The sequence below is a fragment of the Pseudomonas quasicaspiana genome (assembly GCF_021147825.1).
GTDB classification, from domain to species: domain Bacteria; phylum Pseudomonadota; class Gammaproteobacteria; order Pseudomonadales; family Pseudomonadaceae; genus Aquipseudomonas; species Aquipseudomonas quasicaspiana.
Genome location: NZ_JAGTPI010000022.1, coordinates 1 through 57671, shown reverse-complemented (window position 1 = coordinate 57671; position 57671 = coordinate 1). Strand labels below are relative to the sequence as shown.

The following is a 57671-nucleotide window of genomic DNA, read 5'->3' as shown; positions in this document are numbered from 1 at the left end:
GAGCAGCGCTTTCTCGATGCTTTCCCTGGCCTGGACAATTCTCCAGGCCGGGCCCGCCACGTCAATCGAGTAGAAACCCTGCGGCGTCTGCAAACTCACGGCCACGGACGCCACGCCCTGGGTATGTTCTTCATTACCGAACGCGATCCCGCTCTGCCGTATTTCATCCAGTTGCTCAAGCAGCAGCGGCAAGGTCAGGGTGTTGGCCGTCAGCGCCTTGATCTTGCGGCCGATCAATTTGACCACTGACTCGTTGTCCATCCTGGCCAGCAAGGCCTTACCACCGCCAATGCCATAGATGTTCAGAATGCCCCCGGGCCCGGAAGAAACCCTCAAGGAATGACTCGACACCACGGTGTGCAAAATCAATAGCTCAGCCCCCGCAGCACTGGCCAGCACAATGGTCTCGCCGGTTTCCGCCCCAAGCTTTTCAAGATAAGGCCGCGCCTTCTGCACGATGTCCACATGACTGTGAGAAGCCAGACGCATCAGCGCCGGGCCCAGACAGATTCCGCCTCGTCCGTGGACTTCCAGCAGCTCTTCAAGCGCCAGCGCATCGACCAGTCGCTGCACCGTGGAGCGAGGCAATTCACAGCGTTTGGCGATTTCCCCAAGGCTCAAGCCAGCAGGCTCTCCTTCGAGGCTGCGCAGGATCGCCGCTGCACGGGAAATAACCTGTACACCACCGCGATCTGAATCCGTCGTCGTCATGGACACACCTTGTCATAAGTACCACTGATTGATACAGTGTACCGCCTTGCAGTTAATAACTGAAACACCCTCAGCAGGATTTTTTACGTGTCAGCGCCTTCCCCACCGCCCTCTCCGGCTCCCTTTACACTCCGTCTGGCCCTGGGTCTGATCGGCGTGCTGATTGCGGCTCTGACCTCCGGGATCAATGATCGCGTCACCGATATCACGCTGGCCGACATTTTAGGCGTGTACGGTCTGGGACACGATGACGGCACCTGGATTAGCTCCGTCTACGCTGCTGCCGAAGTCTCGGCCATGTTGCTTGCCCCCTGGTTTGCAGTGACCTTTTCCCTGCGCCGCTTCGCCATTGTCGCGACCTTCGCGTTTACTTTTTTCGGCGCCATCATTCCCTTCGCGCCCAACCTGGAAAGCCTGGTCACCCTACGCATATTGCAAGGCATCGCAGGCGGTGCGCTGCCGCCGTTGTTGATGACGGCCGCGTTACGTTTTCTGCCTTGGCATATCAAGTTGTACGGTTTGTCCGCCTACGCGCTGACGGCTACCTTCGGCCCCAACCTGGCGATGCCACTGGCTGCACTGTGGACCGAAGGCGTCGATTGGCGAATGGTGTTCTGGCAGATCATCCCTTCAGGGCTGATCGGTGCGGCGCTGATTGCGTATGGATTGCCCCAGGACCCGTTGCGTCTTGAACGCTTCAAACAGGCTGACTGGCGCGGCGCATTGCTGGGGGTCAGCGGCATCACCATGCTGGTCATCGCCCTCACCCAAGGCGAGCGTCTGGACTGGCTCAACTCATCACTGATCAGCTTCCTGTTACTGGGCGCTGCAGTGTGTCTGCCCGCGTTTCTGATCAATGAATGGTTTCATCCGCTGCCGCTGTTCAAGCTGCAATTGCTCAAGCGCCGCAACTTCAGTTACGGCTTGATCACGTTGTGTCTGTTTCTCTTTGTCGGGCTGGCAGGCAGCGCAATTCCGGCGTCTTATCTGACTCAGATTCAAGGTTACCGCCCGCTGCAAACCATGCCCACGGCGTTGATTATCGCCTTGCCGCAACTGCTGATTGCCCCGCTCGTGGCGCTGGTAATCAACCGCAACTGGGTCGACTCGCGCTATGTAATTGCCTCCGGCCTCGGCTTGCTGACCATCGCCTGCCTTGGCGGTTCACAGATCACCAGCGAATGGATTCGCGACGATTTCTACCTGCTGCAATTACTGCATACCTTCGGCCAGCCGTTGGTGGTAGTGCCATTGTTGATGAATGCTACTGGCGTGATTCAACCCCTTGAAGGTCCGTTCGCATCGTCCATGGTCAACACACTGCGCGGGCTGTTTTCAGTGATTGCCGGGGCTGCGCTGGAAAACTTCGTCACCCATCGCGAGCACTTCCACTCCAACGTTCTGCTCGACGGAGTGGGCACAAGGCTGCAGGGTCTTGAGCCCTTGCACAGCGTTCAGAGCACTGCTGCGCTGGCCCGTCAGGTCAAGGAACAGGCCTACGTATTGAGTTTCAGTGATGCCTTCCTCGCATTGCTGGCCGTCATCGGCGTTTTGCTGGTCATTCTGCTGACCCTGCCCAAGCGCGCCTATCCACCGCAACCTCCGGTACCGTCATGAAACAGCACAGAACCGCCCTCTCCCTGGCCTGCGTCGCCGTCGTCGTTTGTCTCGCTTACATCGGTTATCGCCTGATCAGCGGCGGCACCGTGCAACAGACCGACGACGCTTATATCCGCGCCGACTCGGTACTGGTTTCGCCGCGCCTTTCCGGGCAGATCAGCAAAATCGCCGTTGACGACAACCAGTGGGTCAAGGCTGGAGACTTGCTGGCTGAAATCGACAACGCCGATTACCGGGTCGCACAACTGTCAGCCAAAGCCAACGTTGAAGCAGCATCGGCACAGATTCAGAACCTCAAGGCCAGTATCCAGCGTCAGGCTGCGGTCATCGATCAAGCCGCCGCGACCACCCGCGCCACCGCTGCATCACTCAAGTTCGCTCAGGAAAACGCCAGGCGTTACCTGAACCTGTCCAACGCTGGTGCCGGTACTCAGCAGGAACGCCAGAAAGCCGATGCCGAACTGCTGGGCTGGCAGGCAGCTCGAGATCGTGATGAAGCCTCGCGCGTCGCGGCGTCCAGGAGTCTGGATGTGCTCAAGGCACAATTGGAAGTCGCCAAGGCGGCGCTGGAGAAGGACCAAGCGGCCTTGCAACAGGCGGATCTGAATCTGTCCTATACCCGCATTACCGCACCGCAAGACGGCATGGTCGGCCAGCGCTCGGTCCGGGTCGGCGCTTATGTTTCTCAGGGGCAAGCCTTGATGGCCGTTGTGCCGTTGCAGGACGCCTTCGTGGTCGCCAACTTCCGCGAAACCCAACTGGCTCACATGCAGCCGCAACAGAAAGTCGAGCTGAGCGTGGACAGCTTCCCCGATCACACCTTCAGCGGTTACATCGACAGTATTGCCCCGGCGACCGGTGTCTCGTTCTCGCCGATTGCGCCGGATAACGCGACGGGCAATTTCACCAAAGTCACTCAGCGCATGCCGGTGAAAATCAGGTTCGATGCCGATCAGCCGGATCTGCAGAAGCTGCGGATCGGCATGTCGGTCGTGGCGCGTATCGACACCGCGCAGGAGCATTGAGATGAAACGTTGCCTGCTGTTCGCCGCCATGGTCAGCCTCGGTGCCTGCTCGGTCGGCCCGGACTTTCAACGCCCGCAAGCGCAACTGCCGCAGACCTGGCAGACCAACGTCCGCCCCGGTACGGCACCGGGCAGCCCTGCTGACAGCCAGTGGTGGCAGCAACTGGGCGACCCGCAATTGACCGCACTGGTGGAGCGCTCTGCCAAGGCCAATCTCGACGTGCGCGCCGCCAGTAATCGCCTGGAACAAAGCCGGGTCATGCGTCAGGTAACCGGCAGCCAGCAATTACCCGGTGTTGCCGCCAATGGCAGTTACCGTCGTGCACGCAACAGTGCCGAAGGCCTTAATGATCCTTCCGGCGAACAAGGCCAGGCCCCGTTTGAACTGTGGAGCGCCACGCTGGACGCCAGTTGGGAGCTTGACCTTTGGGGGCGTGTACGGCGCAACGTCGAAGCCGCCGATGCGGAAATCGAGCTGACCCAGGCCCAGCGCGACGGCGTGCTGTTGAGCATCGCCGCCGAGACCGCCACCGATTACATTCGTCTGCGCGGCGTGCAGGCCAAGCTCGGTGTAGCCCGGCAGAACCTGGAGATCGCCAGACAGAGCCGGGCGTTGACTCAGGCCCGTTTCGACAACGGCGTGACTACCAATCTCGACACCTCCAACGCGGCTGCTCAAGTGGCGACCATCGAGGCAGTGATTCCAACCCTGGGTGCCGAACAGGATCGCCTGATCAACGCCCTGAGTTATCTGCTCGCCGAACCACCTCGTGCGTTGAGCGCTGAACTGCTAGAACCGAAAAGCATTCCTCATCCGGCACCGGACGTGCCGCTGGGGCTGCCCTCGGAACTCGCCCAACGGCGCCCGGATATCCAGCAAAGCGAAGCCGCCCTGCACAGAGCCACCGCAGCAATCGGCGTTGCACAAGCTGACTTTTATCCACGGATCAGCCTGGGTGCGAGCTTCGGTACGCAAGCGCGGGACGGCTCGGATGTGGGTGCGTGGAGCTCCCGCCAATGGACCTATGGCCCTAGCCTGTACCTGCCGATCTTTCAGGGTGGCCGCCTGACCGGCACTCTGGAACTGCGTAAACGCCAGGAACAGGAAGCAGCGTTGAATTACCAGCGTGTCGTGCTCGGCGCCTGGCATGAAGTCGATAACGCCATGAACGACTACGCCGCAGAGAAGCAGAAGCACAGCGCCCTGCAAGAAGCCGTCAGCCAGAACAACATAGCCCTGAGCACCGCCCGCGACCGCTACACACAAGGGGCAGCAGATTTCATCAACGTGCTGAATGTGCAACGGGCATTGCTGGATACCCAAAGTGCTCTGGTGGACAGCGCGACGGCGGCTGCGATTGACCGGATCAGACTGTACCGCGCACTGGGTGGTGGTTGGCCAAAGGGGTGAAACACTATGGACGAGTGTCCACATAACTGTGGGAGCCGCCCCGGTGTCACTGACACCACGCTGTCGCGCAGCAAACACGGGACCTGTAGGAGTGAGCTTGCTCGCGATTCGATCTGTTGGTCGATGAATATATTGCCTGTGCTGAAGCTATCGCGAGCAAGCTCACTCCTACAGAAAATGCATTTCAAATCAGGTAGTTATTTCTTATTTGATAGGAGCTGGGCTTGCCCGCGATAGGTCTGGGCGCGATCTAAAGTGAACCGTATCCAGCCTTATCGCGAGCAAGCTTGGCTCCCACAGGGATCGGCGCAATTCAGATAAAAAAACAGGCTGCCCTCATGCCAAAGGAACAGCCTGTAAAAACAACGAAGTTTTTGAGTCGCTTTCAGCTCATCACTTGGCTGTAATCACCGACAATTTGGTAATCCCTGCCCGCTCGATGGACGCCATGGCGCGCGCCACTTCCCCGTAGTTCACGCCATCGTCAGCCTGCAATTGCACGCGTACGTCCGGGGCTTTTTCCCTGGCGGCCTTGAGGTTGGTTTCCAGCAGATCCGGCTGGATTTCATCCTTGTTGATGAACAACTTGCCCTGCCCGTCGATGCTCACCACCAGCGGATCTTTCTGCTCTACCGGGGCGACGGACTCGGTCTTTGGCAGGTTGATCGGGATCGAGTTGGTCAGCAGTGGCGCGGTCACAATGAACACCACCAGCAGCACCAGCATCACGTCCACCAGCGGCGTGACGTTGATCTCGCTCAGGACTTCATCGCTGTCTTGTGTGGAGAAAGCCATCTCAGGATGCCTCCTGCACTTTCTGGCCAACTGTCGGTGCAGCGTGCTTGTTCAAAACAGGGTGCAGCAACACGCGGAACGAGTTCTTCTGGGCAAGGCTGTAGAAGTCGTGAGCGAAGTCATCCAGATCAGCAGCGGTCAGTTTCAGGCGACGCAGAAAGTAGTTGTAAACCAGCACAGCCGGTACCGCGACTGCAATACCGACGCCGGTGGCGACCAGTGCTGCGCCAATCGGACCGGCAACCGTTTCGAGGCTCGCCGACCCCGCCGCACTGATGCCTTTCAAGGCGGACATGATGCCCCAGACCGTGCCGAACAGACCGATAAAGGGCGAGGTGCTGCCGATGCTGGCAACCACCGCCAGACCGGTTTCCAGCGAGCGGCGCTCCCGAACGATCTGCTGACGCAAGGCGCGTTCCAGGCGGTCCTGATGATTGATCGCCTGACTCAGGTCAGTGGCTTGCGCGCCATCCGGCACCTGAATCGCGGCATAACCGGCCAACGCCACACGAGCGGCGGCACCCGGTTGTTCCTGAGCCAGTTGAGCGGCGGAATCAAGGCTCGATGCAGCCCAGAATTGCTTGTGGAATTTGCGGTCCTGATTCTTCAGGCGGGTGAACTGAACGCCCTTGAGCAGGGCCAGGCCCCAGGTCGCAACGGAAAACAGGACCAGCAGCCAGATGACGGCGTGCTCGACGGATTCGAAAGGGGAAGCAAGTAGGTTCATGGCACGGCTCTCTCTGAACAAGGCATGTGTGGTGTAGCGATGCGCCTTTTGTTCAGGTAGCTCGCGAGGTCAATCTGATGTCTGGACTCCGATCGGGTATTGACCGAATCCTGACTGGAATAATCAGCGAATCTTGAAATCGATGGGCACGCTGACCCAACCGTCCTGGGCGACGTCGCCCTGCTTGGCCGGTACGAAGCTCCAGCGTTTCACTGCTGCCAGGGCCGCGTCGTCGAGCTGATCGCGTCCGCTGCTTTTCTGCAGTTGAATCTCACCCGGTTTGCCGCTGGCCAGTACATGCACGCGCAGCAACACCGTCCCTTCCCAGCCGCGACGCATGGCCAGTGCCGGGTATTCCGGGGCCGGGTTTTTCAGGTAACCGGCGTTGGCAGATGCAGGCGTTACCGGTTTTGGTGCAGGTGGCGCGGGCGGCGCAGGGGCTGCAACCGGTTGCGGCGGTGCCGGTGGTACTGGCGGTTGTTCCACGGGTTTGGCGACCGGCTTGGGCACAGGTTTGACCACTGGCTTAGGCTTTGGAACAGGCTTGGGCGGTGGCGGTTTGACCGCGAGTTCGTCTTCCACTGGCGGTGGCGGTTCCTGAACCACCGGTTGCACGATGGGCTCGGGCGGCGGTGGTGGAGTCTCGACAACCGGCGGCGCAGGTTGAGAAAACTCGATGGTCATAGGTGGAACTTCGGGTGGCGCTACCGGCAGCGGCGCTGGCGGATTCTGGTTGACCCAGTAAATGACCGCGCCGTGCAACACCAAGGCGAATACTCCCAGCAACACGGCCTCACGACGGCTCAAAATCCGTTTCGGCGTGCTGTGCAGACGCGACAGCGCCAAGGGACCGCGATAAACGCGCCCCAGATCGAGCAGTTCGCCGCCCGGTGCCGGACGCCACAGCACATCAAGTGCGCTGGCGCTTTGGACATTGCCCATTGTCTGCTCCTGCAAAACCTTCAAATGAAAAGCCCGAGGCAGAGCGGATGGCTCTGCGACGACGCTTGAGTTAAATAATCCACGAGACAATATATTTCTTAAAAGAATATTTTCTCAGATGGTTATTCGTTAATTGCATAACACCCGATTTCAATTTGCGAACACTGACCTGTGGGAGCCGGGCTTGCCCGCGATAAGTCTGGACGGGATTTAAAGTGAACCGAGTCCAGCCTTATCGCGAGCAAGCTCTGCTCCCACAAGAAAAATCCCCCAGCTCGGAATCACGTACTCTCCCGCTCAATCACTTCACACTTGAGCAGATTCAAGCGCTGTAACTCACCCTCCAGCTCGACCACTCCAAGACTCTGCAGCAGCCGTGTGGCGGCCAGCACACCGATCTCCAGTGCAGGAGGCTTGATCGTGCTCAAACTGGGCAGCAGCATCTCGGCAAAGGCGTAATCACCAAACCCCAGCACTGCACAATCCTGCGGAATACGCAGCCCTGAGCGTTGCCCCGCCAGGAGGCCGCCCGCCGCCAGGTTGTCATTGGCGAATACAATCGCATCGGGTTTTTCAGCCGCGCTCATCAGCGCCTGCATCGCCTGTTTACCTGCTTCGAAGGGTGCGCGATCCGGATCCGGTGCAAACAGGATCGGCGTCATCCCCAGCTCGATCAGCGTCGCCGCGCAGCCGTCGCGGCGCTCGATGGCACTGAAGTCACCCGCGGCGCTGTTCTGCACGAAAGCAATCCTTCGGTAACCCTTGCCGTGCAGGTAACGCGCAGCGGTGACACCCACTTCGTAGTGGGAAAAACCAATCTGGATCGGCGCACGATCCGGCTGGTAATCCCAGGTTTCCACCAGTGGAATGTCCGTGTCAGCCAGCATTTTCTCGGTGCCCACGCTGTGAAAATGGCTGGTCACTACCAGTGCTGCGGGTGACCAACCGAGAAAGGCGCGAACAGCGCTCTCCTCCTGCTCCGCAGAGAAATAACTCGATGCCAAAAGCAACTGATATCCGTGCCGCGTGAGCGTGTCGCTGAAGCCCTGAATGGTGCTGGCGAAGATCGGTCCGGAGATGTTCGGCACTACCATGCCGACGATTCGCCCGCGGGCCGACGCCAGACCGCCCGCCACCAGATTGGGTACATAACCCAGCTCCGCCACTGCGGCCGCAATACGCTCGCGGTGCTCGTCCGAGACCTGATCCGGCTGATTGAAATAACGCGAGACCGTCATCGTCGAAACACCGACGTGTTTAGCCACCGTATCCAGCGTGATGCGCCCTGCCCCACGGCGTTTGCGGGGCGGACTTTTCTGATCGCTCAAGGCTGATGCCCTTCTAACAAAAAGGAATATAAAAGTAATTTTTGAGTATTGGACGATCTATCCAGTCTTTACTGATACTGACGATGTTAGCGCTAACGGAATGATCTTGTCAGCTACTCGCTTGAGCGAATGCCGCCGGAACACAGCCAACGCCTACATCAGGAGCAGTGACCGAAGAGTCACGGCAGTCAGGGCATATCTCAAGCGAGCATCGAACATGCAACACACCTCTGGGGACATCATCAAACCGGCGCGCCTGGCGCAGGCCATCGCAGCAGCACTGGCACTGACTTCACTACAAGGCCTCGCCGCCGACAGCAACACCACCAATACCGAAGGTCAGACCGCAACCCTGCAAGCGGTGACGGTAACGGCCACCCGCCGCGAAGAATCGCTGCAGAAAGTACCGGTGGCGGTCTCTGTGGTTGAAGGCGAACAGCTGGAGCGCGATAACCGTAACGGCGTATCCAGCATCGTCCAGCAGATCCCCAGCCTGAACTTCCGCACCGGAGCATCGAACAAGGACACCTCGTTGTTCGTTCGTGGTGTGGGCACCATTTCCACCTCACCCGGCGTCGAGCCGACGGTTGCGACGGTGGTCGACGGCGTGGTTTACGCCAGGCCTGGTCAGGCGACGCTGGACTTGCTCGATCTGGATCGCATCGAAGTGCTGCGCGGCCCGCAAGGCACACTGTTCGGCAAGAACGCTTCAGCGGGCGTACTTAACGTGATCAGCAAGTCACCCACTGAAGAAACCCATGGTTACATCGATCAGTCGTACTACAGCGGCAACGAAAGCCGTACCCGTTTCGGCATCGGCGGCAGCCTGATCCCGGATACCCTCAAAGCTTCGATCACGACCCTGTTCGGCAGCTATGACGGCAACGTCGACAACAAGGCCAACGGTCAGGAGGTCAACGGTTACAACCGCAAGGGCGCGCGCGGCAAGCTGGAATTCACGCCCAACGATGACGTCAAACTGACCGTGATCGCCGACTACATGCAGTCCCATGATGACGCGCCGAACGGGGTGGTCAGTTCCACGCTGAACCCGGCGTTTGCCGGTGCTCTGGCGCCGGTACGCGCCAGCGACCATAACCGTGACATCGTCAGCGATTACCGCAGCCACGTCGAAGACATCAACAAGGGATTGTCGGCCCAGCTGGACTGGAATCTGGGTGACTACACCCTGACCTCGATCACTGCATGGCGCGGCTGGAACAACACTCAATGGCAGGACGGCGATCGCTTGTCGAACATCACGGCGGCATTCCCCGGCACTGAAGACAAGGGCGACCTGGACTTCAATCAGTACTCGCAGGAACTGCGTCTGGCCTCGCCAAAAGGTCAGTTTCTGGAGTACGTCGGTGGCCTATATTACATGCATGGCAAGGATGAAGAGACCTATCGCCGCACGCTGGTCACGCCAACCGCCAGCGCCGTGGGTGTCGCCGATTATGGGACGACCAGCGACAGCTATTCGGTGTTTGGCGAAAGCACGCTGAACTTCACCCCGGCCTTCCGCGGGATCGCCGGTTTGCGCTGGACCCACGACGAACTGGAATACGATCATCGCCGGGTTTCGACCTCGCCTACCGCCGTCGCAGGCATCAACCCCGGCACCAGCAGTTCCGGTTCGGTGGATGAAGATGGCTGGTCAGGGCGTCTGGGTCTGCAATACGACCTGACCGACAACGTCATGACCTACCTGACCTACTCGCGCGGTTATAAAGGCCCGGCCTATAACGTGTTCTTCAATATGCAGCCGCGTGATACTGACGCGCTCAAACCAGAGACTTCCAATACCTGGGAACTGGGCGTCAAGGCCACCAGCTGGAACAATCGTCTGGTCACCAACCTGGCGGTATTCCACAGCGACTACGACAACTATCAGGCGAACTTCCTCGATACCGTGGCCGGCAGCGTAGTCACGAGACTGATCAACGCGGGCAGTGTTTCCACCGAGGGCGTGGAAGCCGACTTCGCCTTGCAAGCCACGCAAAACCTCAAGCTTTCCGGCGCAGTGGCTTACACCAGGGCCCGTATTGATACCTTCTCATGCCCGGCGGGCGCGGCGGCATCGTGCAACGTTGACGGCAAAACCCTGCCCTTCTCTCCGGACTGGAAAAGCTACGTGCGGGCTGACTACAGCATCCCGCTGGACAATGGCCTGGATGTTGAACTGGGCACGGATTACAGCTGGCAGAGCGAAGTGCAGTACGACATCACTCAAAACCCGGACACTGTGCAAGGTGCCTACGGCATCTGGAACGCCAGCGTCGCACTGGCCGACTACAACAAGGGTTGGCGCGTGGCGCTACTGGCCAAGAACCTGGCAGACAAATCCTATTCGCCCGGCCTGGCCGCTACCGGCAACTACATCACCCGCGCGGTACCGCGTGATGACGAGCGGTATTTCGGGGTGCAGTTGCGTAAGGATTTTTGATGCGCAGAAAGTAACCCTGTAGCACAGCAAAAAGGGGCCCTGTAGGAGCTGCCGAAGGCTGCGATGACGGTGTGTCAGGACAAAAGCTTTCGCAGCCTTCGGCAGCTCCTACAAGGATTCTTCTCGCTGCCAACATCGCAGTTGATTCAACAAGGAACTCACATGAGCAATACTCCACGCCAACTCAAACTCGGCGCCTTTCTCATGGCCACCGGGCACCATGTGGCGGCCTGGCGTCATCCGGACGTACCGGCCAACGCCGGGCTGGATTTCAAGCATTACAAACATTTGGCCCAGGTGGCCGAAGCAGCGAAACTCGACGCGCTGTTCGTCGCTGACAGCGTGGCTGCCGCAACAGGCGCCAGCGCCAGTCACATGGCGCGCTCCGATCATTTTGAACCGCTGACATTGATGTCAGCGTTGAGCGCCGTCACCGAACACATCGGCCTGATCTGCACCGCCACCACCAGTTACAACGAGCCGTACCACGTGGCGCGTAAGTTCGCGTCGCTGGATCATCTGTCTGGTGGCCGTGCGGGCTGGAATCTGGTGACCTCCGATGCTGCCGCCGAGGCACAGAATTTCGGCCGGGACGAACACATCGGTCACGCTGAACGCTACAGCCGCGCGCGCGAGTTTCATCATGTGGTGACCGGCCTATGGGACAGTTGGGAAGACGATGCCTTCGTGCGTGACAAGGCCAGCGGCGAGTATTACGACCCGGCCAAGCTGCATGTGCTGGACCATCAGGGCGAACACTTCCGGGTCAAAGGCCCGCTGAACGTCGCCCGCTCACCTCAGGGCCAACCGGTGATCGTGCAGGCGGGCTCTTCAGAAGTGGGTCGTGAACTGGCGGCTGAAACCGCCGAAGTGGTGTTCACTGCTCAAACCTCCTTGGCCAATGCCCAAGCGTTCTATACCGATATCAAAGGTCGCATGGCACGCTTCGACCGTGATCCTGACAGCCTGAAAATCATGCCCGGCGTGCTTGTTGTAGTGGGCGACAGTGAAGCCCTTGCCAGGGAAAAATTCGAAGCATTTCAGGAACTGGTGGAGCCGAAAGTCGGTGTCGCATTGCTCGGCCGCATGCTGGGCAACTTCGACCTGTCCGCTTACGCTCTCGACGAACCGCTGCCGCCGTTACCCTTGACCGACAGCGGGCAGCAAAGCCGCCAGAAGCTGCTGACCCAGCTGTCCAGGGATGAAAACCTGACCCTTGCTCAACTGGGCCGGCGCATTGCCGGAGGACGTGGTCACTACAGCCTGATCGGCACCCCGACGCAAATCGCTGACCAACTGCAAGCCTGGTTCGAAGAACGTGCTGCCGACGGCTTCAATGTGTTGGTGCCGCACCTGCCCGGCGGTCTTGAAGACGTTGCTCGTTACGTGGTGCCTGAACTACAACGTCGTGGGCTGTTCCGCACCGAGTACAGCGGCAGCACGTTGCGGGAGAACCTCGGCCTGCAACGGCCACGTCATCGTTTTTCCGGAGGATTCTGAGTGAACTGCAATCCCTTGAGAGTCGCCAGCCTGCTGCTGGTATGGAGCCTGTCGTGCAGCGCATTCGCGCTCAATGGCGACCCGCGCCCGGATGCGCCTGAACTGGCCGCACGCGGCGCTTATCAAGTGGGCGTACGCACTGTTGATGTGGTTGACCGCGATCAACTCAATATCCTCGCGGCGACCAGCACGGACAGCAATCCGCGTTACGACCGGCCGCTGCGTATGGAAGTCTGGTATCCCGCGCAACTGAAAAACGGCCAGGCCGAGCTGAGCACGTACACCGATGTGCTGGGCGCAGGCGCCAACAACCCGGCCCGGCCCAATACTCCGTTCACGTTCGAAGGCCGCGCTGCCCGCGATGCGCAGCCGCTCAAGGACAAAGCGTTTCCGCTGGTGATCGTGTCCCACGGTTATCCGGGCTCACGCCTGCAGATGAGTTACCTGACCGAGTTCCTCGCCTCCCACGGCTATTTCGTCGTCGCTATTGATCACACGGAATCCACCCGCGCCGACCGGGCCGGTTTCGCCAGCACCCTGCTCAACCGCCCTCTGGATATTCTGTTTGTACTGGACCAGATCACGGACTGGGCGAAGTCGGGCAGCGGTAACCCTTTCGCCGGAAAAATAGACGTCAGCCACACCGCGCTGCTCGGCTATTCCATGGGCGGCTACGGCGTGCTGAATGCAGCGGGCGTCGGTACCGGTGCTGCGGCTTTACGCTTTGTCCCCGGTACGGCTTTGCAGGCCAGACAAGCGGGCAATCCGGATTTCGAGGCTAAAAGAGACACCCGCATCAAAGCGCTGATCGCCTTCGCGCCATGGGGTGGCCAGCAAGGCCTGATGGACGAAAAAGGGCTGGCGGGCCTGCGCGTGCCCAGCCTGTTCATCGCAGGCGATCAGGACGATGTCGCCGGTTACGCTGACGGGGTCAGACGCCTGGCGGAAGGGGCGAAAAACGCTGACCGCTACCTGCTGGTTTACGAAAACGCACGGCATAACATTGCGCCCAATCCCCCGCCTGCAGCCGCGAGCAGTCACCCCGACGACTTTTCCGCCTATGCTGAGCCGGTCTGGGACAGCAGTCGCATCAACAACATCAACCAGCACTTTGTCCTGGCCTTTCTCGATCAGCAGCTCAAAAGCGTCGATCGCCAGCCGTGGCTGACTCTGGTGCCACGGGCCGCCGACGGCAAATGGTCGAAAGACGAAACCGGACGCGAAAAACCTGATCACAGTTACTGGAAAGGCTTCAAGAATCGCAGCGCTCTGGGCCTGGAATTCTATCACTGGCCAGCGCAAGCGACCCCGTCTTCGACTACCCAACGAGACCCACAATGACTTATACCGCTGCCGAAAATCGCTACGAAAAAATCCCCTATCGCCGCACCGGCCGCAGTGGGCTGGTCCTGCCTGCGCTGTCGCTGGGCCTTTGGCATAACTTTGGCGACAGCACGCCGCTCGACACCCAACGCGCCATGCTGCGCACGGCGTTCGATCTGGGCATCAATCACTTCGATCTGGCCAACAACTATGGCCCACCCTATGGCAGCGCCGAGACTAATTTCGGCAAGCTGTTCCAGGAGGACTTCAAGCAGTATCGCGATGAGCTGATCATCTCCACCAAAGCCGGTTGGGACATGTGGCCCGGCCCTTACGGGCAAGGTGGTGGCTCGCGCAAATACGTGCTGGCCAGCCTCGATCAGAGCCTGCAGCGCATGGGCCTGGATTACGTGGATATCTTCTACTCGCATCGCTTCGACCCGGACACGCCACTGGAAGAAACCGCCAGCGCCCTGGCCACTGCCGTGCAACAGGGTAAGGCGCTGTACATCGGCATTTCCTCATACTCCGGCAGTAAAACCCGTGAAATCGCCGCGCTGCTGAAAGAGTGGAAAGTGCCGTTGTTGATTCACCAGCCGGCCTACAACCTGCTCAATCGCTGGGTAGAAAAGGACTTGCTGGACACCACCGATGAGCTGGGCGCCGGAGTGATCGTCTTTACCGCACTGGCCCAGGGTTTGCTGACCGACAAGTACCTCAACGGTGTGCCGCAGGATGCCCGGGTCAACCGTCCGGGGGGCGGTTCGTTGCAGGCGTCGCACTTGTCCGAAGCCAACATCGCTCACGTTCGCGCCTTGAACGAGATCGCCAAACGTCGCGGCCAGAGCCTTGCGCAAATGGCCCTGGCGTGGACCCTGCGCGACCCGCGCGTGACCTCGGCCCTGATTGGTGCGAGCCGTCCGGAGCAAATCGTCGAGAACGTCGAAGCACTGAAGAACCTCAAGTTCAGTCAGGAAGAACTGACCGAAATCGACCGCTTCGCCCAGGAAGGCGGTATCAACCTCTGGGAGAAACCGTCGTTGGCGGAGTGACCGGCCTCAATAAATACACCTCCCTGTGGAATGTAATCTCCCTTGTGGAATGCATTCCCCTGTGGGAGCCGGGCTTGCCCGCGATACATGAGACGCGGATTGAAGACATACCGCGTTATCGTTTATCGCGGGCAAGCCCAGCTCCCACAAAGGGATCTCCAACCGTCGCAAGTTTTTGTGTTGTAAGATAGCGAGCCCTCATGAAATCCATAGCACTCCTCTTCGCAGGCCTCCTTGGCCTTGCATCGGCCCACTCTGCCTTGGCGGCAGACCCACAGACCCTGCGTGTTGGCTACCAGAAAGGCTCCATCGCTATGGTGATCGCCAAGGAAAAAGGTCTGCTGGAAAAACGCTTCGCCGACACCAAAATTCAATGGATCGAATTCCCGGCGGGTCCTCAAATGCTTGAGGCGCTCAACATCGGCGCACTGGATTTAGGTTCCACCGGCGATATCCCGCCGCTGTTTGCTCAGGCGGCCGGGGCTGATCTGGTCTACGTCGGTGCCGAACCCGCCAAGCCCGCCGCAGAAACCATCCTGGTGCGCAAGGACAGCCCACTGCAAAACGTCGCTGACCTGAAAGGCAAGAAAGTCGCCTTCCAGAAAGGCTCCAGTTCCAACAACGTCTTGCTGCGTGCGCTGAACAAAGCCAAGTTGACCTTCAAGGACATCCAGCCGATTTACCTCACCCCCGCCGACGCCCGTGCCGCCTTCGAACAAGGCAGCGTCGATGCCTGGGCAATCTGGGACCCTTACGCCTCGCTGGCCCTGATCGAAGGCCACAGCCGTCTGCTGGCCGACGGTACCGGGCTGGGTTTGTCCGGGCCGATCTACAGCGCACGTCGCGACTACGCCACACAGCACCCGGACTTTGTTCATGCAGTGCTTGATGAACTCACCGCCGCCGAAGCCCTGACCCGCAGCCAGCGTCAACAAAGCATCGACATTTTGACCAGCTCCATGGGGCTGCCGGAACCGGTGATCACCCGCTACCTGGACAACCGGCCGCCGTCGCCGATCCTGCCGGTGGACGCCAACATCATCGCCGCGCAACAGGCGACGGCGGATCTGTTCTTCCAGAACAAACTGCTGCCGAAAAAGATCGATGTCCAGGAAGCCGTCTGGAAATAACGCCCTGATTCAAGGGAAGAACCATGAGCGATCCCTCAACGAAATCGCTCATAAGCTAATGCAAAAAAGTTATTTATTTAGAGTTTCTTAGATCATTTAGTCTCCTGCTTCAGCCAGTCCCCGGCCAGCCTGATTCGGAGCTTCATGATGAAACTGCACTTCCCTCTTCGCCTCCTGGTGGCGCTGTCGCTGACTGGCGCTTCGTATCTGGCTCAAGCCGCAGACTTCACAGTCGCCTATCAAACCACCGTCGACCCGGCCAAAGTTGCTCAGGCCGATAACGCCTACGAGAAAGCCACCGACTCGAAAATCTCCTGGCGTAAATTCGAAAACGGTGCCGACGTAATCACTGCCATTGCCTCCGGTGATGTGCAGATCGGCTACCTCGGCTCCAGCCCTTTTACCGCGGCTGCAACCCGCAAGCTGCCGGTTGAGACGTTTCTGATCGCGACGCAGATCGGTGCCGCTGAAGCATTGGTTGCTCGCAACGGTTCGGGGATCAATTCACCTCAGGATCTGATCGGCAAGAAAATCGCCGTGCCGTTCGTGTCCACGGGTCACTACAGCCTGCTGGCTGCGTTGAAGCACTGGAATATCGACCCTTCGAAAGTCACCATTCTTAACCTCGCGCCACCTGCTATTGCCGCCGCCTGGAAACGCGGTGACATCGACGCCACCTACGTTTGGGACCCCGCATTGGGTGTCGCCAAGGAGACCGGCAAAGTGCTGATCACTTCCGGTGAACTGGCCAAGGTCGGCGCACCGACCTTCGACGCCTGGATCGTGCGCAAGGACTTCGCCGACAAGCACCCTGAAATCGTCAAATCCTTCGCCAAAGTCACCCTCGACGCCTACGCCGATTACCGCAAGGACCCGGCCGCCTGGCTGGCAAAATCCAGCAACGTCGACAAGCTGGTGAAGCTCTCGGGTGCGAAAACTTCGGATATTCCCGGCCTGCTGCAAGGCAACGTCTACCCACTGGCGGCGGATCAAAGCGCCCTGCTTGGCGCGCCAACCATCGACGCCGTGACCAAGACCGCTGCGTTCCTCAAGGAGCAAGGCAAGGTCGATGCAGTGCTGGCTGATTACGCGCCTTACGTCAGCAACCAATTCATCACCCAGTAAGCGGAGTCCAACCCATGGCGTTGCTCAAACTGGAGCGCATCAGCGCACAGTACCCCGGCGCGACCGAGCCGGTGCTGGCGGATATTTCCCTCAGCCTCGGCCCGCAGCAATTGCTGGTGGCGTTGGGTCCATCGGGGAGTGGCAAAACCTCCCTGCTGAATCTGATTGCCGGTTTCGTGCCGCCCAGTGCTGGCAACATCAGCCTCGACGGGGTCACGGTAAACGGCCCCAGCGCCGAGCGCGGCGTGGTGTTTCAGGACGATGCATTACTGCCTTGGCAGAACGTGTTGACCAACGTCGCCTTCGGCCTGCAACTGGCCGGCGTACCCCGCGACCAGCGTGAAGCCAAGGCCAGAGAGATGCTCGCACTGGTGGACCTCGCCGGTTTCGATCAGCGCCAGATCTGGCAACTGTCCGGCGGTCAGAAGCAGCGTGTTGGTCTGGCCCGAGCGCTGGCGGCTGATCCCCGCGTACTGCTGATGGATGAGCCGTTTGGCGCACTGGATGCGTTCACTCGCGAACAGATGCAGGAGTTGCTGCTGCAAGTCTGGCAGCGTACTGCCAAGCCGGTGTTCCTGATCACCCACGACATTGAAGAAGCGGTTTTTCTCGCTACCGACCTGATTCTGTTGGCACCGAATCCGGGGCATATCGCCGAACGTCTGCAATTGGATTTCGGACAACGTTATGCCGCCGGGGAGTCGGCCCGTTCGATCAAGTCTGACCCACGGTTTATCGACACCCGGGAGCATGTCCTGGCCAGCGTGTTTTCCCAGCGTGGCGTCTCCCGGGAGCAACACGCATGAGCAGCTATGAATTGCAGAACACCGCGACTGCAACCGATAAACCTGGCGCCACTCCGGTGCGCTGGAGCCTCGGTACCCGCGCAATCAGCGTGCTGACGCTGGTGGTGCTGTTGGCCGCGTGGTGGGCGGTGACTGCCGCCCAGTTGATCGAACCGCTGTTCCTGCCACCGCCTTCGGCTGTGCTGGAAAAAGCCTGGCTGCTGATGACCAGCGGCTACATGGACTCCACACTCTGGCAGCACCTGGCCGCGAGTTTGCAGCGCATCGGCCTGGCGCTGTTGGTCGCCGTACTCACGGCCATTCCGGTGGGTATCGCCATCGGGCACAACCGCATCGCGCGAGGTATTTTCGACCCGCTGATCGAGTTCTATCGCCCCATCCCGCCGCTGGCGTATTTGCCGCTGATCGTGATCTGGTGCGGCATCGGTGAGTTCTCCAAAGTGCTGCTAATCTATCTGGCGATTTTCGCCCCCATCGCCATATCCACCGCGACCGGCGTGCGCACCGTTGACCCGACGAAATTGCGTGCTGCGCAATCGTTGGGTGCCACTCGCTGGCAGCTGATTCGCCACGTGATCCTGCCCAGCGCCCTGCCGGAAATTCTTACCGGCGTGCGCATCGGGCTGGGTGTCGGCTGGTCAACCCTGGTCGCTGCAGAACTGATCGCCGCGACCAGCGGCTTGGGGTTCATGGTTCAGTCAGCGGCGCAATTTCTGGTGACCGATGTGGTGGTACTGGGAATCCTGGTCATCGCCCTGATCGCCTTTGCCATGGAAATGGGTTTGCGAGCCCTGCAGCGCAAGCTGGTGCCGTGGCATGGGCAGAGTCATTGAATAAAACTTTCCAGCAAAGGCTTACGCAATCCCTGTGGGACCGGATTTATCCGGGAAGGGGCCGATACATCCGACACACTTGTATCGTCTGAAATGCCGCTTTCCCGGATGAATCCGGTCCCACACAGACTGTGTGAAAACGTAGCGAGCGACGGCAAGACAAGGCAAAAACAGGCGAAAAAGCGGAGTCTAGGTGTTCTAAATGAGCATTTTTCGCCTGTTTTTAACGCAGTATTGCCGAGCGTAGTAGTTTTCACACAGTCTGCACAGGAACTGTTTACAGCTGAAACCCGTTACTCGCCCCTGAAATCCGGACACCTTTCATGCCTATCCAGATATCCCCCCTAAGCCCTGCCCTCGGCGCACAGATTAGCGGCATTGATCTGAGTCAGGAGCTGACCCACGAACAACGCGATGCCATCGAGCAGGCGTTGCTCAAACATCAGGTGCTGTTCTTTCGCAATCAGCCACTGACACCCAGACAACAGGCGCGATTCGCTGCCCGTTTCGGGGATCTGCATATCCATCCGATCTACCCAAACGTGCCGGAACAACCCGAGGTACTGATCCTCGACACAGCCGTCACCGATGTGCGTGACAACGCCATCTGGCATACCGATGTGACGTTCCTGCCGACACCGGCAATGGGTGCAGTGCTCAGCGCAAAACAACTGCCGGAATACGGTGGTGATACGTTGTGGGCCAGCGGCATCGCAGCCTACGAAACGTTGTCACAGCCCCTGAAAACGCTACTCGAAGGCCTGACCGCGACGCATGATTTCACCCGCTCGTTTCCGCTGGCTCGCTTCGGCACCACACCTGAAGACATCGCCCGCTGGGAACAGACCCGCGGTCAGTACCCGCCGATCTCGCACCCGGTAATTCGCACGCACCCAGTCAGTGGTCGCAAGTCGCTGTTCGTCAACGATGGTTTCACCTCGCGTATCAACGAGCTGAGTGAAACAGAAAGTGCGGCAATTCTGACCTTTCTGTTCAGCCACGCGACCCGCCCGGAGTTCACCATTCGCTGGCGCTGGCAGGCCGATGACGTGGCCTTCTGGGACAACCGCGTCACTCAGCATTACGCGGTGGACGACTACCGGCCGCAGCGCCGGGTCATGCATCGAGCGACGATCCTGGGTGATGTGCCGGTTTTTTACTAACACTCAGCCATCGCGCAGCAACCGGGATTTTTGTTGGAGCCGTCTTGGTCTGGGGTCATCCCGACGATAAACGATAACGCGGTATGGCTTCTGCCTGCGTCTCCTGTATCGCGGGCAAGCCTCGCCACCGGGATCAACCCTTACAGGCCAACACAGAATCTCCCACAGATAATCGTTTCAGTTGGATCGCTAATCCCTGTGGGAGCCGGGCTTGCCCGCGATATAGGCGACGCGGTTTCACGGCCACACCGCGTTATCGTTCTTCGCGGGCAAGCCTCGCTCCAACAGGTTGATAGCATCTCAAGCTTATGCAAAACCTGTGGGACCGAATTCATTCGGGAAAGGGCCGGCAGATTCAACACTTCTGTCGCCTGACATGACGCATTCGCGAATGAATTCGCTCCCACCGGGATCAATCCTTGCAGGCAAACATAGAATCTCCCACAGGGAAAGCATTTCAATTTGATAGCTCGCAATCCTTGGCTATTCATCCCGATGCATCTCATGGAGTGGCAATAACCCCATGGTGCCCGCCAGGACGAAAATTTCGCCTCTTTCAAGTAATCCGGATAATAAACACTATGTCGATGCTGCCAACTTCAACTGCGCGCCCCAAAAAAGCACTGAAAAAACTGCTGCGTCTGGATGACTTTGAAGCTGCTGCAAAGAAACACTTGCCCCGACCGATCTTCGGCTATGTAGCAGGTGCCGTTGAAGACAATGTTTCGCTGAAATGGAACCGGGCGGCGTTTCAAGACTATGGTTTCGTACCTCGTGCGCTGGTTGACATTTCCCGACGCACGTTGACGACAGAACTGTTCGGCCACCGCTATGCTGCCCCGTTCGGCATTGCGCCCATGGGCATCAGCGCACTGTACGCCTACCGCGGCGACGTGATCCTGACCCAGGCTGCGGCGGCCGCCAACCTGCCGATGATCATGAGCGGCTCATCGCTGATCCCGCTGGAAGATGTTGTCAAAGCCAATCCACTTGCCTGGTTCCAGGCTTATCTGCCTGGCGACGAAGCCAACATCGTGGCATTGATCGCGCGAGTGGAAAAAGCCGGATTCAAAACCCTGGTGATCACGGTCGACGTTCCGGCTCCGGCCAATCGCGAGAATAATCTGCGCGCAGGTTTCTCGACGCCACTGCGACCGGGTCTGCGTCTCGCCTGGGACGGCATCAGCCACCCTCGATGGTTATTCGGCACCTTATTCAAGACACTGCTGAAACATGGCATGCCGCATTTCGAAAACAATTATGCCCATCGCGGCGTGCCGATTATTTCGTCAAATGTGGCCCGGGATTTCGCGCCGCGCGGTCATTTGAACTGGGAGCATTTCAAACTGATCCGCAAGCAGTGGACAGGCACACTGGTTATCAAGGGCATCCTGCACCAGGCTGATGCCGTTAAAGCCCGTGATTGCGGTGTTGACGGCATCATTGTCTCCAACCACGGCGGTCGTCAGTTAGACGGTGCCGTTTCTCCCCTGCAAGTCCTGCCGGACATCGTCGAAGCCTGTCCGGGCATTCCGGTAATGCTCGACAGCGGCGTGCGGCGCGGAACCGATGTGATCAAGGCGCTGGCGCTCGGTGCGCGTTTCGTCTTTGTCGGCCGGCCCTTTGCCTTCGCAGGATCGGTGGCCGGACAAGCCGGTGTCGAGCATGCGATCAAGCTGCTCCATGATGAAGTATCGCGAGACATGGCAATGCTCGGGGTCTGCTCGATTCCGGAAATCGGCCGGCATTTGCTGATGCGCAGGCAGTCGTGCGGATTTACGGCAATTGATCAACGTTAGAAAAATTCTGAACGCGGATCATGACGCACTCAATACATGCAATATTTTTATAATAACCTTAGGTCAAAATAGAATTTCACAGCTCACTTCTATAGCCATATGTTGCAGGTACGGATCCAGTTTTCGGGATAACCCAACCCGAGCTTCCCCCCCTCTATACGTTAAGAATACAAGAAGGAGCTGTTCATGAGCATCGAATTCATCGGCTACATCGCGACCCAACCCGGCTCGGAAATCCACCCGCGCAGCGGCCCGACCATCCAGCCCGAGTATGTGGCGAAAGTTGCCAAGGCTCATGAAGACGCTGGTTTTGATCGCGCGCTGGTGGCTTACCACTCCAACAGCCCGGACAGCGCCTTCGTTGCCGCCCACGCATCCAGCGTCACGACAAAACTCAAATTTCTGATCGCCCACCGGCCTGGCTTCATCTCGCCAACCGTCGCAGCGCGTCAGTTTGCAACGCTCGACGTGTTCAACGGCGGGCGCACGGCGATTCACATCATCACCGGTGGCGACGACAAGGAACTGCGCGCCGACGGCAGCCACATCGGCAAAGACCAGCGCTATGCCCGCACCGATGAATACCTGGGCATCGTGCGTCAGGAATGGACCAGCGAAAAGCCGTTCGACCACAAAGGCGAGTACTACCAGTTTGAAGGCGCGCACTCGCTAGTGAAGTCCCCGCAACAGCCGCACATCCCGGTGTATTTCGGCGGCTCTTCGCCTGCGGCCATCGCCGTGGCAGGCAAGCACGCTGATGTCTATGCACTGTGGGGCGAGACTTACGAGCAGGTCCGCGCGGTCGTCAAGGAAGTCCGCGCCGAAGCGGCGAAACATGGCCGGACCGTGCGATTCAGCCTGTCCCTTCGCCCTATCCTGGCGGAAACCGAAGAGAAAGCCTGGGCCCGTGCCGACAGCATTCTAGAGCGCGCCAAAGCCATCGCAGAAGGTAATGGTTTTGTGCGTCGCGAGCCGCCGAACGAAGGTTCGCGTCGCCTGCTGGCGGCAGCGGCGCAAGGTTCGCGCCTGGACAAACGCTTGTGGACAGGCATCGCCGGGTTACTGGGCGCGCAGGGCAACTCGACGTCACTGGTCGGCACGCCAGAGCAGGTCGCAGAGGCATTGCTGGATTACTACGACCTGGGCATCACCACCTTCCTGATTCGCGGTTTCGACCCACTGGACGACGCCATCGACTACGGCAGGAAACTCATTCCGCTGACTCGCGAGCTGGTCGCCAAGCGCGAGCGGGAGGCTCAGGAGAAAGTCGCCTGATGACGCTGCAAAACTTCCAGAGGGCGCAATAGCGCCCTCTTCTTCGTCTGCAAATACTTATCTGTCTTCGAGAGTGCCATGTCGAAACCGCTATTGAACATTCGCCTGCGTCGCCCACTGCTTGCGGGCCTGGCCATTGCTGCCGCATGGACGCTAATGCTGCCAGCCCAAGCCCGGGAAACCGTGCGCATCGGTTATCAGAAGTCCTCGACGCTGATCACCGTATTGAAAACCCAGGGCACGCTGGAAAAGGCCCTGAACGATGCAAACATCGATGTCAGCTGGCATGAATTCCCCAGCGGTTTGCCGTTACTGGAATCGTTGAACATCGGCAACGTCGATATCAGCGCCGATGTCGCCGATACCGTGCCGATCTTTGCTCAGGCAGCTCAGGCCCGACTGACCTACTTCGCCGAAGAGACGCCATCGCCCTCCGCCCAGGCGATCGTGGTGCCCAAGGGTTCGCCCATCAAGGAACTGGCCGACCTGAAAGGCAAGAAAGTCGCTGTAACAAAAGCTGCCGGTACTCACTATTTGTTGATCGCAGCACTGACCAAAGGCGGCTTGAAGTTCTCCGATATCCAGCCTGCTTACCTGACGCCTGCAGATGGCCGTGCCGCGTTCGAAAACAACAAGGTTGATGCCTGGGTGACCTGGGAACCCTTCCTGACCAGCGTGCAGCGCCAGTTGCCCACCCGCACCCTGGCGGACGGCACCGGCCTGGCCAGTTACAAGCGCTACTACCTGACCAGTACGCCGTACGCAAAGGCCCATCCGGAGGTGCTCAAGCTGGTGTTCGATCAACTGCAGAAAGCCGGTCACTGGGTCAAAGGCAATCCGAAAGAAGCCGCTGCCCTGCTCGGCCCGCTGTGGGGCAACCTTGATCCGGCCACGGTAGAAATCGCCAACAGCCACCGCACGTATGAAGTGCGCCCGGTGAAGGCAGACCAACTGGGCGAACAACAGAAAATCGCCGACGCGTTCTTTGCAGCAGGCTTGCTGCCAAAAGCAGTGGATGCCAAGGATGTGGAGATCTGGAAGCCTTAATTACCCGACACACCACCAGACCTTCCGCAACTCCTGTCAAATAATACTCAACCATCTGATTTGGAATGCTTTTTATCTGTAGGAGCGCTTGCCCGCGATAGCGTCACCACGGCCAATAATGTATCGAATGTGGTAAAGCTATCGCGGGCAAGCGCGCTCCTACAGGCCCTGTTTGCTGCAAAACAGCGCAGTGCCATGGACGCAGCAGCCCCTGCAGAAAATGCATGACAGCCAAAAATGGTCATCGCCCTTCACCACCGCAAAATGTTGCCCCAGCAACAGTCGCTCAACAGAATGTTCCTCCACCGACAGCAAACCCGTGCTGCGCCCCTTCCCAGCCCCCGTATTTCAACTCCCGCCCCTTTGGCACAGAGCCTGCAATATTCCTTTTAAGCAGGAAGCCAACCAGCCGACTGCCATTTTTGTGAATAAGAAAAAACTCTGCCATCGCCTTGCCTGGAGCTGTTCCAAATGAACGCTAAAACCCTGTTTTCCTTTACTCGCGTGAAGCTGTTGATCGGCGCCGGTGTGCTGGCTCTGGGCATGAATCCCTTAGCCTTCGCAGCAGAAACCGCTCCGGCGGAAGTGAAGCTGGATTACGCCTATTACTCGCCAGTGAGCCTGGTGCTCAAGCATTTCGGCTGGCTGGAAAAAGCCCTGCCTGACAGCAAAGTGGGCTGGGTGTTGAGCCAGGGCAGTAACCGCTCGCTGGAATACCTGAACAGCGGTGGCGTCGACTTCGCGTCCTCGGCCAGTCTGGCCGCCGTGCTCAGCCGCGCCAACGGCAGCCCGATCAAGTCAGTTTATGTCTACAGCCGCGCCGAATGGACCGCATTGCTGGTACGCAAGGATTCGCCGTACAAGACCATCGCCGATCTGAAAGGCAAGAAAATCGCCGCCACCAAAGGCACCGATCCGTACCTGTTCACCTTGCGCGCCCTGCAGCAGGCGGGTCTGAAAAAAGACGACGTGGAGTTGGTGCACTTGCAGCATCCGGATGGCCGCACCGCGCTGGAAAAAGGTGATGTGGACGCGTGGGCCGGTCTTGATCCACACATGGCTGCCAGCGAAGTCCAGGCCGGTTCGCGCCTGCTGTACCGCAACAAGGACTTCAACAGCTATGGCGTGCTGAGCGTCACCGAGAAGTTTGCGAAGGAACATCCGCAGACCATCGACACCGTGCTGAGCGCCTACGAAAAAGCCCGCGAATGGTCGGTCAAGCACCCGGATGAACTGGCTGAGTTACTGGCCAAGGAGTCCGGCCTGCCGCTGGACGTTGCCAAGCTGCAATTGACCCGCACCGACCTGAGCACTCCGCAATTGAGTGGCAAGGATGTCGCCTCGTCCAAGGGCGCAGCGCCGATTCTGGTATCAGAAGAACTGGTTCGCCGTGGCGTCAATGTTGACCAGGTTATTGATCAACTGATCGATCCTGCCTTCAGCAAGACCTTGACGGCGAGTAAGTAAGGTCCAGCGAACACAGTCCCTGTGGGAGCCGGGCTTGCCCGCGATAAGGATAGACATGATCTAAAGTAAATCGCGTCCAGCCTTATCGCGGGCAAGCCCAGCTCCCACAGGGGGAATGCATTCCAGTTCAGATGGTTATGTTTAGCTAGAGAACCCCCATGAACAGCAAAAGCAAAGACCTGCCAGCGCCGCTCGCGCTGCCCACTCCGTCCTCCGGCGCTGCATGGAAGCGGCGTAGCAAGGGCCTGGTGCTTCCGCTACTGATCATCGTATTTCTGGAGATCATCGTGCGCATCGGCTGGCTGCCCCCTTATCAGATGCCGGCACCCAGCGAGATCGCTTTGACCCTTGGCGACCTCGCTGACGGACCATTGTGGAAACACATCAGCGCCAGCCTGTTGCGGGTGTTGATCGGCTTCGCCATCGGCACCAGCCTGGCATTGATTTTCGCTGCCTGGGTCGGCCTGAGCCGTGAAGCCGAAGCCTATCTGGAACCCACGTTCGCAGGTCTACGCTCGATCCCCAGCCTGGCCTGGGTGCCGCTGCTGCTGTTATGGCTGGGCATCGACGAAACCTCGAAAATTGTCCTGATCGCAATCGGCGCGTTCTTTCCTGTGTACCTCAACGGCGTGGCGGCGATTCGTAATATCGACCGCAAACTGGTGGAAGTCGGCCAGATGTATGGCTTCAGTCGGGGTCGGCTGACCCGCCGCATTCTGTTACCCGCCGCCCTGCCCGGCCTGTTCACCGGCTTGCGCAGCGGTATGAGCCTGGCATGGATGTTTCTCGTCGCGGCAGAGTTGATCGCGGCCACCAAAGGGCTCGGCTACCTGCTCAGCGACGGCCGGGAAACCTCGCGGCCTGACATCGTGCTGGCAGCCATCATCGTATTGGCGGTGCTCGGCAAGATCAGCGACGGCATTCTGGCCGGTCTGGAAAAGCGCTTTCTGGCCTGGCGCGACACGTTCAGTGGCCAGGGCACAGGAGAATAGAGATGAGCGAAGTCCTGTTGGATATCAACGTGCACCGCAAGTCGTTCGGCAGCATCACCGTGCTGCACAACGTGCATGTAAAACTACACGACCGTGAAGTCATCAGCTTGCTGGGACCCAGTGGCTGCGGCAAGAGCACGCTTCTACGAATCGTCGCCGGGCTGGAAAAAGACTATCAAGGCGAGTTGAACCGCACCGCCGACGAAGTGGCGTTTGTGTTCCAGGAACCGCGCCTGATGCCGTGGCTGACGGTGGAGCAGAACATCGGTTTCAGCGACGACAAGCATTACGACAAGGCCTGGGTCACCCGGTTGATCGAGGAAGTTGGATTGACCGGGTTTGCCGATGCACTGCCCAAGGCCCTGTCCGGTGGCATGGCGCAACGCGTGGCCATTGCACGCGGGCTGTACTCGCATCCCAAAGTCCTGCTGCTGGACGAGCCGTTCAGCGCGGTGGACGCTTTTACCCGGATGAAGCTGCAGGATTTGCTGCTGCAGCTCGCCCAACGGCACGCCATCGCCCTGTTGCTGGTGACCCATGACGTGGATGAAGCGCTGTACCTGAGTGATCGGGTTCTGGTGATGGGCAACCGGCCGGGCAATATTCGTCAGGAGCTGGCCGTGGAACTGGCGCACCCGAGGGATCGGCGGGATGCCGTGTTGGCGAACCTCAAAGCGCTTTCGCTGACAGAGTTGCAGCAGGCGCATGTGATTTGAGATTGAGCTAACACCACCCTGTTGCAAGCCTGTGCAAAAACTGTGGGACCGAATTCATTCGGGAAGGCGGTATTTCAGACGATACAAAGGCTGTGGATTTACCGGCCCCTTCGCGAATGAATTCGCACACAGGATTTGTGTTTGCAGTCAAAAATAGCCCACATACAAAGGGTTTTCATTCACAAATCCAGCCTTGAAAGGCTCACCGGACATTCGCAAACCGGCGCAGATTATCCTGCACCGCGGGCGCTTCTACCGCGTCATGAACCGCCGCGCTATCGACGCCCAGCAAGCCCAGCAATCGCGTGCGAATCGCCTGAAACCCCGTCTGCCCGGTGCTGCGCTGGCGTGGCAGATCAATACGCACTTCATCAGCGATCTTGCCCTGCTCCAGCACGATAACCCGGTCCGCCAGCAGGATGGCTTCGTCCACATCGTGGGTCACCAATAACACCGCCGGGGTGTGTTTGCGCCATAGCTCAATGATCAGTTGATGCATGCGGATCCGGGTCAGCGCATCCAGCGCGGCGAACGGTTCATCGAGCAACAGCAACCTGGGCTCGCGCACCAGCCCCCGGGCCAGTGCAACCCGCTGAGCTTCACCACCTGATAGGGTCGCCGGATAAGCATTGATCCGATGGGCCAGCCCCACCTCATTCAGCGCCTCGAGGGCTCGGGCATGTGGATTTTTGATATCCAGACCGAGCACGACGTTTTTCCAGGCGTTTTTCCACGGCATCAACCGTGGCTCCTGAAACACCGCCGCCCGTGCCAAGGGAACCCGCAATTGACCGCTGTCGATGGAGTCCAGCCCGGCCAGCGCCCGTAACAAGGTAGTTTTGCCCGAGCCACTGGCCCCCAGCAACGCGACGAACTCACCCGGCGCGATGTCCAGATTCAGCTCGTCGATCACCTTCTGCTGACCGAACTGACGGACCACATTACGCAGTTGTACCGGCGCAGGCTCTTTCGCCGGTAAAGGGGTTTGATGGGAATGCAAAACATCCAGAGCAGCCATGGTCAATTCCTTGCGAAAGTAGGACGCCAGGCCAGCGCATAGCGCTCCAGCGTGCGAATGATTGCGTCGATGACCAGCCCGAGAATGCTGTAGATCAACAGGCAAATAACGATCACGTCGGTACGCATGAAGTCCCTGGCATCACTGGCCAGATAGCCGATACCGGCAGTAGTGTTGATCTGTTCGACGAACACCAGCGCCAGCCAGGAAATCCCCAGCGAGTAACGCAGGCCGACGAAAAACGATGGCAACGAACCGGGTAGGATCACGTGCCAGATCAACTGGCGACGATTGAGGCCCAGGGTGTTGGCCGCTTCAATCAGCTTGGGGTCGATGTTGCGAATACCGGAGTACAGGTTGAGGTAAACCGGAAACGTGGTGCCGGTGACGATCAGCGCAATCTTGGTGAACTCGCCGATGCCGAACCAGAGGATGAACAACGGCACCAACGCCAGCGAAGGAATGGTGCGCAGCATCTGCAGGGGCGAGTCGAGGATCACCTCGCCTTTCTTCGACAGGCCGGTAATCAAAGCGGCCACCACCCCGATGATCACACCAATACTCAGCCCCAGCAGCGCCCGTTGCAGAGACACCCACAAGTGAGTACCCAACTCACCGGACTCGATCATCGCCCACAACGTCCCGCCGATTTGCGACGGCGCGGCAATTACCCGGCTGGGCAGCAGGCCGAGTTGTGAAGCCAACTCCCAAATCAACAGCAAGGCAATGGGGCTCAGCAGACGTACAGCAAAATCGGGGGCTTTCCAGCGCTCCCGACGTGCTGAAGTCGCGACGGACGGGGCCTTGTCGACGATCAGAAAACCGCCTTCCGAATGTTGTGAATCAAGGGCTTTTTCGGACATGGGTTTCTTCCTGAGACGTGAGACTTATCAAACGGGACCTATCAAAAAGTGCACATTATTGAATTGAAATGCATTTTCTTTAGGAGCTGCCGAAGGCTGCGAAACGATCATCCAAACAAACCGCCATCGCAGCCTTCGGCAGCTCCTACAAATCCAATGCTTGCCGCGAGGTAGCGTCGTGCCATGGAGACCGGGGCTACCGGCAACAGAAACTCACTCTTTATAAGAAGTATCAGTCCGCTCCAGTTCACGAATCAGTGCATTCCAGTGACGGGCAACGCCTGGGCCATGGCCATCTGCGAAAACCTTGGCCTGCTCTTCAACCCGGGCCACGACTTCAGCCGGTGGATAGATCAGCTCGTCATTGCCCGCCGATTGCGCCGCCACCTGAATATTGCAGGCGTACTCGAGACGATGCAGTTGCTGAAACGCATGCTCAACGCTGACACCGCCGGTCAACAGGCCGTGGTTACGCAGGATCATCACGCTCTTGTCGCCCAGATCCGCCACCAGTCTTTCGCGCTCGTCGAGGTCCAGGGCCACACCTTCGTAACCGTGATAAGCAATGCGCCCTGAAAAGCCCAGTGAGTGTTGAGAGATCGGCAGCAAACCGCCTTTTTGCGCTGAAACAGCGATGCCATCGCGGGTATGGGTGTGCAGCACCGCCACCAGATCGTGGCGCGCAGCATGGATAGCGCTATGAATGACATAACCTGCGTAGTTGATGCCCAGGCCGGTCGGATCGTCGACGATGGTCCCGTCGAGATCGACCTTGACCAGATTAGACGCGCTGATTTCATCGAACAGCAAGCCGAAAGCGTTGATCAGGAAGTGCTCTTCCTTGCCTGGCACGCGCGCCGAAAAGTGCGTGTAGATGTGGTCGGTCCAGCGTTTCTGCGCCGCCAGACGATAAGCCGCCGCCAGCTTGACCCGTACCTCCCACTCTTCTGGCGATACACGCTCGCGGACGCTGCCGGAACCGGACTGTTGGGACTGTAGAGGCAAGGGACTGACATTGCTCATGGGGCTGCTCCATAAAAATGCGGGACCGACAGATGCGGTACATGTGGGAGCAGCCTAAACGCATAAGAAACCATTTAAAAAGCACATTTTAATCTAAGCTAATTATTAAATTTACTGATCTTGAAACCGGCAACCTGTTGCACCTCTAAAATCAATTAATGCATTTTTGTTCTATGTTAATAATAAATAAATAGCATATTAAAAATAATCATTATGCTTATATCTCGAGCTGCACAACAGCATTCCTACCCGACCCCTCTCCAGGCGGAGGTTAATCCTTAACAACAAAGAGAGTGACACCGCCATGTCCAAGATTCCTGAGCAGCAGGTCCAATCCCCTCCTCGCCAACAACCTGCATTGCAAGTAGTCAGGTCCCTGAAAGTCACCAGGCTGGAGCCCACCATCGGTGCAGAGATTGCCGGAGTGGACCTGACCCGGCCCATCTCGCCCCAACAACGCGATGAAATCCGCGCGTTGTTGCTGGAACACAAAGTGATTTTCTTCCGCGACCAGAACATCGACAGCGCGCAACAGATCGCTTTTGCCAAGGAGTTCGGCGAGCTGTACGAACACCCGACCACGCAAAAGAACGACACCAGCAAACCATACGCACACTTGATTCAGGCCCAAGAGGCACGAGAGCTGTACGGTCCGAAAACCACGGGACGTTGGCACACCGACACCAGTTGGTTACTGAAGCCTACGTTTGGCGCGGTACTGCGGGCGGTGGACTTGCCGGAAGTCGGTGGCGATACCGTCTGGGCCGACGCCGGTGCGGTGTATCGGGCATTGCCGGATCAACTGCGCGAAGAAATCGACACGCTGTTTGTGGTCCACGACTTCAAAAAATCCCTGGATGCAGTGGGCTACGACTACCCGATCCTGGCGCATCCACTGGTGCGTACCCATCCGGAAACCGGCGAAGACAGCCTGTTCATCAATTTCTCGCAAAACCCTTCAGTGATCGGCTGGGAACCTGAGCGCAGCAAGCGACTGATCGAACGCCTGCTTCAGGCATTCAACAAGCCGGAACACCACGTGCGCTTCAAATGGCGCGAGCACTCCATCGCCTTCTGGGACAACCGCTCCACCCTGCACTACCCGGTCTACAACTACGGCGACTACCCGCGACGCATGGAACGCGTACTGATCGCCGACGATGATATTCCGCATCGCGTGCGGCGTCCGGCCAACGCATGAACCAAACATTCAAGCCAAGTGACTCCCCGTGGGAGCGCGGCTTGCCGGCGATAAGGCTGGACGAGGTTCACTTCAGACCGCGGTGAACTTATCGCTGGCAAGCCATGCTTCCACAGAAGTGCGCGCAAGCAACGTCTGCGTGCCCCAAGGAAGCCGCTGTCATGCATAAAAGCAAACCCCTTCCCCAGTAAACTGACATCAGGAGCTTCACCCATGAGCGAATCACTGAATCAACTGTTGGCAGACCTGCATGCCGAACGCCTGGCCAACTGGGCACCGGAAGCCTTGCAGGTCAATATCAACCAGCGCCAGACCCTGGTGGATGCCGCGCAACATGCGCGCTTTGTGCAGCGCGGCGATCCGATCCCGGACTTCCAGTTGCTCAACGTCGAAGGCGGTACGCTGACGCGTGAAAAACTCACGGCCTATGGCCCCGCAGTGTTGATTTTCTTCCGTTTCGCGGGCTGCCCGGCGTGCAACATTGCCCTGCCTTACTACCAGCGCCAGTTGTTCCCGAAACTGCAGGCATTGGGTGTGCCGTTGGTAGTCGTCAGCCCGCAAGTACCGGAACGGCTGATCGAGATCACACAGCGTCATGAATTGCAGTTTCAGGTAGCCACCGACAAGGACAATACCCTGGCGCGGCAGCTGGGCATTCTCTACAGCTTCGACGAAGCGTCGCGCAAGGCGGCATTGAGCAAGGGTGGCGGCGGTATTGGCGAAGTCACGGGCACCGGCACCTGGGAGTTGCCGCAACCGGCAGTGGTGGTGATCGGTCAGCACGGCGAAGTGATCTTTGCTGAAGTCAGCCCGGACTGGCTGGTGCGCACCGAGACTGAAGTAATCGTACAAGCGGTCAGCGAAGCCCTGGGTGAACGCGAGGTACAGATCGCGGTTTGAAATTGAATGCGATTCTGTTTGTAGAAAACGCTGGCCCTGTAGGAGCTCACCGAGGTTACGAGGCCAGCGATGGCGGTTTGTCTGACACTCCGTTATCGCTGGCCTCGTAACCTTGGTGAGCTCCTACAGGGACCGTGCTTGCCTCAATACCCCCGCTTGAAATCCACCCGTTCAGCCAGTGGGTCGCCCTTGTGGAAACGCAGCAGGTTGCTCACGAACTGGTCGACAACATTACCCCACAGGTCGCCGGTAGCCGGGGAAACGTGTGGCGACAGGCGGATTTTCGGGTGGCTGTAGAACGGATGGTCGGCGGGAGATGGCTCCTTCTGGGCGACATCCAGCGTTGCCCGACTCAACTGCCCGGCATCCAGCGCAGCCACCAATGCCTCCTCATCGACCAGACTGCCCCGTGCGATGTTGATCAGGTGCAGACCTGGCTTGGCGTGACTCAACAACTCGGCGTTGACCAGATGCCGCGTCTCCTCCGTAGCAGGGGCCGCGACGACCACATGATCAGACTCCGCAAACAATGCCTGCAGAGTCTTCGCACGCTCAACGCCCGGCACATAAAACGGCTTGCCTGAATGATTGGTCGCGATCACCTTCACGCCCAACGCTTGTGCGCGAATCGCCAACGCACTGCCTATCGCGCCAAAGCCAACAATTCCCAACACGCTGCCACTGACCAGTTGTAGAGAATGCCGCTGCCACTGCGATGCTTCGGAGATCCAGACCTCGGGAAAGCGCTTGGCACTGGCAAGAATCGCCGCCAACGCAAACTCCGCTACGGCCACCGCAGACGTGCCACGGGCCGACGTGACCTGCGGCACTTCAAACAGCCATTCCGGGTAGGTATCAATGCCGGAAGAAGACAGGTGAATCCATTGCAGGTTGAACGGCCAGCCCTCTGGACGTGGCGGCTTCTCACCACTGCCCGCGCGGAACACCGGGCGTGCCAGCAAAATAGTCGCCTCGGCGGGAATAGAGCTCGGCGCACCGGTGCCAACCGGCACAAATGAGTACTCAGGCAAACGCTGACGCAGCAGCTCGTTGACCTCTTCGTCATGCTGAGTGGCAATTACAGTCTGTGTCATGAAAACCTCGTGGCTAGAACGCGGGTGGCGCGCAAGGCCACCCGTTCATGGTTAACGGCCATGAGGCCGGATTGAGCATGAACATAAGCGTTGAACACAGGCCTGTGAAATGCCAATGCGATCTAACCTAATATTATTATTTATTATTAATTTATTTTTTTATATCAGCATATGGCATGAATATGCATGTTCCGAGATGAACCCGGTCCTGTACAGACTGTGCAGGAGTGAGCTTGCTCGCGATGCGATGCGTCAGCGAAAAATGTGTTGCCTGACGCGATGCAATCGCGGGCAAGCGCGCTCCTACAGCTGAAAACCATCCCATGCCGGATAGTTATTTCATATCTGATGAGAGCTCGCGGACTCCTACAGAATCAGACTCGACCTCGAAAGCTACCCGTGCCGATTGGCCGGAATGGGCAAGCCAAGGTGTTCGCGCAACGTTGCGCCGCTGTATTCCTCGCGGAACAGCTTGTGCTTGCGCAGGATCGGCAGCACGCCGTCGATGAAATGATTCAGGCCTTCAGGGAAGTAAGCCGGCATAAGGTTAAAGCCGTCAGCAGCCTCCCCCTCAAACCAGGCGATCAATTCATCGGCCACGGTTTGTGGCGTGCCGACGATGATTTTGTGGCCGCGGGCACCTGCCGCCAGGTTGCAGATCTGCCTCAGGGTCAGCCCGTCCCGATGGGACAGGTCCAGCAATAACTGAGCACGGCTTTTCATGTTTTGCGGCAGTGGCAAGTCCGGCAGCGGCTGATCCAGATCGAACCCGGACAAATCGTGGCCAAGACGGTCGGCGACCATCAACAACGCTGCTTCCTGATCGGTCCAGCTTTGCAGTTGATCAAAGCGCGCCTGCGCCTCGGCGGCCGTTGCGCCAAGGATCGGCATAACGCCCGGCATCACCAGACAATGTTCCGGTTTGCGGCCCTGAGCGACGACCTGGCCTTTGAGGTCACGATAAAATTCCTGGGCCTCGGCCAGGCCCTGCTGAGCGGTGAACACCACTTCGCCGATTCGCGCGGCCAATGCCATGCCCGGCCCCGACGATCCGGCCTGAATCAATACCGGATGACCTTGCGGCCCACGGGTGACGTTCAACGGTCCGGCGATAGAGAAAAACTCGCCTTTATGATCCAGCCCATGCAGCTTGGCCGGGTCGAGAAAGACGCCGGTATCCGGGTCTTGTACATAGGCATCATCTTCCCAGCTGTCCCACAGACCACGCACCACATCGACAAACTCTTCGGCGACCGCGTAGCGCTGAGCGTGGTCAGGATGGGTGGCGCGGGTGAAGTTGGCGGCGCTGTCATAACCAGTTGTGACTACGTTCCAGGCAGCCCGCCCTGCGGACAAATGATCAAGCGTGGCGAACTGTCGGGCGATGGTGTACGGCTCGCTGTAGGTAGTAGATGCCGTGGCGGCCAAACCGATTTTTTCGGTGATGGAAGCCAGTGCGCCGAGCAGTGCCACCGGCTCAAGGCGCACGATCATCGATGGATGTTCCTTGCCATTGGTGACCAGTTTGTCGCCGAAGAACACCATGTCGAATTTGGCTCGTTCGGCAGCCAGGGTCAGTTGGCGGATCAACGGGAAGTTCTCGCTGCCTGCCTGGGCGCCAGGGTAACGCCAGCCCGCAGAATGATGACCTGCGGCCTGAATGAACAGGCCCAGGCGCATATGTCGATCAAGCTTGCTCATGGGTCAACTCGATAACGGATGAATGGAAACCATCATGTGTCGGGTTGGCACTCGATGGGTCCCGGTGAAGTAATGGATAAAAAATCGGGATATGGAAACGGTTGTAACCATAGAACTAATTGATATAAGAAAATAAGATATCTAACTATTTTTATAATAAAAATAAATGATCCTGGCTGTCCACGTTTTGTTGCCACGGGCCGCCATCAGCTTCTGCCGCCGCATTACAATGCGACGTCCTCCCGGCTAGAGCTGGTCATACGGAATAGCGCGGTCTCTGTGGGGACGTGTTCGCGAGAGGCCACTGCTCTGAAAAAAACAGTGGCCTGCACAACGCCTCGCCAACAAGTTGGCTCCCAACGGGCGAGGTCTGTCTGGAGCAAGACAGAGTCTGCTGGTGCCCGTGCGCGCCTGCAGAAAATACATCAACCCAATCGAAACGGCGCTGGATCAATCGGCGAAGGCTGGTCCAGTATTTGCGCGGCGAGGAGTCTGGCGCTGCCCAGTGCCAGGGTGAAGCCCAGAGCCCCTTGCCCGACGTTCAACCACAGGTTGCTGAAACGCCCTGCCCGATCAATGATCGGTTTGCTGTGCGGGGTGCTGGGGCGTAGACCGGCCCAGGTCCGGGCTTGATCAAGGTCTAGCTGCGGGAAGGTTTCGGCAACCTGCTGCTTGAGCAGGGCAATACGTGCCGGGTCGACTTCGGCGCGATCCACGCCCATGTCTACCATCGCCGCGATACGCAGACGCTCACCCAGCGGTGCATAGACCACTTTGCGTGAGGCATCGGTCACGCTCAGCCTCGGCGCTTCGCTGCCCGCCGCCATGGGCACGCTCAGGCTGTAGCCGCGCAAACCATACATCGGGAGTTTTACACCCAATGGACGCAGCAACGGCACGCTGAACATCCCGGCGGCGACCACCACAGCATCGGCTTCCAGGTCCCCCTTATCGGTGCGCACCGCCACCACTCGATGCCCCTCATGCACCAGTTCGCGCACCTGGGTTCCCAGCGCCAGAGTCACGTTGGGCATCAGCTCCAGCAAACCGCGTAGCCCCGTGCAAAAGCCCGCGCAGTCAGCAGTCGCTTCGCCGGGGGTGTAGATGCCTCCGGCGAGCTCATGGCCGATACCGCGCAAGGTCGGCTCCAGCGCGACGCACGCCGCACCGTCGAGGATTTTTTGATCCGCGCCCAACGAGCGCTGCCAGTCAACCATGGGTTCAGCGCCCGCCAGGGCCTTGGCATCGCGATAGATCACCAGTTTGCCGCTGCGCAACAGGTCGAATTGCAACGCGTGCTGGCTCAACAGCTCATCCAGCGAATCGCGGCTCAAGTACGACAGGCCGAGCATGTCACCAATGGTCCGGCGCACCGCCGAGGTCGTGCAACTGGCGAGAAACTCCGTACACCAGCGCCATTGCGCGGGGTCAAGACGCGGGCGGAAGCGCAAGGGCGAGTCGTCACGCAGCAGCCATTGCGGCAACTTGCTGATCACCGAAGGATCAGCCAAGGGCGCGACATAGCTGTAGCTGAGCTGCCCGCCATTGGCGAAACTGGTTTCCTGAGCGACCTCCTGATGGCGGTCCACCAGGGTCACCTGAACCCCTTGGTTAGCCAGATACCAGGCGCTGGTCAGCCCGACGACACCCGCACCTATCACGATTACCTGCACGCTGTGTCTCCTTTGGTTGATTAGCACGGGGTTATGGTTGACCGTCAAATCGGTACTGGCGCTGAAGGTTGGAGTTGGCTAGTTTCCCTGACTCACTTATCCCGTCAGGAGTCGCCATGAGCATCCAGAGAATTTCCGTCAACCCACGCCTTGCAGGCGCCGTTGTCCACAATGGTCTGGCCTGGTTGCCCGGCCAGGTGCCAGACGACCGCAGCCAGGATTGCGCCGGACAGACTCGCCAGGTGCTGGCCAAGATCGACGCCCTGCTCGCCCAGGCTGGCAGCGACAAATCAAAACTGCTCAGCGCGCAGATCTGGCTCAAGGACATCGACGCTGATTTCGCCGCCATGAACGAAGTCTGGAGCGAATGGCTGCCTGAAGGCGCAGCACCGGCCCGCGCCACTATCAAGGCCGACCTGGCCTCGCCGGATGTACGAGTGGAAATCATGCTGACGGCTGCCATCAGCTAACCACGCGCAGCGGCAGGCTGGCGTTTCAACAAACGTCCCTGCCGCCGGGTGACCTGGCCGCCTTCATAGCTCGGCACGCCATTGACTACCACCAGATCAATGCCCGGCGCCTGACGGCACGGATCGCTGTAAGTCGCGACATCCTCGATGCGCTGCATGTCCACCAGCACCAGATCAGCAAAACCGCCTTCGCGCAGTTCACCACGATCCTGCAAGCGGAAGCGTTTCGCGGACAGCCCGGTCATCTTGCGTACCGCTTCGGCCAGATCAAACAGCTTCTGGTCCCGGCAATAATGCGCCAGCACCCGTGGAAACGTACCCCACAGGCGCGGATGGGGATTGGGGTCATTGGGCAGACCGTCGGAACCGATCATCGACAACGGGTGCGCGAGAATCTGGCGTACGTCGTCTTCGCTCATCATGTGGTAGATCGCCCCGGCCGGACGCAAACGCTCGGTGGCTTCCAGCTGCGACACACCCCACTGCGCGGCAATGTCTTTCAGTGTCTGTCTGGCCATTTCCGGATGCGGGTCGGACCAAGTGATGTAAATCTCCATTTTGCCGTCCACCCGCCACGCATCCAGGGTGGTGGAACTGGCTGCATAGGGATAGCAATCACAGTTACAGGGTTGTCCGGCGGCGGCTTGTTCCAGCGCGGCCAAGGCCAGTGGTGCACGGCCCCAGTTACCGGCACCGGCGCATTTAAGGTGCGAGATCACCAGATCGGCACCGGCCTTGCGTGCAGTACTGAACGACTCCTCCAGAGAGTCCAGCAAACCTGCGTGCTCGTCGCGCATGTGGGTGGTATACAACGCACCTTCGGCACCGACAATATCCACCAGCGCCTGCACCTCAGTGGCCGGCGCCTGCTTCGCATTGGTATAGGCCAGCCCGGAGCTGAGGCCGATGGCCCCGGCGTCGAGCGCGCCCTGCAAGGCGCTGCGCATGTGTTGCAGCTCATCCCGATTGGCCGGGCGATCAAAGCCGGGCATGACATTGCTGCGCAACGCGGTGTGGCCGACTAGTGCCGCGACGTTGACGGCGGGCCGGGCCTGTTCGACCGCAGCCACATAGGCCTGGAACGTTGGATAAACAAAAGCCTCACGACCGCCCAGCAGGTTCATCGGGTCTGGCGGCACTCCGGGCAGCGTCACCGGCGAGGCGCTGATACCGCAATTACCAACAATGACAGTGGTCACGCCCTGAGATATTTTGGCGAGCATGTCCGGCGTGCGAATCACGTTGGTGTCGTCATGAGTATGAACATCGATAAAGCCCGGCATCAGACAACGTCCGTTGCCGTCAATGACACGCTCTGCCGAGTGCCCGGCAAGATCGCCAATAGCGATGATGCGATCAGCGCAGGTTGCCACATCGGCCACGTAAGGCTCGGCACCGGTGCCATCGACGACCGTGACCTGCCGAAACAACAAATCAAAGGTCATACGCACGCCCTCTGACCAGTCACAAAATCCCAGCCCTTGCCCGGCACGGCATCCATCAACTGGCGGGTGTAGCTGTGTTGCGGATTACCCAGCACCTGCCCGGCAGGACCGTATTCGACGAGCTGACCGTGCTGCATCACCAGTACGTCGTCACACAACTGCGCAGCGACCCGCAGGTCGTGGGTGATAAACAAAATGGCGACGCCCAGACGTTGCTGGATATCGTCGAGCAGTTTCAGGACCTGAGCCTGCACGGAAACGTCCAGCGCTGACACCGCCTCATCGGCGACGATCACATCCGGCTCCATGGCCAGGGCGCGGGCGATGGCGATGCGTTGGCGTTGACCACCGGAAAACTGATGAGGGAAACGCTCAATGGCATCCGCCGGCAGCCCCACCAGCTCCAGCAACTGCTGACCGCGCTGCCAGGCCTCGGCGAAACTCATGCCGTAGTTCATCGGACCTTCGATCAGGCTTTTACCGATGGTCATGCGCGGGTTCAACGAGCGGTTCGGGTCCTGAAAAATCATCTGGATACGTTTGCGATGAGGCTTGAGCCCGGCCGAAGACAGCTCGGAAATGTCCTTGCCGGTGACTCGCACCGCACCATGCGTTGGCGTCAGCAAGCGCATTACGCAGCGCGCCACCGTGGACTTTCCGGAACCACTTTCACCCACAATCCCCAGCGTACGTCCGCGCTTGAGCAAGAACGACACTTCATGCACCGCCCGCGTGCCCGGACGCTGCTTGCCAAACCAGCTGAGCACACCGCCCGCCGCCGGGTAGACCTTGCCCAGTTCACTGACATCCAGCACCACCTGCGGGCTGGACTCCCGCCGCGACGGACGGGGCTTCAGGGCTGGCACGGCCGCCAACAACGCCTGAGTGTAGGGCTCACGAGGCCGGGACAGCACGTCGTCGACAGTGCCGGATTCGACGATTTCACCATGGCGCATTACGCAAACCCGGTCGGCGATGTCCACCACCACGCCCATGTCGTGGGTAATGAACAGCACGGCGGTGCCATGCTTTTGCTGCAGCTCGCGGATCAGTTTGAGAATCTGCTGCTGGGTGGTGACGTCCAGTGCTGTCGTCGGTTCATCGGCAATCAACAGACGCGGCTCCAGAACCAGCGCCATGGCAATCATGATCCGCTGGCGCTGACCACCGCTCAGTTGATGCGGATAGGCATCGTGGATGCGCTCGATGTCCGGCAGATGCACCTGAGACAAGGCATCCATGACTTTCGCCCGGCGCTGGGTCGCAGTCAGGCGGGTGTGAGTTTGCAAGACTTCGTCAATTTGCCGCCCGACACTGAGGACGGGATTCAGGGCGGTCATCGGTTCCTGAAAAATCATCGCCATGCTATTGCCGCGCAACGCCTTGAGGCGGCCATTGCTGACCGCCAGAACGTCTTCACCTTCGAGCAGGATGCGTCCGCTTTCAGCCAGAAGCGCGCCTTTGGGCAGCAGTCCCAGGGTAGCCAGAGAGGTCACTGATTTTCCCGAGCCACTCTCGCCCACCAGGCACAAGGTTTCCCCTGCGGCGATCTCGAACGAAATGTTGTGCAGGATCGGCTTGCCTTCGGCTGTGCTCACGCAGAGCTGTTCAACGCGCAGAACTTCACTCATACCGCGCCCCTCTTTTTCATCCGTGGGTCCAGGGCATCGCGCACCGAGTCCCCCAACAGGTTGATCGACAGAATGCACAGTGACAGCGCCAGGCCAGCCCACAACACCAGTGATGGCTTGAGCTGGAAGTACACCCGGCCCTCGGAAATAATGTTGCCCCAACTCGGAATTTCAGTACCGATGCCGGCGCCGAGGAACGACAGGATCGCTTCGGTCAAAATCGCCGAAGCGCAGATATAGGTGCCTTGTACGATCAGCGGCGCGACAGTCGTGGGCATCAGGTGACGCAGCAGAATCCTGAAGGTCGACGTGCCCATCAGCACGGCGGCTTCGACGTAAGGTTCTTCCCGTGCCGACAGCACCCGGGAACGCACCAGACGTACGACCTGAGGAATTTCCGGAATCATGATGGCGATCATCACGGTCCAGATCCCGGCGCTGCTCAGGGACACGATGGCAATCGCCAGCAGCACGCCGGGGATCGCCATCAGGCCATCCATGACGCGCATCAACACCGCGTCCAGGCCACGGAAATAACCCGCCAGCAAACCCAACGGCAACCCGATCAGAATGCTCAGGACGGTCACGCCGATACCGACCATCAGCGAAACCTGTGCGCCGTAGACAATCCGCGAAAACAAATCGCGACCGTAAGCGTCGGTGCCCAGCCAGAAATCGGCGCTGGGCGGTTTGAGTCGGTTGGCCGGTGACAAGGCTACCGGGTCGTGGTTGGCCACCCACGGCGCAAAAATCGCCATGGCAATGATCAACACCAGAACCACCAGTGAGATCGCCGAAACCAGCGGCACCCGTGGCAGGCCGATCAGGCGTCGCCGGGGTCCGGGCAGGGTCAGAGAAGCGGATTTGCTCACGGTCAGGCCCTCAGTAGCGGATGCGTGGATCGCTGATCGCGTACGACAGATCGATCAGCAGATTGATGACGACATACACACCGCTGGTCAGCAGGATCATGCCCTGGATCACCGGGTAGTCACGGGCCAGCACTGCATCGACGATCAAGCGCCCCAGTCCCGGAATGTTGAAAACACTTTCGGTCACTACGACGCCGGAGATCATCATGGCGAAGCCGGTGCCGATCACGGTGAGAATCGGGATCATGGCGTTACGCAACGCATGGCGAAACAGCACATGCACTTCGGACAGCCCCTTGGCCCGGGCGGTGCGGATGTAGTCTTCGCCAAGGACTTCGAGCATGCTCGCCCGGGTCATGCGCGCCACCAGTGCGATGTACACCGACGACAAGGTCAACGCAGGCAGAACGATGCGCTGGGCGAACGGCCCAATGCCGTCACTGATACTGCGAAATCCCTGGACTGGCAGCCATTTCAGTTCGATGGCGAATACCGTAATCAGCACGTAACCAATCACGAATACCGGCACTGAAAAACCGAGCACGGAGGTGGACATGACCAGATTGTCGATCCAGCTACCGTGTTTCCAGGCTGCCAGTACGCCCAGCGGCACGGAAATCAGGATGGTGAACATGATCGATACCAGCGCGAGGCTGAGGGTCGGCTCTACCCGTTGACCGATCATATCCAGCACCGGGGTATGGGCCATCAGCGAAGTACTGAAGTCGCCCTGCAGCAGTTGCGCTATCCAGACGAAGAATTGCCGGTACAGCGGCTGGTTCAGACCCAGGCTTTCGCGAATGGCCGCCAACTGCTCCGGGGTTGCCATGTCACCGGCAATGATCGCCGCCGGATCCCCCGGCGACAGCCGCAGCAACAGGAAGACGAACAGCGCCACCACCAACATGACCGGGATCGCCGCCAGAATGCGGCGAAAGAAGTAACTGAGCATGGGCTTGATCCGTTGTCTGGTACACCAACATGAAAATTCGCAGGACCGGCTTTAGCCGGTCCTGCGGGACTGCGCAGGTTCTGTGGGAGCGAGGCTTGCCCCGAGTTCAGCCTTCAATCCTTCTTCACATTCCAGAACACCGTCGATGGCCCTGGCAGCAGGCCGTTGACACGTGCACTCCAGGCCGACACGTCGTGGTACTGGCCAAGCGGGATGTAGCTCACCTGATCCATCGCACGCTTCTGGATTTGCACAGCAATTTCTTTCTGCTTGACCGGTTCAGTCGCCGTCGCGAACGCCACGCGCAACTCGTCCATCTGAGGATCGGTAGGCCAGCCGAACCAGGCGCGTTTGCCGCCCCCGTCAAGCATCGGGTTGACCACCGGGTTCCAGATGGTCTGCACGTTCCAATAGGTGAAGAACAGATTCCAGCCGCCCTGAGCGGGCGGGTTCTGATTGGCGCGGCGTGACACCAGGGTCTGCCAGTCCATCGGTTGCAGGTCGACCTTGAAGCCGACGTTACGCAAAGCCTGGGCCGCGACCACCGGTTGCGGTGCCTGGCTAGGGACGTCGGTGGGCTGCATGATCACCACCGGCGTACCGTCATAACCGGCTTTTTTGAGCAAGGCCTTGGCCTCTTCAGGATTGCCACCCTTGAGCAGCGACTCACCGCCCGCCTCGGTTTCGAGCTCCGTACCACAGGCGAAGACTGACGCGCACTGCCGGAAATACTTGGGATTGCCCACCAGCGCATCGAGCACGTCTTTCTGGTTCAGCGCCAGCATGGCGGCGCGGCGGATGTCCGGGTTGTCGAATGGAGGGTAAAGGAAGTTCATGCGCCCGCCGGTCATCGACCCCAGATCGCTGAGTACGCCGGTCTTGAGGTTGTCGTCCGCTTCGACCATGGGCAGCAGGTCGATGGGCAATTGCTCGATGAAGTCGATATCGCCGGAAGACAGTGCGTTGATCGCGGTCATGCGATCGGGCATGTTGATCCACTCGACCCGGTCCACATTGACGACCTTGCCACCGGCCGTACCGCTTGGGGCTTCTTTGCGCGGCACGTACTCTTTGAATTTTTCGTAAACCACGCGATTGCCGGGATCGAACTCGCTGGCGACAAACCGGTACGGCCCGGAGCCGGTGTAGTCGGTGATCATCTTGCCTTCCGGGGTGTTGGCAACCCGCTCAGGCATCATGAAGGCTGCCACCGAGGACGGTTTGGCAATCAGCGGCAGCACGTAGCCGAAGGGTTTGGCCAGCGTCAGGACGATGGTGTGCTCGTCGCTGGCCACCAGACTGGCGGTGTACTGCATCATCAACTTGCCGCCCACGTCGTAATGCGCCCAACGTTTCAGGGAGGCCACGCAATCCGCCGCGGTCACTGGCTTGCCATCGTGCCAGAGCAGACCGTCGCGCAGTTTGAAGGTATAGGTCAGGCCGTCAGGCGACAGGGTCCAGTCGGCCATTTGCGGCTTGGGCACGAAATGCTCGTCCATGGAGATCAGCGTGTCGTAGATCATGTAGCCGTGGTTGCGAGTGATCTGTGCCGTGGTGGCAATCGGATCGAGCACACGCAGCGAAGACGACATCACAGCGTGCAGGGTTTTCTCGGCCGACAGGGCAAAGGGAACATGCAGAGCGGCCATAAGCCCAACCGGCAATAACAGACGGGAGACCAGGGATCGGGATAATTTCATGCGCAACATTCCTTACAGAGAGCGAAGGTCGTGGGCGGCAGAATTCCTGTGTGAGCAATGGTGTAGAGCCGGGCGCCTCTGCGGGTGCCCTGGCGAGTTATCTGGTCATGAAAATCGTGAGTAAGCGGGCGCGGAGCCTGGTCTGGGCTGTATCCACAAGAGGCACTACATCAGCACCTCTAACGCGTGGTCTATGTAGAGCTGGCGAAAGCGCCGGGTGAGCTTGCCCGGCGTGCCGTCGCCGATGGCCTGACCATCAATGGTGACCACGGGATAGACGAACGAGGTAGATGAGGTAATGAAGGCCTCGGCGGCCTGTTTGGCATCGTCCAGAGAGTAAGCGCGCTCTTCGAGACGCAAGCCGGTTTCCCTGAGCAATGCAATCATGGCTGCGCGGGTGATACCGGGCAGCAAGGCGCTGGACAATTCGCGAGTCACCACCACGCCTTCCTTCGTGATGATGAACACGTTGTTGGAGGTGCCTTCGGTGATCATGCCGTCCTTCACCAGCCAGGCATCATCAGCGCCCATGCCCTTTGCCTGTTCCTTGGCCATGCAGGCATACAACAACTGCGTGGTCTTGATATCGCTGCGACCCCAGCGCAAGTCCGGCAGACCGACGATGTTCATGCCACGAGCCGCCAGCGGACTGTCAACGACCACCTTGGCCTGGGTATACAACACCACGGTCAACGGATGGCCCTCGGCCGGGTACAGGAAATTGCGATCCTGTGCGCCACGGGTGACCTGCATGTAGACAAGGCCCTCGTCCAGCTGGTTGTGCTCGATCAGTTGCCGGTGTATCGCCAGCAACTCATCGCTGCTCAGATCCAGACGCAGGTTCAGTTCGCCCAGAGAGCGCCGCAAGCGTGCGTGATGCAGATCGAAATCCACCAGCTTGCCGCGCAATACTGCGGTCACCTCATAAATACCATCGGCAAACATGAAGCCCCGGTCAAAGATCGAGATGCTGGCCTGGTTTTCGGGAACAAACTGGCCGTTGAGGTACACCGTACGCATGGATCGTCCTCTGTAAAACTCATGACCTGTGAACGTGCACTCTTATGGGAGTGCAGCTTGTGTGGGAGATTCTATGTTGGCCTGCAAGCGTTGATCCCACAGGTTTGTTTACACCGAGCGTTTCACACCCGTCTGGCTGGTGATGATGCCGTAGTGCTCGATACGCCGATGACGGGCAAAGTCGAAAATCGTGGTCTTGCCGAAGTTGCACAGGTCCATGTCGCAACGGTGCGTGATGAGTTCGTCACCCTGCCCTTGCGCCCTTGCTACGACAAAGCCATTGGGGTCGATGATGACGCTGCCACCCATCAACGGAAAACCGTCCTCGACGCCACCCTTGGCGACGCCCACTACCCAGGTAGCGTTCTGATAAGCACCGGCCTGCATGACCAGCTCGGAGTGGAACAGCCGATGCTCTTCGCCTTCACTGCGGTTCTGCGAGTTGATCGAGGGGGTGTTGTACCCCAGCATCACCAGCTCGACACCTTGCAGGCCCATGACCCTATAAGTCTCCGGCCAGCGTCGGTCGTTACAGATGCACATCCCCATTACCGTGTCCTGACTTGACCATGTCGGGAAACCCAGGTCGCCCGGTTCGAAGTAGCGCTTTTCCAGGTGCTGAAAATCGCGTTCGGTATCGAACTCGACATGCCCCGGCAAATGCACCTTGCGGTATTTGCCGACGATGTTGCCCTGACGATCAGTGAGGATGGAGGTATTGAAATGACGGCCTTCGGCGGTCAGCTCGGCGTAACCGAACGAAAGAGCAATCGCATGCTCGCGGGAATAATCGAACAGTGGTTGAGTCACGGCGCTGGGCATTTCGCGCTCGAACCAGGTATCGACTTCAGCCTGATCTTCCATGTACCAGCGCGGGAAAAAGGTGGTCAGGGCCAGCTCGGGAAAAACCACCAGTTCGCAACCCTGCTGCCGCGCCTGCTCAAGCAGTGCAAGCATGCGCTGGACGACGCTTTCTCTGCTGTCGCTTTTCTGGATTGCACCCAGTTGGGCACCGCCGATGACTATCTCTCGCATTGCGAATCTCCCCTGCCGACGCACCCTTACGCCGTGTCTGGGGCCATTGTGAAAAAGTCTGCGAGGGTTGTCGTATGCCAATACGTCGCCAATCCTTAACCCTTTGTTATGACGCAGCAGGCTATGACGCATCGAACAACTTGAAGCCGCTGGCACGCAGGGTTCCACGCAACTGCTCAACGAACGTTTGCGCCAGTTGCGCCAACGGCTCGCGGCGCAAATGCACAAGACTGACTGTCAGGCGCTCTTGCTGAAGAATTGGCAAAACAGCCATGTGCTGCATGCCGGAGGCGCGCCAGGAAATCTCGTCAACCACGGAAAACCCTGAACCATTTTTGACCAGCGCACAGGCGTGGTGCGGTGAATCCACTTCGATACTCGGCCGATAGGCCAGTCCGGCCTGCTCGAATGCGGGCTTCATGACATTGAAAAAAGGCGTATCGGAGGGATAGCCGATAAATGGGGTGCCCAGCAGCGCCTCCGGCAATTGCTCGGCCGGAACCCTCTCCAGGTCATGCCCTGCTGGACAGATCACCAATACGCGAATGTCACTCAAAGGGATGGCGCGCAGATTAGGGTGATCGATGGGAAACAGTGAAACGCCAAGGTCGGCCTGCTGATCCAGCAATCGATCACGCAACAGCACATGGCGCAGGCATTCCAGGCTGACCCGGATATCGTCGTTGCTACGCCGGAAAGCAGCCACGGCGTCCGGCACCATTTGATGCCCCATGCTCGGGCTGCTGGCGATACGCAGCACTCCATGGCGCTGCTGAACCAGGTCCAGCAAGGTGGTATTGACCCGCTGGATATTGCGATACACCGACTCGACGTCAGTAAACAGCCGCCGGGCCTCCGGAGAGGGATAAAGCCGCCCCTTGACCCGTTCGAACAAGCGAAAGCCAATCCGTGCTTCGGTATGAGACAACATGCGGCTGACCGCTGGCTGGGAGACCAGCAGCAACTGGGCAGCGCCATTGATCGAGCCGGTAATCATCACTGCGCGAAACACTTCAATCTGTCGCAGGTTCAGAGACTGCATTGTGCTGCTCTCTCCTTGCTTTTTTCTCGTTGAAAAGCGTTTCCCGTGAGAGATGTTATGCTCGCCTGGAAACACTCGTCTTTCCAGCAATCGCATAACATAAGGTTAATCAGGTATAGCAATTAGTATGCCAAGCCACTAATTTACTTGAGATAAACACTGACAGATCGTTTCACACACGGTAATAATGCCCGCACTTTTTTCCGGAGCTTTCTGCCGTGGCCGTCCCGCAAGCTATCTTGCCGATCTTTCTGTTGATTATTCTGGGCTATTTTCTGCGCCGTCGTGGCACGCTGACAGCGGAGAGTAACAAGGCCTTCGGCGAACTGGCTTTCAAGCTGTTCATGCCCATGGTGCTGTTCATCGGCATGGCCAAAGCCCCGTTGCATGACGGTTTGAACACGACGATTCTCGCCGCCTACTTCATACCCGCGCTGATCATCTTTGCCGGGGTGAATCTGGTCGCTCACTGGCGCATCGGTCATCCGACGCCTTTTGGCCTGACCGCAGCGTTTGGTAATAACGGGTTGATGGGTATTGCACTTGTCGCCAGTCTGTTCGGCAATCCCGGTCTGGTGCTGCTGTTCACCATTCTGGCGGTGCACAGCCTGCTGCTGTTCAGCTTCCAGAGCCTTTACAACAGCCTCGCCGGTGATGAGCCTTTCAGTTTCAAGACCCTGATTAGCAGCCTCGCCAACCCGATGATCATCGGCCTGTTGCTGGGCGTTCTGCTTAACCTGTCGGGCCTGACAATGCCGCTATGGGCCGAGCACCTCACCACCTGGCTGGCCCAGGCTGCCCTGCCCTGCGCCCTGATCGTGCTCGGCGGCAATCTGGCGGGCTACCGTCTGCGACCCAGTATCGAGGCGGTCGGGATCACCGTGGCCAAACTGCTGATCATGCCGGTACTGGTGCTGGTGACTTGCATGATTATGGGGATCAGCGGCACACCACGGGCCGTCTTGATGCTGATGGCAGCGACGCCTTGCGGCCTGAATGTACTGGGCTTCTCGCGGACGCAAGAAGACGTACGAAAAACCAGCTCGGCCATTTGCCTGTCGACGCTGGTATCTGCGGCGACTATGCCGATGTGGATGTGGGTCGAAAGCTGGGTTTGATCATCCAGACGTCAGCCTCTTACAAGCATTCCTGAGCAGCCTGTTCGAAACTGGAAGGCGTAAAGCTGGAAGCCAGCAATCGGCGCTCATAAAGAAACACTTTGCCGCCGGCCGGGGCTTTGTAGGCCTCGATCACGTTGTCAGCCGCGACAGCGCTGGAAACCACGACCCGATAATGACGCTGGCTTTGCGACAGCGTCGGCGTGAACTTGCGGTCCTGCAATTTCGGCATCAGACAGTCTGTGTACTGCTCGGGGGATTTCGCCGTCTGCAAAACCAGCGTCGGCTGATTGGGAGCAGTTGTACAACCCGCCAGCAATGAAACGGCAATCGCGGCGGTGCAAACAAGAGAAAGGCGCATGGACAAAATCCTGAACGAAAAAAATCTGCCGATTGGGCAGGGTCTTCAATGCTGGGCATTTTCCGGATTTGCGCAGGAAACAGAAGTTGTCTGTCGTGATGGTGGATATTGCCCGGAGCGATAGTTCTGCGGCTGACCGGGATTTCATGCAGGGAGATCGCCTTGTGTCCCTGCCACGGCAAACATTGATCCTGTAGGAGCTGCCCAAGGCTGCGAAGCATTTATTCTGCGACAGCGCGATCGCAGCCTCCGGCAGCTCCTGCAGGGTCCGTTTTTACTGCGCGACAGCTCGGTGCCAGGGACGGAAGATGCAGGGCTAAACCACGCCCCGCTCCTCCAGCATGCGCACAAACATGGTCAGGCTGCGGGACACGGTGCCTTTGCGCCACACCAGCCAGGTGCGCAAAAAGCGGAACGCCTCTGCCATCGGCCAGACGCTGACCGTGGTGCAGCCCGGCATGCTCTGCAACATGCTGCGCGGCATGAGCGCCAGACCGGCACCGGCGCTGACACACGCCAGCATGCCGTGATACGACTCCATTTCAAATATCTTGCCGGGCACCGCCGCGTCGGCGGCGAACCACTGTTCGAAGTGATGCCGGTAGGAGCAGTTGGAGCGGAAGGCATAAATATTCTCGCCGCTGACATCCAGCGCTCGACTGATCGGCGCATGGCTGAGCGGCGCAATCAGCACCATCTCCTCCTCGAACGCAGGCACACCTTCAAGTGCGGGATGCAAAACCGGGCCATCGACAAACGCCGCCACCAGCCGACCGGCCAGTACGGCGTCGATCATGGTTCCGGACGGCCCAGTGGAAAGATCCAGTTCGACCTTCGAGTACTGCTGGTTATAGGCGGCGAGCAATTCGGGAATCCGCACCGCCGCCGTGCTCTCAAGCGAGCCAAGAGCAAATGATCCCTGAGGCTCTTCACCGGCAACCGTGGCGCGGGCCTCTCCTACCAGGTCGAGAATGCGCCGGGCGTAATCGAGAAAACTCCAGCCTGCGGGGGAAAGACGCAACCGGCTTTTCTCCCGAATGAACAGATCCACGCCCAGATCCTGCTCCAGCTGTTTGATCCGGGTGGTCAGGTTGGAAGGCACGCGATGAATGTGCTGCGCCGCAGCGCTGATGCTGCCCTGCTCGGCAACGGCCTTGAACATTTCCAGCTGAACCAGATCCACACCATTCTCCTTTCGTGAAAGATACGCTCAGTATTATTCAGTTTTCATAAAAATAACAACGCCGTAACCTGAACTCATTCCCCACCCAGCAGGACGGTGCAATGACTACTATCTCCAGCGTTACCCATGCCATCTCGATCAACCCCGCCAACGGCGAACAGATCGGCCATTATTCTTTTGAATCTGATTCCGCTCTGGACGCCACTTTGTCCCGAGCGTCCACTGGGTTCGCTACCTGGCGTAAAACCCCGGTCACTCAGCGCGCACAGCTGATGATTGCGCTCGCCAAAGCCTTGCGGGACAACGCCGCCAACATGGCGAACATGATCACTCAGGAAATGGGCAAGCCGATTACGCAGGCCCGAGGCGAAATTGAAAAGTGCGCGCAGCTCTGCGAGTGGTACGCCGAACACGGCCCGGCCATGCTCAGCGCCGAACCGACGCTGGTTGAAGGCGGCAAAGCGCAAATTGAATACCGCCCGCTCGGTCCGATCCTCGCGGTGATGCCTTGGAATTTCCCGGTCTGGCAGGTGCTGCGTGGCGCGGTTCCGGTACTGCTCGCGGGTAATACCTATGTGCTGAAACACGCGCCCAATGTGATGGGCAGTGCTTATCTGATGCTGGACGCCTTCAAGCGCGCGGGTTTTACCGACGGGGTCTTTGAAATCATCAACGTGACGCCAGAGGGCGTTTCCAAGGCGATTGCCGATCCACGCATCGCAGCGGTGACACTGACCGGTAGCGTGCGGGCTGGCATGGCGATCGGCGCGCAAGCTGGCGCGGCGCTGAAGAAATGTGTACTGGAACTGGGTGGCTCCGACCCGTTTATCGTGCTCAACGATGCAGATTTGGACGAAGCGGTAAAAGCCGCAGTAATCGGGCGCTTCCAGAACAGCGGGCAAGTCTGCGCAGCGGCCAAGCGCCTGATTATCGAAGAAGGCGTGGTCGAGGAATTCACCCGCAAATTCGTCGAAGCAACACGTCAGCTCTCGGTCGGCGATCCATTGCTGGCAGACACTTACGTCGGCCCGATGGCGCGGTTCGATCTGCGAGATGAGCTGGATGGTCAGGTACAAGCCACGCTGAAAGAAGGCGCGACATTGTTGCTTGGCGGCAAGAAAGCCCAAGGCGCTGGCAATTTCTATGAGCCGACGGTTTTCGCCGATGTCACTGACCAGATGACCTCGTTCAAGGAGGAGTTATTCGGCCCGGTTGCCTCAATCATTACTGCGCGGGATGCCGAACATGCCCTGGCACTGGCCAATGACAGCGAATTCGGTCTTACCGCAACTATCTATACCCGCGACGTTGATCAGGCACGCAAAATGGCTGACGAACTGGAAACCGGTGGCGTATTCATCAACGGCTACAGCGGCAGCGATCCAAGGGTAAGCTTTGGTGGCGTGAAGAAAAGTGGTTTTGGCCGCGAGCTGTCGCACTTCGGCCTGCGCGAATTCTGCAATGCGCAGACCGTCTGGCTGGATCGTCGTTAAGCGCCTGCTACCCCCTCTGCCGCCTGCGCCAACACACTAGCAATTTTAAGCCACTGTGGCGGCGAGGCGGTGTTTCTGTCTGACCGGCTGTATCTGTGGATTTACATAGACTCTGTGGGAGCCGGGCTTGCCCGCGATAAGGTTTCGGTGATTTACCTGGCAGACAGCGGTGTGTGTATCGCGGGCAAGCCCTGCTCCCACAATGTTATGGATTAGCCTCGCAGGATTATCTGACTGAAAAACCATCACTTGCAGGAGTGACCGGGGTGGCGCTCCGCCTTGCTCGCGAAGCGTCTAATCAGGCTCTCAATAGCAAGGAGCAGCCCCCTGGTTGCGATTTTGATAAAAACCCGTTGCGCGGATATGCGCAATGAAAATCGTTTCAGCTGAGCAAAAACCCCTGCCAGACGGCGATCATGCACTTTGCGCATGGGGCATTCCTAAACGTCATAACCCTATATTTTCGTGCGTGGTAGTCTCGCGCCACTACGAATAGAAGATGCCTAGAATCAGGAAACGTCATGCCCAGAATTTCCCACTTGGCGCTGCGCCAGAATTTTCGCGCGCTGCTTGCTTCACAAACCTGCTTTGAAACCGCCTCTGTCTTCGATCCGATGTCTGCACGCATCGCTGGAGACCTGGGTTTCGAGGTTGGCATCCTGGGAGGTTCAGTGGCATCCCTGCAGGTATTGGCAGCGCCGGATTTCGCGCTGATTACCCTGACTGAGTTTGCTGAACAGGCCACCCGGATCGGCCGCGTTGCACAGCTGCCGTTCATCGCAGACGCCGACCACGGTTACGGTAATGCGCTGAACGTGATGCGTACCGTTGAAGAGCTTGAGCGCGCTGGCGTCGCGGCACTGACGATTGAAGACACGCTGCTGCCTGCGCAGTTTGGCCGAAAGTCCACCGACCTGATTACCATTGAAGAAGGCATCGGCAAAGTCAAAGCCGCTCTGGAAGCACGTATCGATCCCGAGCTGTCGATCATTGCCCGGACCAATGCCGGCGTGTTGCCGGTCAAAGACATCATCGAACGTACCAAAGCCTACGAAAAGGCTGGCGCCGATGGCATCTGCATCGTCGGGATCAGTGACTTCGAGCACCTTGAACAGATCTCGGAGCACCTCACCGTGCCGCTGATGCTGGTGACCTACGGCAATCCCAAGCTCAATGACTCGCAACGTCTGGCAAGCCTGGGCGTGCGCATCATCGTCAAGGGTCATGCCGCGTACTTCGCAGCGATCAAGGCAACTTACGATTCTCTGCGCGCCCAGCGCCAGGTGACGCACAGCACCTCGAACCTGAGCGCTACCGAGTTGACCCACACCTACACCCTGCCTGAGAACTATGTGTCCTGGGCTAAAGAGTTCATGGACGTCAAAGAGTGATCACGGCGTCAGGCTTAGCCTGACGTTCACAAGGGAAAAATGACGCTGCCTTTCTTGTAGGCGGCGTTCAGATGAACCGCAGGTTCCTGCGTTTCTGAGTCGAGCATCAGCCCGGACGTGATCACCCTCGCCCCGCAGTAATCAAAGATGCCGTGATCTATCTGCGTCCTCATGGCTGACGCATAGCCGTGACGCTCATAGGTCCCCGCATCTGCACCGCCGACTCCCACCAGATGCACCTCAAGGTCTGTGAGCTTCTTGATCAGGGTCGCCTCAGCGCTGAAGTCGAACGCCCAGCCATTGGAAAAGACCCGGTCTATCCATCCCTTGAGCAACGCGGGCATGGACCACCAGTAAACCGGATATACGATGATCAATGCGTCTGCGCGATCAATGCGTGCCTGCTCGGCTGCCACGTCGGCCGGGAACGGCCCTTCTTTTCGATGGACTGCGATATCAGCAGCGGTAAAGCGTGGATCGAACCCTGAAGCGGCCAGATCGACCAGCTCGACCGTATTGGCCGCGCTTGCATCGCTGATGCCTTCCGCAATGCGCCGGGCGATGCCGTAAGTGAGAGAGCTGGAATCGGGATGGCTGACGACGATGAGTGCGTGCATGGTAAAGCTCCGACGCTGGATGATTGCTGATGGATGTTCACAGCTATATACTTTTCGTACATTAAACTTAAGTTACCTTTGGTATATAAGCGTGTCAAGCCAGCCATCAGACGCAAAGCCTCGCCAACGCATGTCTCGGGAAGGTCGCCTCAGTCAACTGCTGGAAGTGGCATGGCAAATCGTTCGCGAGGAAGGCACGGAAAGCCTGACACTGGGGCATCTGGCGCAAATCGCAGGGGTTACCAAGCCTGTTGTCTATGACCACTTCCCCACTCGCCCGCTGCTGCTGGCCAGACTCTATGCAGATTTTGATGTTCGACAAACCTCTCGCCTGGACGAAGCATTGCGCAACAGCGATGCGACCGTGCAGGCACGAGCGAGGGTCATTGCCGACTCCTACGTCGATTGTGTGCTGCTGCAAGGCAAAGAAATCCCTGGCGTGATCGCAGCACTGAGCAGCTCTCCTGAACTAGAGAAAATCAAACGTGATTACGAGCTGATCTTCATGGACAAATGTCGAGCCGCACTGGGAAGTCACAGCAAACCGAGCCAGATTTCGAATGCCCAGTTACGCGCCATGCTCGGCGCGGCGGATGCACTGTCCAATGCCGCCGCAGTGGATGAAATTTCCGCAGACGAGGCGAAGTCCGAGCTTTATGAAATTATTCTGGCCATGACTGAAAGAGCTCATTAAGTGAGAACCCAATGATCAACGTCACAGAAGCATCTATCGCGGACCTGCGCGCCGCGCTTGAGTCAGGCCAGACCACAGCCGTCGAGCTGGTCGAGGCGTATCTGGCGCGGATTGACGCTTACGACGGTCCGCAGACGCCTACCGCACTGAATGCAGTAGTGGTTCGCAACCCTCAAGCCATTGCCGAAGCCCAGGCATCCGATGCACGTCGCGCTAACGGCAAGACGCTTGGCCCGCTGGACGGCATTCCCTACACGGCCAAAGACAGCTACCTAGTCAAAGGCCTCACCGCCGCATCGGGAAGCCCTGCATTTGTCGACCTGGTTGCTCAGCACGATGCCTTTACTATTGGCCGACTTCGCGCCGCCGGGGCGATCTGTCTGGGCAAGACCAATATGCCGCCGATGGCTAACGGCGGCATGCAACGTGGGGTCTATGGCCGTGCCGAGAGCCCTTACAACGCTGACTACCTGACCGCCCCGTTTGCTTCCGGGTCATCGAATGGCGCGGGTACCGCAACCGCCGCCAGCTTTGCCGCCTTCGGTATGGCTGAGGAAACCTGGTCCAGTGGCCGAGGCCCTGCCTCCAACAACGGCCTTTGTGCCTACACCCCTTCGCGCGGAGTGATATCGGTGCGCGGCAACTGGCCGCTGACGCCGACCATGGACGTTGTGGTGCCTTACGCCAGAACCATGGCTGACCTGCTTGAAGTGCTCGATGTGATCGTTGCAGAAGATCCCGACACCCGTGGCGATCTGTGGCGGTTGCAGCCTTGGGTAGAGCTTCCAGACGTGGCCGCGGTGCGCCCTGTTTCCTATGCTGAACTTGCCGCAGACGCACAGACGCTCGCCGGCAAACGCTTCGGTGTGCCGCGTATGTACATCAATGCCGATCCGCTGGCAGGTACGGCGGAGAAACCTGGTATTGGCGGCCCGACCGGGCAGCGCATCATCACCCGCCCCTCCGTCATCGATTTATGGCAAGAGGCGCGTAAGGCGCTCGAAGCCGCTGGAGCTGAAGTCATCGAAGTGGGTTTCCCGCTGGTGTCGAACTGCGAAGGTGATCGTCCCGGTGCGCCGACTGTGTTTACACGTGGGCTGGTTTCCAAAGAGTTCCTGCATCACGAACTATGGGATTTGTCGGCCTGGGCGTTCGATGAATTCCTGCGCGCCAATGGCGACCCGGCGCTGAATCGTCTGGCCGATGTCGACGGGGCGAAAATCTTCCCCCACGACCCAGGCACCCTGCCCAACCGTGAAGACGATCTGGCTGCTGGCATGGATGAATATGTGCGCATGGCCGAGCGCGGGATCACGCCCTGGAATGAGATTCCCACTTTGCCGGATGGCTTGCGCGGACTGGAGCAGACGCGTCGCATCGATCTGGAAGACTGGATGGAAGGTCTGGGCCTTGATGCGGTGCTGTTTCCAACGGTGGCCGATGTGGGTCCGGCCAACGCCGATGTCGACCTGCAATCAGCCGATATCGCCTGGAGCAATGGCGTGTGGGTAGCCAACGGAAATCTCGCTATTCGCCACTTGGGAGTGCCGACCGTCACCGTGCCAATGGGCGTAATGGCCGATATTGGCATGCCGATAGGGCTTACGTTTGCAGGACGTGCGTATGACGACTCGAACCTGCTGCGCTTTGCTTCGGCATTTGAATCGATGGGCAGTAAGCGGATGATCCCGCCAAGAACGCCTGCTTTGAAGTGATGGCATCCGCGATCAGGCCTGGACTTGCCCCATGAGGACTGTCTGAGTCTGGCGCCCTTGCACACTCAGCCCGCGAGACGGGCTGAGCTCTTGTCCGTGTTGGCTGCGCAATGTTTGAGCAAGGCTTTGATTGAGCCGCGAACATTACGCTTGCCCAGTTCCTTGGCTTTAAACCAGCGGCAGTCATCAATCTCGTTGGATGCTCGCGGCTTCTGGTGTTCTGCACGCTGAGCCTCGAAGAGGAAGTGAACGACTTTGTCGTCCTGGTATTCCGAAACGTAGGCAAGCTGATCGAAGGTCAACCCGGTCTCTTCTGCCATTTCACGCATGGCAGCCTGCAACGGTGTTTCGCCCTGGTCGACGCGGCCACCGGGCAGGTTCCATTTGGCGTTGCGCTTGCGAACGAAGAGGATCTCGCCGTGATGACGGCAGATCACGGTGGCACGTCTTTTCAGGCTTTTATGCCCGGAGGTTGCAGCTTCCGTTGCACCCATGGTCGTTCCTTCAAAACGTTGATCTATCAGAAAGCCAATGCGGCAAATGCTCTTCGACGACTGTGCGCCATGCTTGTGTCGATATGATGACCATTGTGGTCGCTGGGAAGTTCAGCTACGAGCGCTCCATAAAGCAAACATGCAAACCCGCCACCTGATTCCGGGGGGTGTGCTCCCGATTCTCTTTCTGGAGCCCATCCGTCATGATGCGACGCGATGCCAAAGTCGAAAAGGTCTACCCCTCCCTTAACCGGTCGAAGTTCAAATCATCTAAAGGGTGTGGAAAAATATAAAATGAAAAAATTCTCCTATAACGAAAATATTGATGCATTTGAAATATCGGAACATTTCTTTTTGGAGGGTTTAAAACAGGCCCAAAAAAAAGGCCATAGAAACATCAGAATCATGAGAGATAACGCTGTCGTCCGTTCAACCGTACTGGACTTGAGCCCACTCGCACTTAGTGATTCAGTAGAAACTCTCAATATCTCGCAAGGCATCAACCTTAACAAGGTTGATTTCTCACCACTCTACACATGCTCGTCTTTAAGAGCGTTAACAATTTCATACCTGAAAGATGCATTAGACTTTGCAAAGCTTACTTCACTGAAAACGCTATATATTATGAAAGCACACGACAAAATAGAAAGCTTGCACATTAGCAATGTCAGGGACTTATTACTCGCAGGTATAAAAAATAAAGACCTGACCTTTCTTCTGGCGCCAAAACTCGAAACGCTAAGGGTCAGTGGAGGCAACCTGGAGTCATTCGAAGGTTTACAGACAAGTAAAATTCTTGGCGATGTTGAGATAGGTCACTGTGCCAAACTTATTGACATCAGCCAACTAAGCGAACTCACAGAGCTGAAGAAACTCTCCATAGAAAAATGCAAGCACGTAAGGGATTATTCGTTTCTCTCTGGCAATAATACATTGGAAAAATTTTTTGCATCCGAACTGGATTCACTCAGTTTCATCCCAAGCCTTAAGAAAATTCAGTCCGTAAAATTCTGGGAAGTCAAAGGCGGTGATTTACAGCCATTGTTAGATTCAAAGACGCTAAAGCGTGTTGATTTTTTCCCACAGAAGAAAAATTATACGCATACCAAAGAAGAAATTAACAATCTACTTCAACGCTAGACCCAAACATGCGACCAGACGCCTACATCTGTAGAAGATTACGAAGCCCTGCTGCCGTGGAACTGCTCACCAGAGATACCTCGCTTAACCAGCCTTATTTTTTGACAGGTGGGGTTAATGGCGCGGATACCTTCAGCTTTCAGGTCGGGATGTGATCTCTGAGCTGGCCCCATAACTGTAGGAGCTGCCGAAGGCTGCGATGCATTTCTCCCGATACACCGCGATCGCAGCCTTCGGCAGCTCCTACAGGCCCTATGTTTGCCGCGAGACAGCGTGGTATCAGGTACACCGGGGCGGCTCTCATCAAACAACACGTAACTATCTGAATTCACAAATAATCGGTGGGACCGAATTTATTCGGGAAGAGGCCATTACATCTGCCGCATTTTTATCGCCAGGAATGCCGCCTTCCCGGATGAAGTGGAGCGCCACCCCGGCCGTTCCACCAGCCCTCTGTTTGCTGTGCGACAGCGTGGTGTCAGGGACACAGGGGTGAACTGGCTTAATGATCCCGGACACCTCTTAAGGGCGATATGATTCGCCCAATCAGGAGGTTTCATGCAAGAGCGAAAGACCTACACCCGCGAGTTCA

Annotated in this window: 51 protein-coding genes (1 of these 51 running past the window's edge); 27 read left to right on the top strand and 24 right to left on the bottom strand. The window is 58.5% G+C overall.

Annotated features, from left to right (window positions below; all coding sequences use genetic code 11):
- Positions 1 to 711: the 5' portion of an IclR family transcriptional regulator gene (locus KDX30_RS14910; protein ID WP_231676723.1), read on the bottom strand. 45 nt of this gene lie to the left of the window's left edge; only the first 711 of its 756 coding nucleotides appear in the window; it begins with the start codon at positions 709 to 711; its stop codon lies beyond the left edge, outside the window.
- A gap of 87 nt (positions 712 to 798) precedes the next feature.
- On the opposite strand from KDX30_RS14910, the gene KDX30_RS14905 reads away from it, so the two are divergent.
- The 3 genes from KDX30_RS14905 to KDX30_RS14895 are packed head-to-tail and all read left to right on the top strand — an operon-like array spanning position 799 to position 4767.
- A complete protein-coding gene (locus tag KDX30_RS14905; RefSeq protein ID WP_231676722.1) occupies positions 799 to 2328 on the top strand; it encodes an MFS transporter in 1530 nt (509 codons plus the stop codon).
- A complete protein-coding gene (locus KDX30_RS14900) occupies positions 2325 to 3356 on the top strand; it encodes an HlyD family secretion protein (RefSeq protein ID WP_231676720.1) in 1032 nt (343 codons plus the stop codon). Before KDX30_RS14905 ends, KDX30_RS14900 begins: the two co-directional genes overlap by 4 nt.
- A gap of 1 nt (position 3357) precedes the next feature.
- A complete protein-coding gene (locus KDX30_RS14895) occupies positions 3358 to 4767 on the top strand; it encodes an efflux transporter outer membrane subunit (protein ID WP_231676718.1) in 1410 nt (469 codons plus the stop codon).
- Between the two features lie 393 nt (positions 4768 to 5160).
- On the opposite strand, the gene KDX30_RS14890 is transcribed toward KDX30_RS14895, so the two are convergent.
- The 4 genes from KDX30_RS14890 to KDX30_RS14875 all read right to left on the bottom strand — a co-directional run bounded on the left by KDX30_RS14890 (position 5161) and on the right by KDX30_RS14875 (position 8559).
- Positions 5161 to 5562 (bottom strand): ExbD/TolR family protein, encoded by a 402-nt coding sequence (locus KDX30_RS14890; protein WP_027902823.1) that lies wholly within the window; start codon positions 5560 to 5562, stop codon positions 5161 to 5163.
- A gap of 1 nt (position 5563) precedes the next feature.
- On the bottom strand, positions 5564 to 6289 hold the full coding sequence (locus KDX30_RS14885; protein WP_027902822.1) for a MotA/TolQ/ExbB proton channel family protein: 726 nt from the start codon (positions 6287 to 6289) through the stop codon (positions 5564 to 5566).
- Between the two features lie 123 nt (positions 6290 to 6412).
- Complete coding sequence (locus KDX30_RS14880) at positions 6413 to 7231, bottom strand: energy transducer TonB (protein WP_231676716.1); 819 nt, start codon at positions 7229 to 7231, stop codon at positions 6413 to 6415.
- 281 nt (positions 7232 to 7512) lie between these two features.
- Positions 7513 to 8559: a LacI family DNA-binding transcriptional regulator gene (locus tag KDX30_RS14875; RefSeq protein WP_231676714.1), complete on the bottom strand. Its 1047-nt coding sequence runs from the start codon at positions 8557 to 8559 to the stop codon at positions 7513 to 7515.
- A 217-nt stretch (positions 8560 to 8776) separates the two neighbouring features.
- Between KDX30_RS14875 and KDX30_RS14870 the strand changes: the two genes are divergently transcribed.
- The 15 genes from KDX30_RS14870 to KDX30_RS14800 all read left to right on the top strand — a co-directional run bounded on the left by KDX30_RS14870 (position 8777) and on the right by KDX30_RS14800 (position 27233).
- Complete coding sequence (locus KDX30_RS14870) at positions 8777 to 11005, top strand: TonB-dependent receptor (protein ID WP_231676712.1); 2229 nt, start codon at positions 8777 to 8779, stop codon at positions 11003 to 11005.
- Positions 11006 to 11167: 162 nt separating this feature from the next.
- On the top strand, positions 11168 to 12505 hold the full coding sequence (locus KDX30_RS14865; protein ID WP_231676711.1) for an LLM class flavin-dependent oxidoreductase: 1338 nt from the start codon (positions 11168 to 11170) through the stop codon (positions 12503 to 12505).
- Positions 12506 to 13846, top strand: a complete 1341-nt coding sequence (locus KDX30_RS14860) for an alpha/beta hydrolase family protein (protein ID WP_231676708.1) — start codon at positions 12506 to 12508, stop codon at positions 13844 to 13846.
- Entirely contained in the window at positions 13843 to 14880 is a 1038-nt protein-coding gene (gene mgrA, locus KDX30_RS14855) for an L-glyceraldehyde 3-phosphate reductase (protein ID WP_231676705.1), read from the top strand. Before KDX30_RS14860 ends, mgrA begins: the two co-directional genes overlap by 4 nt.
- A 200-nt stretch (positions 14881 to 15080) precedes the next feature.
- The gene (locus KDX30_RS14850; RefSeq protein WP_231676701.1) at positions 15081 to 16010 is read left to right on the top strand and encodes a sulfonate ABC transporter substrate-binding protein; all 930 of its coding nucleotides are present in this window, start codon (positions 15081 to 15083) and stop codon (positions 16008 to 16010) included.
- Between the two features lie 147 nt (positions 16011 to 16157).
- Complete coding sequence (gene tauA / locus KDX30_RS14845) at positions 16158 to 17135, top strand: taurine ABC transporter substrate-binding protein (protein WP_027900643.1); 978 nt, start codon at positions 16158 to 16160, stop codon at positions 17133 to 17135.
- 14 nt (positions 17136 to 17149) lie between these two features.
- On the top strand, positions 17150 to 17941 hold the full coding sequence (tauB, locus tag KDX30_RS14840; protein ID WP_027900642.1) for a taurine ABC transporter ATP-binding subunit: 792 nt from the start codon (positions 17150 to 17152) through the stop codon (positions 17939 to 17941).
- The gene (gene tauC / locus KDX30_RS14835) at positions 17938 to 18774 is read left to right on the top strand and encodes a taurine ABC transporter permease TauC (protein ID WP_122708848.1); all 837 of its coding nucleotides are present in this window, start codon (positions 17938 to 17940) and stop codon (positions 18772 to 18774) included. The genes tauB and tauC overlap by 4 nt, the downstream gene beginning before the upstream one ends.
- 323 nt (positions 18775 to 19097) lie before the next feature.
- On the top strand, positions 19098 to 19937 hold the full coding sequence (gene tauD, locus KDX30_RS14830; protein ID WP_231676698.1) for a taurine dioxygenase: 840 nt from the start codon (positions 19098 to 19100) through the stop codon (positions 19935 to 19937).
- A gap of 581 nt (positions 19938 to 20518) precedes the next feature.
- A complete protein-coding gene (locus KDX30_RS14825; protein ID WP_231676695.1) occupies positions 20519 to 21736 on the top strand; it encodes an alpha-hydroxy acid oxidase in 1218 nt (405 codons plus the stop codon).
- Between the two features lie 186 nt (positions 21737 to 21922).
- Positions 21923 to 23011 carry an LLM class flavin-dependent oxidoreductase gene (locus tag KDX30_RS14820; protein ID WP_027900639.1) on the top strand — a complete coding sequence of 363 codons (1089 nt, stop codon included), beginning with the start codon at positions 21923 to 21925 and terminating at the stop codon, positions 23009 to 23011.
- A gap of 78 nt (positions 23012 to 23089) precedes the next feature.
- Positions 23090 to 24058, top strand: coding sequence for an aliphatic sulfonate ABC transporter substrate-binding protein (locus KDX30_RS14815; protein WP_231676692.1), 969 nt, complete (start codon positions 23090 to 23092; stop codon positions 24056 to 24058).
- Positions 24059 to 24601: 543 nt separating this feature from the next.
- Positions 24602 to 25525: an aliphatic sulfonate ABC transporter substrate-binding protein gene (locus KDX30_RS14810; RefSeq protein WP_231676746.1), complete on the top strand. Its 924-nt coding sequence runs from the start codon at positions 24602 to 24604 to the stop codon at positions 25523 to 25525.
- 158 nt (positions 25526 to 25683) lie between these two features.
- Positions 25684 to 26517 (top strand): ABC transporter permease, encoded by an 834-nt coding sequence (locus KDX30_RS14805; RefSeq protein ID WP_231676690.1) that lies wholly within the window; start codon positions 25684 to 25686, stop codon positions 26515 to 26517.
- A gap of 2 nt (positions 26518 to 26519) precedes the next feature.
- Positions 26520 to 27233, top strand: a complete 714-nt coding sequence (locus tag KDX30_RS14800) for an ABC transporter ATP-binding protein (RefSeq protein ID WP_231676673.1) — start codon at positions 26520 to 26522, stop codon at positions 27231 to 27233.
- A gap of 202 nt (positions 27234 to 27435) precedes the next feature.
- Here the strand turns inward: KDX30_RS14800 and KDX30_RS14795 are convergent, their stop codons facing one another.
- From KDX30_RS14795 to KDX30_RS14785, 3 genes are all read right to left on the bottom strand, one after another.
- Complete coding sequence (locus KDX30_RS14795) at positions 27436 to 28251, bottom strand: ABC transporter ATP-binding protein (protein WP_231676670.1); 816 nt, start codon at positions 28249 to 28251, stop codon at positions 27436 to 27438.
- Positions 28252 to 28253: 2 nt separating this feature from the next.
- On the bottom strand, positions 28254 to 29114 hold the full coding sequence (locus KDX30_RS14790; protein ID WP_099271072.1) for an ABC transporter permease: 861 nt from the start codon (positions 29112 to 29114) through the stop codon (positions 28254 to 28256).
- 213 nt (positions 29115 to 29327) lie between these two features.
- Positions 29328 to 30137, bottom strand: coding sequence for a class II aldolase/adducin family protein (locus KDX30_RS14785; RefSeq protein ID WP_122394762.1), 810 nt, complete (start codon positions 30135 to 30137; stop codon positions 29328 to 29330).
- A 304-nt stretch (positions 30138 to 30441) separates the two neighbouring features.
- Between KDX30_RS14785 and KDX30_RS14780 the strand changes: the two genes are divergently transcribed.
- Together KDX30_RS14780 and KDX30_RS14775 are read left to right on the top strand one after the other, a co-directional pair.
- Positions 30442 to 31338 carry a TauD/TfdA dioxygenase family protein gene (locus tag KDX30_RS14780; RefSeq protein ID WP_231676667.1) on the top strand — a complete coding sequence of 299 codons (897 nt, stop codon included), beginning with the start codon at positions 30442 to 30444 and terminating at the stop codon, positions 31336 to 31338.
- A 213-nt stretch (positions 31339 to 31551) separates the two neighbouring features.
- Positions 31552 to 32238: a peroxiredoxin-like family protein gene (locus tag KDX30_RS14775; protein ID WP_231676651.1), complete on the top strand. Its 687-nt coding sequence runs from the start codon at positions 31552 to 31554 to the stop codon at positions 32236 to 32238.
- 143 nt (positions 32239 to 32381) lie between these two features.
- Here the strand turns inward: KDX30_RS14775 and KDX30_RS14770 are convergent, their stop codons facing one another.
- From KDX30_RS14770 to KDX30_RS14760, 3 genes are all read right to left on the bottom strand, one after another.
- Positions 32382 to 33332 carry a D-isomer specific 2-hydroxyacid dehydrogenase family protein gene (locus KDX30_RS14770; protein WP_231676648.1) on the bottom strand — a complete coding sequence of 317 codons (951 nt, stop codon included), beginning with the start codon at positions 33330 to 33332 and terminating at the stop codon, positions 32382 to 32384.
- A gap of 393 nt (positions 33333 to 33725) precedes the next feature.
- The gene (locus tag KDX30_RS14765) at positions 33726 to 35033 is read right to left on the bottom strand and encodes an LLM class flavin-dependent oxidoreductase (RefSeq protein WP_122709104.1); all 1308 of its coding nucleotides are present in this window, start codon (positions 35031 to 35033) and stop codon (positions 33726 to 33728) included.
- 425 nt (positions 35034 to 35458) lie between these two features.
- Entirely contained in the window at positions 35459 to 36706 is a 1248-nt protein-coding gene (locus KDX30_RS14760; protein WP_231676645.1) for a D-amino acid dehydrogenase, read from the bottom strand.
- A gap of 116 nt (positions 36707 to 36822) precedes the next feature.
- Between KDX30_RS14760 and KDX30_RS14755 the strand changes: the two genes are divergently transcribed.
- Positions 36823 to 37176 (top strand): RidA family protein, encoded by a 354-nt coding sequence (locus KDX30_RS14755; RefSeq protein ID WP_231676642.1) that lies wholly within the window; start codon positions 36823 to 36825, stop codon positions 37174 to 37176.
- On the opposite strand, the gene KDX30_RS14750 is transcribed toward KDX30_RS14755, so the two are convergent.
- From KDX30_RS14750 to KDX30_RS14715, 8 genes are all read right to left on the bottom strand, one after another.
- Positions 37173 to 38621: an N-acyl-D-amino-acid deacylase family protein gene (locus tag KDX30_RS14750; protein ID WP_231676640.1), complete on the bottom strand. Its 1449-nt coding sequence runs from the start codon at positions 38619 to 38621 to the stop codon at positions 37173 to 37175. The two genes, KDX30_RS14755 and KDX30_RS14750, sit on opposite strands and share 4 nt — an antisense overlap.
- The gene (locus tag KDX30_RS14745) at positions 38618 to 40252 is read right to left on the bottom strand and encodes an ABC transporter ATP-binding protein (RefSeq protein WP_099271080.1); all 1635 of its coding nucleotides are present in this window, start codon (positions 40250 to 40252) and stop codon (positions 38618 to 38620) included. Before KDX30_RS14745 ends, KDX30_RS14750 begins: the two co-directional genes overlap by 4 nt.
- A complete protein-coding gene (locus tag KDX30_RS14740; protein ID WP_122709106.1) occupies positions 40249 to 41124 on the bottom strand; it encodes an ABC transporter permease in 876 nt (291 codons plus the stop codon). The genes KDX30_RS14745 and KDX30_RS14740 overlap by 4 nt, the downstream gene beginning before the upstream one ends.
- 10 nt (positions 41125 to 41134) lie before the next feature.
- Complete coding sequence (locus KDX30_RS14735; protein ID WP_087265218.1) at positions 41135 to 42076, bottom strand: ABC transporter permease; 942 nt, start codon at positions 42074 to 42076, stop codon at positions 41135 to 41137.
- Between the two features lie 113 nt (positions 42077 to 42189).
- Complete coding sequence (locus KDX30_RS14730; RefSeq protein WP_231676637.1) at positions 42190 to 43776, bottom strand: ABC transporter substrate-binding protein; 1587 nt, start codon at positions 43774 to 43776, stop codon at positions 42190 to 42192.
- A gap of 165 nt (positions 43777 to 43941) precedes the next feature.
- Entirely contained in the window at positions 43942 to 44796 is an 855-nt protein-coding gene (locus KDX30_RS14725) for a D-amino-acid transaminase (protein ID WP_231676634.1), read from the bottom strand.
- A gap of 108 nt (positions 44797 to 44904) precedes the next feature.
- Complete coding sequence (locus KDX30_RS14720; RefSeq protein ID WP_231676616.1) at positions 44905 to 45831, bottom strand: N-carbamoyl-D-amino-acid hydrolase; 927 nt, start codon at positions 45829 to 45831, stop codon at positions 44905 to 44907.
- Between the two features lie 121 nt (positions 45832 to 45952).
- Complete coding sequence (locus KDX30_RS14715) at positions 45953 to 46873, bottom strand: LysR family transcriptional regulator (RefSeq protein ID WP_099271232.1); 921 nt, start codon at positions 46871 to 46873, stop codon at positions 45953 to 45955.
- Positions 46874 to 47091: 218 nt separating this feature from the next.
- Here KDX30_RS14715 and KDX30_RS14710 point away from each other — a divergent pair, with 218 nt between their 5' ends.
- Positions 47092 to 47991, top strand: coding sequence for an AEC family transporter (locus KDX30_RS14710; protein ID WP_231676614.1), 900 nt, complete (start codon positions 47092 to 47094; stop codon positions 47989 to 47991).
- A 19-nt stretch (positions 47992 to 48010) separates the two neighbouring features.
- Here the strand turns inward: KDX30_RS14710 and KDX30_RS14705 are convergent, their stop codons facing one another.
- Both KDX30_RS14705 and ptrR read right to left on the bottom strand, forming a co-directional pair.
- On the bottom strand, positions 48011 to 48352 hold the full coding sequence (locus tag KDX30_RS14705; RefSeq protein WP_122394777.1) for a hypothetical protein: 342 nt from the start codon (positions 48350 to 48352) through the stop codon (positions 48011 to 48013).
- Between the two features lie 316 nt (positions 48353 to 48668).
- The gene (gene ptrR / locus KDX30_RS14700; RefSeq protein WP_027899167.1) at positions 48669 to 49535 is read right to left on the bottom strand and encodes a putrescine utilization regulator PtrR; all 867 of its coding nucleotides are present in this window, start codon (positions 49533 to 49535) and stop codon (positions 48669 to 48671) included.
- Between the two features lie 101 nt (positions 49536 to 49636).
- On the opposite strand from ptrR, the gene KDX30_RS14695 reads away from it, so the two are divergent.
- Positions 49637 to 51028, top strand: coding sequence for an aldehyde dehydrogenase family protein (locus KDX30_RS14695; protein WP_231676611.1), 1392 nt, complete (start codon positions 49637 to 49639; stop codon positions 51026 to 51028).
- A 245-nt stretch (positions 51029 to 51273) separates the two neighbouring features.
- Here the strand turns inward: KDX30_RS14695 and KDX30_RS14690 are convergent, their stop codons facing one another.
- On the bottom strand, positions 51274 to 51459 hold the full coding sequence (locus KDX30_RS14690; RefSeq protein ID WP_231676608.1) for a hypothetical protein: 186 nt from the start codon (positions 51457 to 51459) through the stop codon (positions 51274 to 51276).
- 90 nt (positions 51460 to 51549) lie between these two features.
- Between KDX30_RS14690 and KDX30_RS14685 the strand changes: the two genes are divergently transcribed.
- On the top strand, positions 51550 to 52419 hold the full coding sequence (locus tag KDX30_RS14685; protein WP_027899169.1) for an isocitrate lyase/PEP mutase family protein: 870 nt from the start codon (positions 51550 to 51552) through the stop codon (positions 52417 to 52419).
- Between the two features lie 26 nt (positions 52420 to 52445).
- On the opposite strand, the gene KDX30_RS14680 is transcribed toward KDX30_RS14685, so the two are convergent.
- Positions 52446 to 53036 (bottom strand): NAD(P)H-dependent oxidoreductase, encoded by a 591-nt coding sequence (locus tag KDX30_RS14680; RefSeq protein ID WP_231676605.1) that lies wholly within the window; start codon positions 53034 to 53036, stop codon positions 52446 to 52448.
- A 130-nt stretch (positions 53037 to 53166) separates the two neighbouring features.
- Between KDX30_RS14680 and KDX30_RS14675 the strand changes: the two genes are divergently transcribed.
- Together KDX30_RS14675 and KDX30_RS14670 are read left to right on the top strand one after the other, a co-directional pair.
- Positions 53167 to 53730 (top strand): TetR/AcrR family transcriptional regulator, encoded by a 564-nt coding sequence (locus KDX30_RS14675; protein ID WP_231676745.1) that lies wholly within the window; start codon positions 53167 to 53169, stop codon positions 53728 to 53730.
- A gap of 11 nt (positions 53731 to 53741) precedes the next feature.
- Positions 53742 to 55445, top strand: coding sequence for an amidase (locus KDX30_RS14670; RefSeq protein WP_231676602.1), 1704 nt, complete (start codon positions 53742 to 53744; stop codon positions 55443 to 55445).
- A gap of 65 nt (positions 55446 to 55510) precedes the next feature.
- On the opposite strand, the gene KDX30_RS14665 is transcribed toward KDX30_RS14670, so the two are convergent.
- Positions 55511 to 55939 carry an NUDIX hydrolase gene (locus KDX30_RS14665; protein WP_231676600.1) on the bottom strand — a complete coding sequence of 143 codons (429 nt, stop codon included), beginning with the start codon at positions 55937 to 55939 and terminating at the stop codon, positions 55511 to 55513.
- Positions 55940 to 56233: 294 nt separating this feature from the next.
- On the opposite strand from KDX30_RS14665, the gene KDX30_RS14660 reads away from it, so the two are divergent.
- The gene (locus KDX30_RS14660) at positions 56234 to 57079 is read left to right on the top strand and encodes a hypothetical protein (RefSeq protein ID WP_231676598.1); all 846 of its coding nucleotides are present in this window, start codon (positions 56234 to 56236) and stop codon (positions 57077 to 57079) included.
- Positions 57080 to 57671: the final 592 nt, after the last annotated feature.

Coding starts and splice junctions, on each gene's coding strand:
- mgrA (WP_231676705.1), top strand. CDS start 13,843: ATGACTTATACCGCTGCCGAAAATCGCTACGAAAAAATCCCCTATCGC.
- KDX30_RS14750 (WP_231676640.1), bottom strand. CDS start 38,621: ATGACCTTTGATTTGTTGTTTCGGCAGGTCACGGTCGTCGATGGCACC.
- KDX30_RS14870 (WP_231676712.1), top strand. CDS start 8,777: ATGCAACACACCTCTGGGGACATCATCAAACCGGCGCGCCTGGCGCAG.
- KDX30_RS14690 (WP_231676608.1), bottom strand. CDS start 51,459: ATGCGCAAAGTGCATGATCGCCGTCTGGCAGGGGTTTTTGCTCAGCTG.
- KDX30_RS14755 (WP_231676642.1), top strand. CDS start 36,823: ATGAGCATCCAGAGAATTTCCGTCAACCCACGCCTTGCAGGCGCCGTT.
- KDX30_RS14900 (WP_231676720.1), top strand. CDS start 2,325: ATGAAACAGCACAGAACCGCCCTCTCCCTGGCCTGCGTCGCCGTCGTC.
- KDX30_RS14680 (WP_231676605.1), bottom strand. CDS start 53,036: ATGCACGCACTCATCGTCGTCAGCCATCCCGATTCCAGCTCTCTCACT.
- KDX30_RS14745 (WP_099271080.1), bottom strand. CDS start 40,252: ATGAGTGAAGTTCTGCGCGTTGAACAGCTCTGCGTGAGCACAGCCGAA.
- KDX30_RS14725 (WP_231676634.1), bottom strand. CDS start 44,796: ATGCGTACGGTGTACCTCAACGGCCAGTTTGTTCCCGAAAACCAGGCC.
- KDX30_RS14815 (WP_231676692.1), top strand. CDS start 23,090: ATGTCGAAACCGCTATTGAACATTCGCCTGCGTCGCCCACTGCTTGCG.
- KDX30_RS14775 (WP_231676651.1), top strand. CDS start 31,552: ATGAGCGAATCACTGAATCAACTGTTGGCAGACCTGCATGCCGAACGC.
- KDX30_RS14685 (WP_027899169.1), top strand. CDS start 51,550: ATGCCCAGAATTTCCCACTTGGCGCTGCGCCAGAATTTTCGCGCGCTG.
- KDX30_RS14660 (WP_231676598.1), top strand. CDS start 56,234: ATGAAAAAATTCTCCTATAACGAAAATATTGATGCATTTGAAATATCG.
- KDX30_RS14770 (WP_231676648.1), bottom strand. CDS start 33,332: ATGACACAGACTGTAATTGCCACTCAGCATGACGAAGAGGTCAACGAG.
- tauC (WP_122708848.1), top strand. CDS start 17,938: ATGAGCAGCTATGAATTGCAGAACACCGCGACTGCAACCGATAAACCT.
- KDX30_RS14895 (WP_231676718.1), top strand. CDS start 3,358: ATGAAACGTTGCCTGCTGTTCGCCGCCATGGTCAGCCTCGGTGCCTGC.
- KDX30_RS14765 (WP_122709104.1), bottom strand. CDS start 35,033: ATGAGCAAGCTTGATCGACATATGCGCCTGGGCCTGTTCATTCAGGCC.
- tauA (WP_027900643.1), top strand. CDS start 16,158: ATGAAACTGCACTTCCCTCTTCGCCTCCTGGTGGCGCTGTCGCTGACT.
- KDX30_RS14885 (WP_027902822.1), bottom strand. CDS start 6,289: ATGAACCTACTTGCTTCCCCTTTCGAATCCGTCGAGCACGCCGTCATC.
- KDX30_RS14735 (WP_087265218.1), bottom strand. CDS start 42,076: ATGCTCAGTTACTTCTTTCGCCGCATTCTGGCGGCGATCCCGGTCATG.
- KDX30_RS14670 (WP_231676602.1), top strand. CDS start 53,742: ATGATCAACGTCACAGAAGCATCTATCGCGGACCTGCGCGCCGCGCTT.
- tauD (WP_231676698.1), top strand. CDS start 19,098: ATGCCTATCCAGATATCCCCCCTAAGCCCTGCCCTCGGCGCACAGATT.
- KDX30_RS14705 (WP_122394777.1), bottom strand. CDS start 48,352: ATGCGCCTTTCTCTTGTTTGCACCGCCGCGATTGCCGTTTCATTGCTG.
- KDX30_RS14800 (WP_231676673.1), top strand. CDS start 26,520: ATGAGCGAAGTCCTGTTGGATATCAACGTGCACCGCAAGTCGTTCGGC.
- KDX30_RS14825 (WP_231676695.1), top strand. CDS start 20,519: ATGTCGATGCTGCCAACTTCAACTGCGCGCCCCAAAAAAGCACTGAAA.
- KDX30_RS14785 (WP_122394762.1), bottom strand. CDS start 30,137: ATGAGCAATGTCAGTCCCTTGCCTCTACAGTCCCAACAGTCCGGTTCC.
- KDX30_RS14720 (WP_231676616.1), bottom strand. CDS start 45,831: ATGCGAGAGATAGTCATCGGCGGTGCCCAACTGGGTGCAATCCAGAAA.
- KDX30_RS14795 (WP_231676670.1), bottom strand. CDS start 28,251: ATGGCTGCTCTGGATGTTTTGCATTCCCATCAAACCCCTTTACCGGCG.
- KDX30_RS14880 (WP_231676716.1), bottom strand. CDS start 7,231: ATGGGCAATGTCCAAAGCGCCAGCGCACTTGATGTGCTGTGGCGTCCG.
- KDX30_RS14810 (WP_231676746.1), top strand. CDS start 24,602: ATGAATCCCTTAGCCTTCGCAGCAGAAACCGCTCCGGCGGAAGTGAAG.
- KDX30_RS14850 (WP_231676701.1), top strand. CDS start 15,081: ATGAAATCCATAGCACTCCTCTTCGCAGGCCTCCTTGGCCTTGCATCG.
- tauB (WP_027900642.1), top strand. CDS start 17,150: ATGGCGTTGCTCAAACTGGAGCGCATCAGCGCACAGTACCCCGGCGCG.
- KDX30_RS14730 (WP_231676637.1), bottom strand. CDS start 43,776: ATGAAATTATCCCGATCCCTGGTCTCCCGTCTGTTATTGCCGGTTGGG.
- KDX30_RS14790 (WP_099271072.1), bottom strand. CDS start 29,114: ATGTCCGAAAAAGCCCTTGATTCACAACATTCGGAAGGCGGTTTTCTG.
- KDX30_RS14865 (WP_231676711.1), top strand. CDS start 11,168: ATGAGCAATACTCCACGCCAACTCAAACTCGGCGCCTTTCTCATGGCC.
- KDX30_RS14780 (WP_231676667.1), top strand. CDS start 30,442: ATGTCCAAGATTCCTGAGCAGCAGGTCCAATCCCCTCCTCGCCAACAA.
- KDX30_RS14675 (WP_231676745.1), top strand. CDS start 53,167: ATGTCTCGGGAAGGTCGCCTCAGTCAACTGCTGGAAGTGGCATGGCAA.
- KDX30_RS14820 (WP_027900639.1), top strand. CDS start 21,923: ATGAGCATCGAATTCATCGGCTACATCGCGACCCAACCCGGCTCGGAA.
- KDX30_RS14805 (WP_231676690.1), top strand. CDS start 25,684: ATGAACAGCAAAAGCAAAGACCTGCCAGCGCCGCTCGCGCTGCCCACT.
- KDX30_RS14715 (WP_099271232.1), bottom strand. CDS start 46,873: ATGCAGTCTCTGAACCTGCGACAGATTGAAGTGTTTCGCGCAGTGATG.
- KDX30_RS14890 (WP_027902823.1), bottom strand. CDS start 5,562: ATGGCTTTCTCCACACAAGACAGCGATGAAGTCCTGAGCGAGATCAAC.
- KDX30_RS14665 (WP_231676600.1), bottom strand. CDS start 55,939: ATGGGTGCAACGGAAGCTGCAACCTCCGGGCATAAAAGCCTGAAAAGA.
- KDX30_RS14695 (WP_231676611.1), top strand. CDS start 49,637: ATGACTACTATCTCCAGCGTTACCCATGCCATCTCGATCAACCCCGCC.